The organism is Mesorhizobium sp. M0618, from assembly GCF_040320765.1.
Lineage (GTDB): Bacteria > Pseudomonadota > Alphaproteobacteria > Rhizobiales > Rhizobiaceae > Mesorhizobium.
Genome location: NZ_JAMYQH010000016.1, coordinates 1 through 57671, shown reverse-complemented (window position 1 = coordinate 57671; position 57671 = coordinate 1). Strand labels below are relative to the sequence as shown.

At 63.6% G+C, this 57671-nt stretch carries 50 protein-coding genes, 1 tRNA gene and 1 pseudogene (1 of these 52 running past the window's edge); 30 read left to right on the top strand and 22 right to left on the bottom strand.

What is annotated here, in order from left to right:
- The 3 genes from NKJ04_RS18180 to purH all read left to right on the top strand — a co-directional run.
- Positions 1 to 899, top strand: partial view of an RsmB/NOP family class I SAM-dependent RNA methyltransferase gene (locus NKJ04_RS18180; protein WP_352676988.1) — the 3' portion only. It extends 493 nt beyond the left edge of the window; 899 of the gene's 1392 nt are visible here — the last part of the coding sequence; its start codon lies beyond the left edge, outside the window; its stop codon occupies positions 897 to 899.
- 148 nt (positions 900 to 1047) lie between these two features.
- A complete protein-coding gene (locus NKJ04_RS18175; protein ID WP_023811734.1) occupies positions 1048 to 2772 on the top strand; it encodes a heparinase II/III family protein in 1725 nt (574 codons plus the stop codon).
- Between the two features lie 350 nt (positions 2773 to 3122).
- A complete protein-coding gene (purH, locus tag NKJ04_RS18170; RefSeq protein ID WP_352676986.1) occupies positions 3123 to 4739 on the top strand; it encodes a bifunctional phosphoribosylaminoimidazolecarboxamide formyltransferase/IMP cyclohydrolase in 1617 nt (538 codons plus the stop codon).
- Between the two features lie 255 nt (positions 4740 to 4994).
- On the opposite strand, the gene NKJ04_RS18165 is transcribed toward purH, so the two are convergent.
- Entirely contained in the window at positions 4995 to 6371 is a 1377-nt protein-coding gene (locus tag NKJ04_RS18165) for an MFS transporter (RefSeq protein ID WP_352676984.1), read from the bottom strand.
- A gap of 353 nt (positions 6372 to 6724) precedes the next feature.
- Here NKJ04_RS18165 and NKJ04_RS18160 point away from each other — a divergent pair, with 353 nt between their 5' ends.
- Positions 6725 to 8869 (top strand): TonB-dependent siderophore receptor, encoded by a 2145-nt coding sequence (locus NKJ04_RS18160; protein WP_352676983.1) that lies wholly within the window; start codon positions 6725 to 6727, stop codon positions 8867 to 8869.
- An 84-nt stretch (positions 8870 to 8953) separates the two neighbouring features.
- Here the strand turns inward: NKJ04_RS18160 and NKJ04_RS18155 are convergent, their stop codons facing one another.
- Positions 8954 to 13744 (bottom strand): NAD-glutamate dehydrogenase, encoded by a 4791-nt coding sequence (locus NKJ04_RS18155; RefSeq protein ID WP_352676981.1) that lies wholly within the window; start codon positions 13742 to 13744, stop codon positions 8954 to 8956.
- A 136-nt stretch (positions 13745 to 13880) separates the two neighbouring features.
- Between NKJ04_RS18155 and NKJ04_RS18150 the strand changes: the two genes are divergently transcribed.
- Positions 13881 to 14444, top strand: a complete 564-nt coding sequence (locus NKJ04_RS18150) for a peroxidase-related enzyme (protein WP_023811730.1) — start codon at positions 13881 to 13883, stop codon at positions 14442 to 14444.
- Positions 14445 to 14580: 136 nt separating this feature from the next.
- Positions 14581 to 14904: a YciI family protein gene (locus NKJ04_RS18145; RefSeq protein ID WP_023811729.1), complete on the top strand. Its 324-nt coding sequence runs from the start codon at positions 14581 to 14583 to the stop codon at positions 14902 to 14904.
- Between the two features lie 4 nt (positions 14905 to 14908).
- On the opposite strand, the gene NKJ04_RS18140 is transcribed toward NKJ04_RS18145, so the two are convergent.
- Positions 14909 to 15523, bottom strand: coding sequence for a LysE family translocator (locus NKJ04_RS18140; RefSeq protein ID WP_023811728.1), 615 nt, complete (start codon positions 15521 to 15523; stop codon positions 14909 to 14911).
- Positions 15524 to 15918: 395 nt separating this feature from the next.
- Between NKJ04_RS18140 and NKJ04_RS18135 the strand changes: the two genes are divergently transcribed.
- Positions 15919 to 16545 (top strand): DUF1062 domain-containing protein, encoded by a 627-nt coding sequence (locus tag NKJ04_RS18135; protein WP_128304080.1) that lies wholly within the window; start codon positions 15919 to 15921, stop codon positions 16543 to 16545.
- Positions 16546 to 16607: 62 nt separating this feature from the next.
- On the opposite strand, the gene typA is transcribed toward NKJ04_RS18135, so the two are convergent.
- Positions 16608 to 18437, bottom strand: a complete 1830-nt coding sequence (gene typA, locus NKJ04_RS18130; RefSeq protein WP_128304081.1) for a translational GTPase TypA — start codon at positions 18435 to 18437, stop codon at positions 16608 to 16610.
- 197 nt (positions 18438 to 18634) lie between these two features.
- Between typA and NKJ04_RS18125 the strand changes: the two genes are divergently transcribed.
- Positions 18635 to 18916, top strand: a complete 282-nt coding sequence (locus NKJ04_RS18125; RefSeq protein WP_245486184.1) for a hypothetical protein — start codon at positions 18635 to 18637, stop codon at positions 18914 to 18916.
- Positions 18917 to 19001: 85 nt separating this feature from the next.
- On the opposite strand, the gene NKJ04_RS18120 is transcribed toward NKJ04_RS18125, so the two are convergent.
- On the bottom strand, positions 19002 to 20576 hold the full coding sequence (locus NKJ04_RS18120; protein ID WP_352676978.1) for an alkaline phosphatase D family protein: 1575 nt from the start codon (positions 20574 to 20576) through the stop codon (positions 19002 to 19004).
- Positions 20577 to 20756: 180 nt separating this feature from the next.
- Complete coding sequence (locus NKJ04_RS18115) at positions 20757 to 22040, bottom strand: MFS transporter (RefSeq protein ID WP_352676976.1); 1284 nt, start codon at positions 22038 to 22040, stop codon at positions 20757 to 20759.
- Positions 22041 to 22112: 72 nt separating this feature from the next.
- Here NKJ04_RS18115 and NKJ04_RS18110 point away from each other — a divergent pair, with 72 nt between their 5' ends.
- Positions 22113 to 22730, top strand: a complete 618-nt coding sequence (locus NKJ04_RS18110) for a TetR/AcrR family transcriptional regulator (protein WP_023811722.1) — start codon at positions 22113 to 22115, stop codon at positions 22728 to 22730.
- Positions 22731 to 22775: 45 nt separating this feature from the next.
- Complete coding sequence (locus NKJ04_RS18105) at positions 22776 to 23369, top strand: hypothetical protein (RefSeq protein ID WP_023811721.1); 594 nt, start codon at positions 22776 to 22778, stop codon at positions 23367 to 23369.
- Positions 23370 to 23689: 320 nt separating this feature from the next.
- On the opposite strand, the gene ppa is transcribed toward NKJ04_RS18105, so the two are convergent.
- The 6 genes from ppa to NKJ04_RS18075 all read right to left on the bottom strand — a co-directional run bounded on the left by ppa (position 23690) and on the right by NKJ04_RS18075 (position 28148).
- The gene (gene ppa, locus NKJ04_RS18100; protein ID WP_013528997.1) at positions 23690 to 24223 is read right to left on the bottom strand and encodes an inorganic diphosphatase; all 534 of its coding nucleotides are present in this window, start codon (positions 24221 to 24223) and stop codon (positions 23690 to 23692) included.
- Positions 24224 to 24336: 113 nt separating this feature from the next.
- Positions 24337 to 24843 carry a GNAT family N-acetyltransferase gene (locus NKJ04_RS18095; RefSeq protein ID WP_023811720.1) on the bottom strand — a complete coding sequence of 169 codons (507 nt, stop codon included), beginning with the start codon at positions 24841 to 24843 and terminating at the stop codon, positions 24337 to 24339.
- Between the two features lie 117 nt (positions 24844 to 24960).
- Positions 24961 to 25599 (bottom strand): TPM domain-containing protein, encoded by a 639-nt coding sequence (locus NKJ04_RS18090; RefSeq protein ID WP_023811719.1) that lies wholly within the window; start codon positions 25597 to 25599, stop codon positions 24961 to 24963.
- A gap of 8 nt (positions 25600 to 25607) precedes the next feature.
- The gene (locus NKJ04_RS18085) at positions 25608 to 26489 is read right to left on the bottom strand and encodes a TPM domain-containing protein (protein WP_023811718.1); all 882 of its coding nucleotides are present in this window, start codon (positions 26487 to 26489) and stop codon (positions 25608 to 25610) included.
- Between the two features lie 4 nt (positions 26490 to 26493).
- Complete coding sequence (locus NKJ04_RS18080; RefSeq protein ID WP_031213429.1) at positions 26494 to 27309, bottom strand: TPM domain-containing protein; 816 nt, start codon at positions 27307 to 27309, stop codon at positions 26494 to 26496.
- Between the two features lie 200 nt (positions 27310 to 27509).
- Complete coding sequence (locus NKJ04_RS18075; protein ID WP_023811716.1) at positions 27510 to 28148, bottom strand: LemA family protein; 639 nt, start codon at positions 28146 to 28148, stop codon at positions 27510 to 27512.
- Between the two features lie 162 nt (positions 28149 to 28310).
- Between NKJ04_RS18075 and NKJ04_RS18070 the strand changes: the two genes are divergently transcribed.
- The 6 genes from NKJ04_RS18070 (at position 28311) to NKJ04_RS18045 (ending at position 33603) form a co-directional block, all read left to right on the top strand.
- The gene (locus NKJ04_RS18070; RefSeq protein WP_352676972.1) at positions 28311 to 28562 is read left to right on the top strand and encodes a hypothetical protein; all 252 of its coding nucleotides are present in this window, start codon (positions 28311 to 28313) and stop codon (positions 28560 to 28562) included.
- A gap of 13 nt (positions 28563 to 28575) precedes the next feature.
- On the top strand, positions 28576 to 29460 hold the full coding sequence (gene pdxY, locus NKJ04_RS18065; protein WP_023811714.1) for a pyridoxal kinase PdxY: 885 nt from the start codon (positions 28576 to 28578) through the stop codon (positions 29458 to 29460).
- The gene (locus tag NKJ04_RS18060) at positions 29457 to 30227 is read left to right on the top strand and encodes a DUF429 domain-containing protein (protein WP_023811713.1); all 771 of its coding nucleotides are present in this window, start codon (positions 29457 to 29459) and stop codon (positions 30225 to 30227) included. The genes pdxY and NKJ04_RS18060 overlap by 4 nt, the downstream gene beginning before the upstream one ends.
- Before the next feature lie 148 nt (positions 30228 to 30375).
- Positions 30376 to 31020 (top strand): carbonic anhydrase, encoded by a 645-nt coding sequence (locus tag NKJ04_RS18055; protein ID WP_023811712.1) that lies wholly within the window; start codon positions 30376 to 30378, stop codon positions 31018 to 31020.
- Positions 31017 to 31451 carry a nuclear transport factor 2 family protein gene (locus NKJ04_RS18050; protein ID WP_352676970.1) on the top strand — a complete coding sequence of 145 codons (435 nt, stop codon included), beginning with the start codon at positions 31017 to 31019 and terminating at the stop codon, positions 31449 to 31451. Before NKJ04_RS18055 ends, NKJ04_RS18050 begins: the two co-directional genes overlap by 4 nt.
- A gap of 97 nt (positions 31452 to 31548) precedes the next feature.
- Positions 31549 to 33603 carry a M3 family metallopeptidase gene (locus tag NKJ04_RS18045; RefSeq protein ID WP_352676969.1) on the top strand — a complete coding sequence of 685 codons (2055 nt, stop codon included), beginning with the start codon at positions 31549 to 31551 and terminating at the stop codon, positions 33601 to 33603.
- A gap of 146 nt (positions 33604 to 33749) precedes the next feature.
- On the opposite strand, the gene NKJ04_RS18040 is transcribed toward NKJ04_RS18045, so the two are convergent.
- From NKJ04_RS18040 to NKJ04_RS18025, 4 genes are all read right to left on the bottom strand, one after another.
- Complete coding sequence (locus NKJ04_RS18040) at positions 33750 to 35243, bottom strand: M81 family metallopeptidase (RefSeq protein ID WP_352676967.1); 1494 nt, start codon at positions 35241 to 35243, stop codon at positions 33750 to 33752.
- A gap of 24 nt (positions 35244 to 35267) precedes the next feature.
- Positions 35268 to 36092, bottom strand: coding sequence for a carbohydrate ABC transporter permease (locus NKJ04_RS18035; RefSeq protein ID WP_352442137.1), 825 nt, complete (start codon positions 36090 to 36092; stop codon positions 35268 to 35270).
- Complete coding sequence (locus NKJ04_RS18030; protein WP_352442136.1) at positions 36089 to 36958, bottom strand: carbohydrate ABC transporter permease; 870 nt, start codon at positions 36956 to 36958, stop codon at positions 36089 to 36091. The genes NKJ04_RS18035 and NKJ04_RS18030 overlap by 4 nt, the downstream gene beginning before the upstream one ends.
- 474 nt (positions 36959 to 37432) lie before the next feature.
- Positions 37433 to 38665, bottom strand: a complete 1233-nt coding sequence (locus NKJ04_RS18025) for an ABC transporter substrate-binding protein (RefSeq protein ID WP_352676965.1) — start codon at positions 38663 to 38665, stop codon at positions 37433 to 37435.
- A gap of 270 nt (positions 38666 to 38935) precedes the next feature.
- Here NKJ04_RS18025 and NKJ04_RS18020 point away from each other — a divergent pair, with 270 nt between their 5' ends.
- From NKJ04_RS18020 to NKJ04_RS18010, 3 genes are read left to right on the top strand one after another with little or no spacing between them, the layout of a single operon-like run.
- The gene (locus tag NKJ04_RS18020; RefSeq protein ID WP_352677061.1) at positions 38936 to 39670 is read left to right on the top strand and encodes an SDR family oxidoreductase; all 735 of its coding nucleotides are present in this window, start codon (positions 38936 to 38938) and stop codon (positions 39668 to 39670) included.
- A gap of 2 nt (positions 39671 to 39672) precedes the next feature.
- Positions 39673 to 40740 carry an ABC transporter ATP-binding protein gene (locus NKJ04_RS18015; RefSeq protein WP_352676963.1) on the top strand — a complete coding sequence of 356 codons (1068 nt, stop codon included), beginning with the start codon at positions 39673 to 39675 and terminating at the stop codon, positions 40738 to 40740.
- A gap of 10 nt (positions 40741 to 40750) precedes the next feature.
- On the top strand, positions 40751 to 41632 hold the full coding sequence (locus NKJ04_RS18010; protein WP_013528979.1) for a MurR/RpiR family transcriptional regulator: 882 nt from the start codon (positions 40751 to 40753) through the stop codon (positions 41630 to 41632).
- Between the two features lie 17 nt (positions 41633 to 41649).
- Here the strand turns inward: NKJ04_RS18010 and NKJ04_RS18005 are convergent, their stop codons facing one another.
- A complete protein-coding gene (locus tag NKJ04_RS18005) occupies positions 41650 to 41967 on the bottom strand; it encodes a DUF167 family protein (RefSeq protein WP_023811704.1) in 318 nt (105 codons plus the stop codon).
- 13 nt (positions 41968 to 41980) lie between these two features.
- Entirely contained in the window at positions 41981 to 42271 is a 291-nt protein-coding gene (locus NKJ04_RS18000) for a YggT family protein (RefSeq protein WP_023811703.1), read from the bottom strand.
- 260 nt (positions 42272 to 42531) lie between these two features.
- On the opposite strand from NKJ04_RS18000, the gene NKJ04_RS17995 reads away from it, so the two are divergent.
- The 6 genes from NKJ04_RS17995 to NKJ04_RS17970 all read left to right on the top strand — a co-directional run bounded on the left by NKJ04_RS17995 (position 42532) and on the right by NKJ04_RS17970 (position 46206).
- Positions 42532 to 42607 (top strand) — tRNA-Ala (locus NKJ04_RS17995).
- A 330-nt stretch (positions 42608 to 42937) separates the two neighbouring features.
- Complete coding sequence (locus tag NKJ04_RS17990) at positions 42938 to 43687, top strand: helix-turn-helix domain-containing protein (protein ID WP_352676960.1); 750 nt, start codon at positions 42938 to 42940, stop codon at positions 43685 to 43687.
- 530 nt (positions 43688 to 44217) lie between these two features.
- Positions 44218 to 45180, top strand: coding sequence for a SagB/ThcOx family dehydrogenase (locus NKJ04_RS17985; protein ID WP_352556058.1), 963 nt, complete (start codon positions 44218 to 44220; stop codon positions 45178 to 45180).
- Positions 45181 to 45247: 67 nt separating this feature from the next.
- The gene (locus NKJ04_RS17980; RefSeq protein ID WP_023811699.1) at positions 45248 to 45502 is read left to right on the top strand and encodes a hypothetical protein; all 255 of its coding nucleotides are present in this window, start codon (positions 45248 to 45250) and stop codon (positions 45500 to 45502) included.
- A gap of 4 nt (positions 45503 to 45506) precedes the next feature.
- Positions 45507 to 45764 carry a hypothetical protein gene (locus NKJ04_RS17975; protein WP_352676958.1) on the top strand — a complete coding sequence of 86 codons (258 nt, stop codon included), beginning with the start codon at positions 45507 to 45509 and terminating at the stop codon, positions 45762 to 45764.
- A gap of 121 nt (positions 45765 to 45885) precedes the next feature.
- Positions 45886 to 46206, top strand: coding sequence for a hypothetical protein (locus tag NKJ04_RS17970; RefSeq protein WP_031213427.1), 321 nt, complete (start codon positions 45886 to 45888; stop codon positions 46204 to 46206).
- Positions 46207 to 46356: 150 nt separating this feature from the next.
- Here NKJ04_RS17970 and NKJ04_RS17965 read toward each other — a convergent pair whose 3' ends face one another.
- From NKJ04_RS17965 to NKJ04_RS17950, 4 genes are all read right to left on the bottom strand, one after another.
- Positions 46357 to 47301 carry an energy transducer TonB family protein gene (locus NKJ04_RS17965; protein WP_023811696.1) on the bottom strand — a complete coding sequence of 315 codons (945 nt, stop codon included), beginning with the start codon at positions 47299 to 47301 and terminating at the stop codon, positions 46357 to 46359.
- The gene (gene exbD, locus NKJ04_RS17960; RefSeq protein ID WP_023811695.1) at positions 47298 to 47765 is read right to left on the bottom strand and encodes a TonB system transport protein ExbD; all 468 of its coding nucleotides are present in this window, start codon (positions 47763 to 47765) and stop codon (positions 47298 to 47300) included. Before exbD ends, NKJ04_RS17965 begins: the two co-directional genes overlap by 4 nt.
- Before the next feature lie 4 nt (positions 47766 to 47769).
- Entirely contained in the window at positions 47770 to 48735 is a 966-nt protein-coding gene (gene exbB / locus NKJ04_RS17955; RefSeq protein ID WP_352676956.1) for a tonB-system energizer ExbB, read from the bottom strand.
- A 65-nt stretch (positions 48736 to 48800) separates the two neighbouring features.
- Positions 48801 to 49592: an ATP-binding cassette domain-containing protein gene (locus NKJ04_RS17950; protein ID WP_164762277.1), complete on the bottom strand. Its 792-nt coding sequence runs from the start codon at positions 49590 to 49592 to the stop codon at positions 48801 to 48803.
- 215 nt (positions 49593 to 49807) lie between these two features.
- Here NKJ04_RS17950 and NKJ04_RS17945 point away from each other — a divergent pair, with 215 nt between their 5' ends.
- The 5 genes and pseudogenes from NKJ04_RS17945 to NKJ04_RS17925 all read left to right on the top strand — a co-directional run bounded on the left by NKJ04_RS17945 (position 49808) and on the right by NKJ04_RS17925 (position 57422).
- On the top strand, positions 49808 to 51991 hold the full coding sequence (locus NKJ04_RS17945) for a TonB-dependent siderophore receptor (RefSeq protein ID WP_352676954.1): 2184 nt from the start codon (positions 49808 to 49810) through the stop codon (positions 51989 to 51991).
- Between the two features lie 25 nt (positions 51992 to 52016).
- On the top strand, positions 52017 to 52877 hold the full coding sequence (locus NKJ04_RS17940; RefSeq protein ID WP_352442126.1) for an ABC transporter substrate-binding protein: 861 nt from the start codon (positions 52017 to 52019) through the stop codon (positions 52875 to 52877).
- On the top strand, positions 52874 to 54877 hold the full coding sequence (gene fhuB, locus NKJ04_RS17935) for a Fe(3+)-hydroxamate ABC transporter permease FhuB (protein WP_352442125.1): 2004 nt from the start codon (positions 52874 to 52876) through the stop codon (positions 54875 to 54877). The genes NKJ04_RS17940 and fhuB overlap by 4 nt, the downstream gene beginning before the upstream one ends.
- Positions 54878 to 54986: 109 nt before the next feature.
- Positions 54987 to 56711 carry an ABC transporter ATP-binding protein gene (locus tag NKJ04_RS17930; RefSeq protein WP_352442124.1) on the top strand — a complete coding sequence of 575 codons (1725 nt, stop codon included), beginning with the start codon at positions 54987 to 54989 and terminating at the stop codon, positions 56709 to 56711.
- A 36-nt stretch (positions 56712 to 56747) separates the two neighbouring features.
- Positions 56748 to 57422: pseudogene (locus NKJ04_RS17925) on the top strand (cysteine hydrolase family protein).
- Positions 57423 to 57671: the final 249 nt, after the last annotated feature.

Sequence of the window (57671 nt, the reverse complement as noted above, 5' to 3'; positions counted from 1 at the left end):
CCCTTGCCGCCACCGACGAGGCGCCCAAATGGTTTTCCGACAGGCTGAAGACCACCTACGGCAACGAGAAGGCCAGACAGATCCTCGAAGCACATCGCGTTGAGGCGCCGGTCGACTTCTCGGTCAAGGCCGATCCCGGTCTCTGGGCCGAAAAGCTCGGCGGCATCGTCCTGCAGACAGGCACGGTGCGTGTCGAGAATCTTGTCGGTCCTGTCACTGAATTGCCTGGCTTTGCCGAGGGCGCCTGGTGGGTCCAGGACGCCGCGGCCAGCCTGCCCGCCCGGCTGTTCGGCGATGTCACGGGATTGCGGGTTGCCGATCTCTGCGCCGCGCCCGGCGGCAAGACCGCGCAGCTGATCGTTGCCGGCGCGAAGGTCACCGCCGTCGACACGTCAAAAAACCGGCTCGTGCGGCTGACGCAGAATCTCGACCGTCTCGGCCTGTCGGCCGAAATCGTCCAGGCCGACCTGCTCAAATATGAGCCGGAAGAACTCTTCGACGCGATCCTCCTCGACGCGCCCTGCTCGTCGACCGGCACGGTGCGGCGGCATCCCGACGTGCCATGGACCAAGACTTCGGCCGATGTCGAAAAACTGGCCGACCTGCAACGCAGGCTGCTCGCCCGCGCCGTCACCCTGGTGAAGCCCGGCGGCACGATCGTCTTTTCCAACTGTTCGCTCGACCCGCTCGAGGGCGAGGATCTCTATCGCGCCTTTCTGGCCGGCACGCCTGAAGTCGCCAACGATCCGCTGCGGCAAGGCGAGATCGCCGGCATCGATCCGTTCCTGACGACGCAGCAAGGCACGCTGCGCACCACGCCCGCCGACCTGGAGCTCGGCGCGCCGGAACGCTCCGGCCTCGATGGTTTCTTCGCCGCTCGCATGCGGCGAGCCGGCTAGGAATTGAACTGCTCGGATTTACTGACTTTTTTGGGTAGGATCGGGGGCAAAACCAGGTCAACCGGCGTGGGCTCGTGGAATTCGCCTTCGCACGAATCGTGCAATCATGTAGACTCGGCGCCGGGGTAGAGGACGATCAGGAGGGGTTTTGGCACTTGCTGCCAGCAGCACGACGCGTCTATGGACGCTTGTCGCGAAGGAGTTCTGGCGCAAAACGCGCCGGCGCCTGCGCGCCGGGCCTGTCTATCGCTGGCGCTATTCCGGCCGCACGCCGGAACGTGTGCTGATCGCACCGCCGGACCTGCGCCTCGCCGACCCGCAGATCGCACTCGAGATCTATTACGGCCGCTATCCCCTGTCGGGGCACGTGGTCGAGACCGGCGGCAAGTCGCCTTTCCAGATCCACGTGCCCAATCACGGCTGGCAGAAGACGCTGCACGGCTTTCGCTGGCTGCGCCATATGCGCGCCGCCGGCACCGAGCTTGCCGCCGCCAATGCCCGCGCCCTGGTCTCCGACTGGATCACCATGCATGGCAGCCATATCTCCGGCATCGCCTGGGAGCCGGGCACGACGGCCAAGCGCATCATCGCCTGGTTGCAGCACTCCTCGGTCGTATTGCAGGGCGCCGAGTTCCCTTTCTACCGCGCCTTCCTGAAATCGGTTGCCATCCAGATCCGCTACCTCAGGTCGATGGCGCGCGAAATGCCCGACGGCAAGGACAGGCTGCGGGCCCGCATCGCGCTCGCCTTCGCTGCCTTGTCCCTGCCGGCACCGGCATCGGCCCTGCGGGGCGCGACCCGCAATCTTGCCGAGGAACTCGACCGCCAGATCCTCGCCGATGGCGGGCACATTTCGCGCAATCCGATGGTCGTCCTGGAAATCCTCGCCGACCTTCTGCCGCTGCGCCAGACTTATGCCAACCAGGCGGAAACGCCGCCGCAGGCGCTGATCGGCGCCATCGACCGCATGCTGCCGGCGCTGCGCTTCTTTCGCCATCAGGATGGCAGCCTCGCCCGCTTCAACGGCATGGGCGCCACCATCCACGACCGCATCGCCACCATTCTGCGCCACGACGACACCGCTGGCGCGCCGCTGCTGCATGCGCCGCATTCCGGCTATGAGCGCCTGTCGATGGGCGGCACCACGGTCATCGCCGACACCGGCCCGCCGCCGCCGGTCGATGTGTCCAACGCCGCACACGCCAGCTGCCTCGCCTTCGAACTGTCGTCCGGCCGCCAGCACTACATCGTCAATGCCGGCATTGACACCTATGGCGCGGCTGAATTCCGGCCGCTGGCGCGCGCCACCGCCGCGCACTCGACCGCCACCATCAACGACACCTCGTCGGCGCGCTTCAGCCATTCGTTGCGCGTCAACGACCTGCTCGGTTCGCCGCTGATCGGCGGCCCGCAGCATGTGCAGTGCAAGCGCACCGACCAGAAGGGCGTTCAGGGCTTCATCGCCCGCCATGACGGCTATGTCCCGCGCTTCGGCTTCCTGCATGAGCGCGAGCTGAAACTGTCGTCGAACGGCAATGTGCTGGCTGGCCGCGACCGCTTCCAGCGCCCCGGCAATACGGCGATCCGCAACAATGGGCGCGACTTCGTCACCGTCCGCTTCCACGTTCATCCCGACGTCAACCTTTTGCAGGACGAGCATGACCGCCTGGTGCTGGCCGCCGATCAGGCCGACACCTGGGTGTTCACAGCAGCCGAAGTGGTGCCGGAGGTCGAGGAATCGATCTATTTCGCCGGCCTTGGCGGCCCGCGCCGCAGCCGCCAGATCGTGCTTGCCTTCAAGGCTTCGGAAATCGCCGAAGTCCACTGGCAGCTGACCCGCACCAGCATCGCCGGCCACCCGGAAAACAACTGATCCTCCTGACAGGGCTTCAAACTCAGGTTAACAAAAGGCCTGACGACAACCAGCTCGGGGCATCGGCAGCTTTTGTGCCGGCAGCTTTCCCAAGATAGGAATTTTTTCTTGACTCCGTGCCCTCAGCTATGGTACATTTTTGCCTATGGTGCCGGTTTGCGCCAGTGGCCCGCCGCATAGGCGGGTTTTTTCGTTGGTGCTCCGTCAGCCAACGCGCCTGCGAAGTCTCCGAAGAAACCCGTTAACACGGATTCGTTGCCTTGCTCCACCTGACCGCCGGTTTGATTTCCGGGCGGCATGTGCTACGGGCGCGGGCATCCACCACACCAGTCGTGAAAGGCCGCCAGCCCATGGCCGTCGCCGCCAAGAACATTCCCGCACCAGACCTTGTTCCCGTGCGTCGCGCCCTGCTCTCCGTTTTCGACAAGACGGGCCTCATCGATTTCGCCAAAGCGCTGGCAGCGGCCGGTGTCGAACTGGTCTCGACCGGCGGCACGGCAAAAGCGATCACCGAGGCGGGCCTGGCGGTGCGCGACGTCTCCGAGCTCACCGGTTTCCCCGAGATCATGGACGGCCGCGTCAAGACCTTGCATCCCGGCGTGCATGGCGCGCTGCTTGGCGTGCGCGACGATCCGGAGCATTCCGCGGCAATGCGCAAATACGGCATCGAGCCGATCGATCTCGTCGTCTCCAATCTCTATCCGTTCGAGGAGGTCCGCCGCTCCGGCGCCGATTACGCGTCGATCGTCGAAAACATCGACATTGGCGGCCCGGCGATGATCCGCGCCTCGGCCAAGAACCACGCCTATGTCGCCATCATCACCGATCCCGGCGATTACGCTTCGGTGCTGAATGCGCTGGAGATGAACATCGGCTCGCTGTCGCTGGATTTCCGCAAGAAGCTGGCGGCCAAGGCCTTTGCCCGCACCGCCAGCTATGACGCGGCGATCTCCGGCTGGTTCGCCGAGGCGCTCGAGATCGAACATCCGACATGGCGCGCCTTTGGCGGCAGGCTGGTCGAGGTGATGCGCTATGGCGAGAACCCGCATCAGAGCGCCGGCTTCTACGTCGACGGCGACAAGCGCCCGGGCGTCGCCACGGCGCGCCAGCTGCAGGGCAAGCAGCTATCCTACAACAACATCAACGACACCGACGCCGCTTTCGAATTGGTCGGCGAGTTCGACCCCGACCTTTCCGCCGCCGTCGCCATCATCAAGCACGCCAATCCGTGCGGCGTTGCCGAAGGCGCCTCGCTGAAAGCCGCCTACGCCAAGGCGCTGGCCTGCGACCCGGTCTCGGCCTTCGGCGGCATCATCGCCGTCAACCGCACCCTCGACGCCGAGGCGGCGGAAGAGATCGTAAAAACCTTCACCGAGGTGATTATCGCGCCCGGCGCCACCGATGAGGCAGCGGCCATCGTGGCGGGGAAGAAGAATTTGCGCCTGCTGGTCACCGGTGGGCTGCCGGACCCGCGCACGCCGGGCACGACGGTCAAATCCGTCGCCGGCGGTCTGCTCATCCAGGGCCGGGACAACGCCGTCGTCGACGACCTCGAACTGAAAGTGGTGACCACACGGGCACCGACGCCGGCCGAAATGGCCGACCTGAAATTCGCCTTCCGCATCGCCAAGCACGTCAAGTCCAACGCCATCGTCTACGTCAGGGACGGCGCCACCGTCGGCATTGGCGCCGGCCAGATGAGCCGGGTCGATTCCTCACGCATCGCCGCCCGCAAGGCACTCGACGCCGCCGAGGCCGCCGGCCTCGCCGAACCGCTGACCAAGGGCTCGGTGGTCGCCTCCGACGCCTTCTTCCCCTTCGCCGATGGCTTACTGTCGGCAATCGCCGCCGGCGCCACCGCCGTCATCCAGCCGGGTGGCTCGATGAACGACAGGGACGTCATCGCCGCCGCCGACGAGCACGGCATCGCCATGGTGTTTACGGGCGTCAGGCATTTCCGCCATTAGCTGCTTTTACCCTCCCCCTTTGTGGGGGTGAGAAGCGGTTCGCGCAGCGAACGAAAAGCCAATTGCTTGGCTTTTCGAGCTTCGAACGCCCTAAGCCTGCGAAGGGCTCGGGGCTGAATTCTGAATGACCAGTCGCCGGGCCGGGTCCCCGCTGCTTCGCAGCGTCCCGGCGTTCACCGGCCTTTCATCGTGCCACTGGCACGATGAATTCGCTTCGCGAACCGGCTGCTCACCCCCACAAGGGGGAGGGTAAAGTCAATCCACCGGCCGGTCCGCCGGATAGGGCGTCTTGACCAGGATCGCCATGCCGATGCCCAGGAACAGCACGATCACCGCCATGCCGAGCCGCGCCGAGCCGCTGGCCAGGGTGACCGACGCGACCATGAACGGCGCCAGGAAACTGGTCGCCCGCCCGGCCAGCGCATAAATGCCGAAATAGCGGCCGGATTCTGCCGCCGTGACGCTGCGCGCCATATAGGACCGCGACGACGCCTGCACCGGCCCGAAAGCCACACCGATCAACAGGCCGAAGAAGATGTAGGCCTTTTCCGCTGCCGTGCCGAACAGGCCGCCGCTGTCCGGTCCAGGCATCATCCAGAGGCCGAACAAAGTATAGCCCGGCCCGGTCGAGACGATGCCGATCGTGGCGATGCTGAGCAGGACCAGCGAGATCATGACGATGGTTTTTGAGCCAAGCGCCGTGTCGAGACGGGCTGCGACCAGACAGCCGAAGATGGCGACGACATTGAGAATGATGCCGAAAATACCAATTTCGGTGATCGACCAGTGGAACATCGCAGCGGCGAAAGTGCCGCCCAACGCCAGCAGCGCGTTGACGCCGTCCTGATAGATCATGCGGGCGACCAGAAAGCGGAAGATACCGCTGCGCTTACGCACCTCGCCCAATGTCACTTTCAGCTCCGCCAACCCCTCTCGGACAGCCGGACCGATCGGCAGGCCCTTGATGGCGTCGGGGGTGAAAAAGAACATCGGCAGGATGAACAGGAAGTACCAGCCGGCTGACAAAGGCCCGGTTGCGCGCGCGTCCTCGCCGAGCTTCGGGTCGAGCCCGAACAGCGGGTCGATGCCGATGATCGTCTTGCCGGTCTCCGGCGAACCGGCCAGGCAGGCGACGACGAAGATCAGCGCGATCATGCCGCCGAGATAGCCAAGGCCCCAGGCCATGTTGGAGATCCTGCCGATCTCGCTCTTCGGCACCAGGCGCGGCATCATCGAGTCGTTGAACACCGTCGAAAACTCGGCCGCGACCGACGCCAGGGAGAAGAAGAACACGACCAGGAAAAGGTTCGAACCGGGGGCCGCGAACCAAAGCAGGCAAAGGCAGGTGATCTTGACCGCGGCAAAGAATGCGATCCAAGGCTTGCGCGGTCCGGTCTGGTCGGCGATCGAGCCGAGGATGGGCGACAGCACTGCAATGACAAGGCCGGCCGCGGCAATGCCGTAGCCCCAGGCCGCTTGCCCGGTTTCCGGATCGCTCGCCATCCGCGACACGAAATAAGGCCCGAAGATGAAGGTGGTGACGACGGTGAAGAACGGCTGCGCCGCCCAGTCGAACAGCATCCATCCCCAGATGCCGCGCCCGGACGCACGCTGCACTGTCTCTACCGTCATGATGATCCCCCGGCACCGGTTCCGTGTCGGGCGCCATGTCTGCATGTTTCATGCGCTCATGCAATGAACGAAGCTTGGTGCCGTCCCTTGCCCCTGCCCGGGGTTCATTGTTGGAAAACCCAGCAATTGGCTTTCGTCCGCGGCGCGGGCCAAGCCCTTATTTTTTCTCGTGAGGGAAGTCGGACCGAAGGTCCGGCACCGTCCTCCACCCCCTGCTTCGCAGCGATTGCCGCCGTCGCGAATTTCTTGATTATTAAGTTGACTCCTTTTATCCGGTTTGACTAATTGCGCTCGCGCAGGGCCGGAAAGTCACCGGTCGAACGGCTCGATATTGGTCTGACAGGGAATAAGAGATGACGATTGGTCGACAGGCGTTGTTGCGCACTCAGGCAAGGCGATTGATTGCGAGCAGTGCCTTGATAGCGGCATCTTTTGGAGCGATGGGAGCCGGCCGGGCCCAGGACGTTTCGCCGGACGATGCAACTCAACTGGAAACGATCGTCGTCACCGGCAAGTCGGACCGCGTTGTCGGGCCCGATCAAACGATCGTCGCCGAGGATACGGCGACCGGCACGAAGACCGATACGCCCATCGTCGACGTCCCCGCCTCGGTTTCAGTTGTAACCCAGAAGGAGCTGGAGGCACGCCATGTCGAAAGCCTCCAGCAGGCCGTGGCCTACACATCCAGCGTCCTCACCGACGAGTTCGGCAATGATGACCGATACGACTATATTCGTATCCGCGGTTTCGACCAGACATCGCTCGGTACTTATCGCGATGGTCTCACGGCGCGCATCCCCGCTTGGTTCACGGCCAGCCGTCTCGAGCCTTACGGACTTCAGCGCGTGGAGGTCCTGAAGGGATCGACATCGACGCTTTTTGGTCTCAACGGCCCTGGCGGACTGGTCAATGCCATCACCAAGCGGCCGCTGGACCAGAAGCAGGGGGAGATTTACACGTCCTATGGCGACGGTACCAAGGAGGTTGGCGTTGATTTTGGCGGACCGATCGACCCCGATGGCGTGTGGACCTATCGGCTCACCGGGCTGGCCAAGGATGGCGATCAAGGATGGGATTATTCCAACGACGATCGGCTTTACATCGCGCCCGCGTTGACCATCAAGCCCGAGGAAGGAACGTCGCTCACCATCCTGACTGACTATTACAAGCGAGATGGGACAGGCGCACGCGGCACCCCGGCTGGCGGCAATATCGACGTCGGCACATTCCTGGGCGAGCCGGATTTCAACCGCTTCAACACGGAGCAGGTCGATATCGGCTACCAATTCGAGCACGAGTTTAACGAGAACCTCACCCTCCGCTCCAATGCCCGCTACACGCATTTGAGCCTCGACTACGCCGAGGTCTACGGCGCGTCGCTTGACCCCACGGCGGACCGCACGGCATTTTCCGTCGATGGCGTGTCCAACCGCTATGCCTTCGACAATCAGTTGCAATACGATACGGGCTGGGACGGGATCGACAGCAAGACGCTTGTCGGCATCGACTACGCCAACGACAACACCCGCGAAAACATCCTCTTCGGCACCGCCGGTCCCGTCGACATCAACAATCCGACCTATTGCGGTCTGTCCTGCATCAATCTCGGCCCCTACGTGAACTGGCGGGTCAAGCAACAGGCGGTCGGTGTCTATGCCCAGGAGCAATTGACGTTTGACGACCGCTGGATCGTCACCCTGGGCGGGCGCTGGGACCGCGTGCATACGACGGCGGACTATCTCGACTCGGGAACGCAGGACGATGACACGGCACCCGCCTTCACCAAGCGCGCCGGCCTGACCTACAAATTCACCCCGAACCTCGCGGTCTACGCCAACTATTCGGAAAGCTTCCAGCCGCTCGTGGCGCCAAGTGCCAACGGATATGCGGTCTCGGGTTCGCTGAAGCCTCAAGAGGGCAAGCAGTATGAGGCAGGCATCAAGTACAAGCCCGACGGCTTCGACGGCCTGTTCACGGCCGCGGTCTTCGACCTTACCCAAACCAATGTTCCGACCTATGTCACGCCTGTTGTCCAGCAGCAGATCGGCAAGGTCGGCGTCCGCGGCATCGAACTCGAGGGCAAGGCTGCCATCGCGGAAAACCTGAACCTGACGCTTGCCTATTCCTACTGGGATGCCGAGATCCTGGAAGACGGCATTGGCGGTAATGCCGGCAATCGGCCGCAGCGTGTTCCTCGCCACCTGGCGTCGGCCTGGGTTGATTATACGCTTCCCGAGGAAGGACGGCGTGGCGACCTGACCATCGGCGGTGGCGTGCGCTATATCGGGCAAACCTACGGGGATGACGCGAACACGACTTCGATTGGCGGCTACGCACTGGTGGATGCGGCGATCAGCTACAAGATGACCAAGGACGTGACGTTGGCCCTGAACGCAACGAACCTGTTCGACCGGAAGTATTTGACAACCAGCTATTACGGAACCGAATTTTACGGCGACCGGCTGAAAATCGTCGGCACGCTCAAACATTCCTGGTGAGCTTTTTGAACGCAGGTTTCGAAGCGGATGGCATTCGAAAAGAGCCACACGCATCCGGTGATGCGTGTGGTGATCGTCGGCGGTTCACATCCCCGTCAGATCGCTCATCAGCCCCGACGCCACCGACAGCCGCGACACGGTGATGTCGCCGCCCTCGGTCAGTGCCTGCAGCCGCTCGCGGATGCGCGCCACCCGCTCGCCGCCGGCGTCCAGCCAGGCAACCACCGGATCGGCCGTCTTGGCGTGGCCGGTGAGTGCCGCCACCGCGATGCCGCGCCGTGCCGCGCCGATCGTGTCGGTGGCGCGCGACAGCGCCAGTTGATCATAGTAGTCCGAAGGCGTGATCGAGCGTGCGGCGTCCTCGACACGCGGGATGCGGAAGGCATCGCTGACGGCGAAGAACGCCTTGGCCGCGGCGACGATATCGGCGCCGGCGGTGCGCGCCGTCAGCGCGATGTCGGGGATAAGTTCCGCCACCTCGCTGAGCGCCAGTTGCCCGGCCAGCCCTTCCGGCGCGCCGCTCTTGAACAGCCCGTGCCGCTTCTCCTCGATGCGCTCGCGCGAGAAAGCCGGCAGCAGCGAAACGAGCTTGGGTTCCAGCGCCTTGCGTGCGTCCTGCAGCGCGGCGATGCGCTGGCCAAGCGGTGCCGTGCCGGCATCGTTCTTCAGATACCAGCCGCTGGTCACATAGATCAGCCGGCTGACCATCTGATAGAGATCGAGCTGCACCTGGCCGTCGATCTGGTTGTCGAGCGCATCGATCTCGCGATAGAGCGCCGGCAGTGCAAAACCGTCGCGCACCAAGGCGAAGGTCCGCACCACGTCAGCGGCGGTGCGCCCCGTGGCTTCCTGCAGCCGGTTGACGAAGGATGGGCCGCCGCGATTGACCAGATCGTTGGCGACGACGCGCGTGATGATCTCGCGGCGCAGCCGGTGGCCATGGATCTCAGTGGCGTATTGCTTCGCCATCCGGTCCGGGAAGTAGCCCATCAGGTCGCGATCGAAATGCGCGTCATCAGGCACGTCGCTGGCGACGATGTCGGAAAACAGCACGATCTTGGCATAGGCGAGCAGCACGCCAAGTTCGGCCCTGGTCAGCGGTTCGCCACGTGCTTCGCGCTCGGCGAGCGCTGACGGCGACGGCAGCGTCTCCACAGCGCGGTCGAGCAGGCCACGCGCCTCCAGCGCCGTCATGAACCGGCTCTGATGCGCGATGTCGGCGAGGCCGCGCTTGCGGGCGATCGAAAGCGCCAGCGTCTGCTGGTAGTTGTTGGACAGCACCAGCGAACCGACCTCGTCGGTCATCTCGGCCAGCAGCTTGTTGCGTGCCGGGCGCGTCAACGACCCCTTGCGCATGGCGGACGCCAGCGCGATCTTGATGTTGACCTCGACGTCGGAACAGTTGACGCCGCCCGAATTGTCGATGGCGTCGGAATTGCAGCGGCCGCCATTTAGGCCGAACTCGATGCGCGCCCGCTGCGTGACGCCGAGATTGGCGCCCTCGCCGATCACCTTGGCGCGCACGTCGAGCGCGGTGATGCGAATGGCATCGTTGGCGCGGTCGCCGACCTCGGCATTGGTCTCGGTCGATGCCCGCAAATAGGTGCCGATGCCGCCGAACCACAGAAGATCGACCGGCGCCTTGAGGATGGCGGTCATGATCTCGACCGGCGTGGCGGTGATCTTGGCCAGGCCGATCGCCGCCGCCGCCGCCGACGGCAAGGTGATCGACTTCTGGTTGCGCGAGACGATGATGCCGCCTTCCGACAGTTTCGTCTTGTCATAGTCCTGCCAGCTCGAACGCGGCAGCGCGAACATGCGCTCGCGCTCGGCCATCGAGGCTGCCATATCGGGATCGGGGTCGATGAAGATGTCGCGATGGTCGAAGGCGGCGATCAGCCGGGTTTTCGGCGACAAAAGCATGCCGTTGCCGAACACGTCGCCCGACATGTCGCCGACACCGACGACGGTGAAGGACGAGGTCTGGATATCGCGGTTGATCTCGCGGAAATGCCGCTTGACCGCTTCCCAGGCGCCCTTGGCGGTGATGCCCATCTTCTTGTGGTCGTAGCCGGCCGAGCCGCCGCTGGCGAAGGCGTCGTCGAGCCAGAAGCCGTGCTTCTCCGAGATCGCGTTGGCGGTGTCGGAGAAAGTCGCCGTGCCCTTGTCGGCGGCAACCACGAAATACGGATCGTCCGGGTCGCGTCTGATGACGCCGGCCGGCGGGATGACACCGTCGAGACCGATATTGTCGGTGATCGACAGCAGGCTGGAGACGAAGTTCTTGTAGGCCGAGGTGCCGGCCTCGAAGATGGCGTCACGGCCGGCGCTCATCGGCAGCTTCTTCGGATAGAAGCCGCCCTTGGCGCCGACCGGCACGATGACGGCATTCTTGACCTGCTGCGCCTTGACCAGGCCAAGCACCTCGGTGCGGTAGTCCTGGGCGCGGTCCGACCAGCGCAGACCGCCGCGCGCCACCGGGCCGAAGCGCAGATGCAGGCCCTCGACCTCGGAACCGTAGACGAAGATCTCCCGCCAGGGCCGCGGCGCCGGCAATCCTTCTACCGCATGCGAATCGAGCTTGATCGCCAGCGACTGGCCTTTCGCCTTCGTATCGGCAACGAAATGATTGGTGCGCAGCGAGGCTTCGATCAGATTGAGGTAGCGCCGGATGATGGTGTCGTCGTCGATGTTCGGCACATCCTCCAGCGCATCCTTGATCTTGGCCTTGAGGTGCTTTGCCGCCACCACGCCTTCGGTCTCGGCTGTCGGGCCAAGCCGGGCGATGAACAGCGCATGCAGGCCCCGCGCTATGTCGGGATAGCGATTGAGCGCGGCGGCGATGAAATCCTGGCTTTGCGGAATACCGACCTGCTGCAGATAGCGGCCATAGGCGCGCAGGATGGTGATCTCGCCAGACCACAGGCCGGCGGTCTGGGCGAGGCCGTTGTAACCGTCATTGTCGACGTCGCCGCGCCAGACGGAGAGGAACGCATCCTCGAAAAGTGCGCCGCCATCGGTCAGATCGATCGGCTTGCCGTAGCTGTTCTCAAGCTCCATGTCGTGGATGAAGACCAGGCCGGACTGGTCGTCGCCGACCTCGAAAGTGCGTTCGCTGATGACGCGGAAGCCGATGTTTTCCAACACCGGCACCCGGCGCGACAGCGCCACCGGGCTGCCGTGATGATAGATCTTCAGCGCCGCCTGATGCGGCTTCTGTTCGGCATGGCGATAATAGTCGATGGCGATCGGATTGCCGGCGCTGATCTTGGCGATGCGCCCCGCATCTGCCAGCGCAACCGCCGCGCTGAACGAATCGCGGTAGCTTTCCGGCAGCCGCGCGGCGATGCTCTTCAACGCCTGGTCGGCGCCATTGGCCTCCGCCGCATCGGAAAGCGCATCTTCCCAGGTGCGCACGATGTCGCGGATCGCCGCCTCGATCGTCGCTTGCTCGACCTTCGGCGTCTTGCCGCCGGAGCGGCCGATGATGAAGTGCACACGCGCCAGCCCGCCTTCGGGGAAGGCCGGGTAATAGGCCGACAGCCGGCCTTCGAACATGGTCTTCAGATAGAAGCCGATCTTCTCGCGCACGACGCTGTCGTAGCGGTCGCGCGGCACAAAGACGAGGATCGAAACGAAGCGGTCGAACTGGTCGGCGCGCACCAGCGCCCGCACCCGCGGCCGCTCGACCAGGCCGAGAATGGCAGCGGCATGCTTCCTCAGGACCGGCACGGGCACCTGGAACAGTTCGTCGCGCGGATAGCTCTCCAAAACGTTGATCAGCGCCTTGCCGGAGTGATCGTGCCTGTCGAAGCCGGACTTGGCGATGATGGTTTCGGCTTTTGACCTGAGATACGGGATCTTCATCACCGAGCGCGTGTAGGCGGTCGAGGTGAACAGGCCGACGATGCGCAATTCGCCCGCGAGCGTGCCCTTGGCGGTGTAGGTCTTGACGCCGATATAGTCGAGATAGATGCGGCGGTGCACGGAAGACTTGGCATTGGCCTTGGTGACGATCAGGGGCTCCGGCCCATGCAGGAAGGCGCGGATCTCCGGCGTCGTCGTCACCGCTTCGGTGCCGCGCCTGAGCACCAGCACGTCGGGGTCGGACAGGATGCCGAGGCCGGGCTTTTCGGCGCGCTCAAGCGTGCCGCTTTCCTCGCCGCCGGTGTATTTGAACTCGCGCATGCCAAGGAAGGTGAAATTGTCGTCGCGCAGCCACTCCAGGAAGGCGAGGGCCTCGGCAACGCTCTTCTTGTCGAGCGGCACGGCCGTATAGCGGAATTCCGAGATCGCCTGATCGAGGCGGGCCAGCATTGGCCTCCAGTCGTGAACGGCGGCATGAACCTGGCCAAGGATCTTGCGCAGCCGCTCGCTCAATCCGCTCGCCTGCTCGGATGTCAGCCGTGGGATGTGGACATGGATGACGCTCAGCCTGTCGTGGCTGCCATCGTCCTTGGCGAAATTGCGGTCGCCGAGGATTTCTTCCACGCCGCCCTTGCCGTGGCGCACGACGATAACCGGATGAGTGACCAGGGTCGGTTCGCCCGATGTCTCGGTGATCTCGCCGAGGATGGAATCGAACAGGAACGGCATGTTGTCGTTGACGACTGTGACAACCGTCATCGGGCGGCCGTCTCGCACAACACCCGAATCGGCATCGACGGCGACGACGCACTCGCCTTTCCTGTGAGTGGCGACTGCCTGGCCGGCGAGATCGGCAGCGCGTTCGAGGTCGGCCACCTCATAGGTGGCGATGTCTTCAGCCGGCGCGCGGGCGAGCAGATAGTCGGCAAGCCTGGCTGGCCTTTCCTCCGCTTTTGTCGCTGCCGTGGCTTTTTTCTTCGGCTTGCTCGCGGATTTCACGCTGGCCATGACGCACGTCCCTCCCGTCGAATGCTTTTACGACTATGGTAGCAGATGACCGCTGTTTGGCGACAAAGGTTTGACGGCTTGCCAAGAATTATCGGAATTTGGCGACAAGATGCCGCGCAACGAGGAGAAATGACCCATGACCGGCAAAATCACCGCGCTTGACCTTGGCCAGGCAGAGCTGAGCGACGCGACAAAAGCCTATTTCGCCAAATGCGAGGAGAAGCTCGGCCTCGTCCCCAACGTGCTCAAGGCCTACGCCTTCGACGACAAGAAGCTGCGCGCTTTCACCGACATGTACAACGATTTGATGCTGGGTGATTCCGGCCTCTCGAAGCTGGAGCGCGAGATGATCGCGGTCGTCGTCTCCTCGATCAATCATTGCTACTATTGCCTGACCGCGCATGGCGCGGCGGTGCGCCAGCTGTCCGGCGACCCGGCGCTCGGCGAAATGATGGTGATGAATTTCCGCGCCGCCGATCTTTCGCCCAAGCAGACCGCAATGCTCGAATTCGCCGTCAAGCTGACGGAAGAACCGGCTAAGATCGTCGAGGCCGATCGGGCCACCCTTCGCAAGGCCGGCTTCACCGACCGTGACATCTGGGACATCGCCTCGACATCAGCCTTCTTCAACATGTCGAACCGGGTGGCTGCGGCAATCGATATGCGGCCGAACGACGAATACCACGCCATGGCGCGGTGAGGCGCGGCAGCTGGGCCAGGTCGAGCGTTATATTAGCAGTTTCGCATTCTCGTTGCTTGTTTGCCGGTTTGGTCCGATGATCGGCAGGCGGCATGACCGCATGCCGGTTCGATGCCGCTCACCAAGGGAGGAGAACATGGCGAAGTATCTCTACGTCTATCATGGCTCGGGCAAGATGCCGACCGACGAGGCCGAGCGGAAAGCCGCAATGGACGCCTGGAACGGCTGGTACGGCAAGCTCGGCTCGGCCGTGGTCGACGGCGGCAATCCGGTCGGCATGTCGAAGATGGTGCTGCCCGGCGGCAAGGTCGAGAACAATGGCGGCAGCAATCCGACCGCGGGCTACACGATCGTCGAAGCGAAAGACATCGACGAAGCCGTCGCCAAGGCCAAGGATTGCCCGATCCTGATGGATCCGGGTTTCAGCGTCGAAATCGCGCCGATCATTGAAATGATGTGACGGGTTAGGACCGCGCCGCGATCGCGGCCGCCGCGCCGGCCATCGTCGTCGCGCTGACACGGTTGGCGATCTTCATGGCGCGCTTGCTCTTCAAAAGCTTGCGCGCCTGCGAAGCGGCGAGCACCCAGGCGAGATCGATGGCGACCAGCACCACGGCCATGGTCGCCGTCAGTTCGACCCAGCCGACGATGCTGACCGAAGCGAGGTCGATGATGGTCGGCAGCAGCGCCAGGTAGAACATCATGATCTTGGGATTGCCGAGCGTCACCGCCATGCCGGCAAAGAACAGCTTTGCCGGAGAATCCTCGCGCGGCATCTCGCCCTCTTTCGCGTCGACAGGGGCGGTCCACATCTTCCAGGCGAGATAAGCGAGATAGGCAACGCCGGCCCACTTCACCACGACGAAGGCGAAATGGAAGGTCTGCGCCACGACAGCCAGCCCGAACACCGCCAGCGACAGCCAGATGCCCTCGCCGATCCACATGGCGAGCAGGAACGGGAACACGTCGCGAAAGCCCTTCGAGATGACGCGCGCGACAAGCGCCGCGATCGATGGCCCGGGCGAGCCGGCGGCAACGAACAAAGCGGCGGCGAAGATGAGCAGCGAGGTGAGGTGCATGGCCAGGGTCCCTGGTTGAAAACCTTCGATTTCGGATATTAGCGCAAGTGGCTCGGCTGCGGTAGCACCGACAAAAGACCCTTGTCGGTCCAGCATCTCGCGGCTAGAAAGGCCGCCGCGAAACAATTTCGAGCTTCACTTTGCCTACGTAACCGCCGGTCTCGCCAACTCCCCCGACACAAGCATGACACCGCGTTCGCGGTGTCTGTTTTCGTTTTCCATGTGTTCTTCTGGGCGGCGGTTCGAGACCGGTTTGGCACTGCTGAACCGCGTCGCGCGGCTTTTGCCCGTGACACCCGATTTCCAAAAACCGCAGCTTCTCGCCACGCCGTGCCCGCATGGGCATCTCGACATCGCCGGCCTGATGAACTTCCCGACGGGAAGGGCTTATCGGCATGTCTGGACCACTGCGTATCCATTGGACGATCGCACCCAAAACCCCACCTCGGCCGCTCATCAACTGCAATCGCTGCGGCACTGTGAAGGCCTATTGCAGCAGCGGGAAATTCCGCGTCAACGCCAATGGCAAACGCATCGACGTGTGGCTGATCTATCGCTGCATCGACTGCGACAACTCCTGGAATTTCGGCATTTTCGAGCGCTGCAACCGCCGCGACATCGACCCGGCGCTGCTGGCGGCACTCGAAAGCAACGATCCTGCACTCGCTCATCGTCATGCCTTCGATGTAATCGCGTTGCGCAACCGGATCGGGCGCGTCGAGGAGTTCTCCGATGTCAGCGTTCACAAGCGCAGGCTCGGCGACACCAGGGAAGCCGCGACCGTGTTGGAAATCCAGCTTGGGCTCGAAATGCCGACATCGCTGCGACTCGACCGGCTGCTCGCCGGCGAACTTGGCATCTCGCGATCACGGCTTCAGGCACTGGAGGAGAAGCGGCTGCTCATCGTTGACCCGGATGGAGCAAAGGCCCTGCGCAAGCCGGCCCGCGCGGGAATCGCGATCCGCATCGATCTGGCCGGCGAGACCGATCGGCAGGCCATCATCGCGGCTGCCGGTGAGTGAACGAAGAAGGGGCGGAACACTGGTTGCTCCGCCCCTCTCGATTGTTGGAAAATGTAGAGAGCTTACGCCGCGCCGACCGCCTTGGCCGACTTCTCGAAGCGCTTGCGCTCGTTCGGATCGAGATAGAGCTTGCGCAGACGGATCGTCTTCGGCGTCACCTCGACCAGCTCGTCGTCCTGGATCCAGGCCAGAGCCTTCTCCAGCGTCATGCGGATCGGCGGCGTCAGCTTCACGGCCTCATCCTTGCCGGCGGCGCGGATGTTGGTCAGCTTCTTGCCCTTGAGCACGTTCACTTCGAGATCGTTGTCTCTGGAGTGGATGCCGATGATCATGCCCTGATAGACCTTGACGCCGGGATCGATGACCATCGGACCGCGGTCTTCCAGGTTCCACATGGCGTAGGCCACCGCCTCGCCCTGCTCGTTGGAAATCAGCACGCCATTGGTGCGGCCCGGCAATTCGCCCTTGTAGGGCTCATAGGCATGGAAAAGCCGGTTCATCACGGCGGTGCCGCGCGTGTCGGTCAACAGTTCCGACTGATAGCCGATCAGGCCACGGGTCGGCGCGTGGAAGACGATGCGTTGGCGGTTGCCGCCGGATGGGCGCAGTTCGACCATCTCGGCCTTGCGCTCGGACATCTTCTGCACGACGACGCCGGCATGCTCCTCGTCGACGTCGATGACGACTTCTTCGACCGGCTCGAGCAGGTCGCCATTCTCGGCCTTCTGCATGACGACGCGCGGACGCGACACGGCAATCTCGAAACCCTCGCGGCGCATCGTCTCGATCAGCACGGCCAGTTGCAATTCGCCGCGGCCGGAGACGAAGAACGAATCCTTGTCAGGCGATTCCTCGATCTTCAGCGCGACATTGCCTTCGGCTTCGCGCAGCAGGCGGTCGCGGATGACGCGGCTGGTCACCTTGTCGCCTTCGGTGCCGGCCAGCGGACTGTCGTTGACGAGGAACGACATGGTCACGGTCGGCGGATCTATCGGCTGCGCATGCAGCGGTTCGCTCACGCTCAGGTCGCAGAACGTGTCGGCGACGGTGCCCTTCGACAGGCCGGCAATGGCGACGATGTCGCCCGCCTGCGCTTCTTCGATCGGCTGGCGCTCGAGGCCGCGGAAGGCCAGTATCTTGGAAATACGGCCGGTTTCGATCTGGGTGCCGTCATGGTGCAGCACCTTGACCGGCTGGTTGGCCTTCAGCGTGCCGCTCTCGATGCGGCCGGTGATGATGCGGCCGAGGAACGGATTGGCTTCCAGGATGGTGCCGATCATGCGGAACGGGCCTGGATGAACGGTCGGCTCCGGCACATGCTTGATGACGAGGTCGAACAGCGGCGCCAGTTGCTGGTCCTTCGGTCCTTCCGGATTTTCCGAAACCCAGCCATCGCGGCCTGAACCGTACAGAATCGGGAAGTCGAGTTGCTCGTCGGTGGCGTCGAGCGCGGCGAAAAGATCGAACACCTCGTTGACCACCTCGACATGACGGGCGTCCGGACGGTCGATCTTGTTGATGACGACGATCGGCTTCAGGCCGACCTTGAGCGCCTTGCCGACGACGAACTTGGTTTGCGGCATCGGCCCTTCGGCTGCGTCGACCAGCACGATGGCTGAGTCCACCATCGACAGGATGCGTTCGACCTCACCGCCAAAATCGGCGTGGCCGGGGGTGTCGACGATGTTGATGCGGGTATCCTTCCAGTCGACCGAAGTCGCCTTGGCCAGGATGGTGATGCCGCGTTCCTTTTCGAGGTCGTTGGAATCCATGGCGCGCTCGGCGACGCGCTGATTGTCTCGGAAGGAGCCGGACTGCTTCAAAAGCTGGTCGACCAGGGTGGTCTTTCCATGGTCGACGTGCGCGATGATCGCGATATTACGGATTTTCATGTTCTGGTCTCGGAAGCGTTGCAGGCAGCAGGCCAAAAGGCGCTGCCTCTTTCGGTTGCGCGGCTCATACAGGGTTTTTCGCAGTTGCGAAAGAGGAGGAGCGTCACCAAATACTCATCAAATCTTAAGCATCTGCGTGTGAGATGATTTTGTTAACCAAGGCGGGAACCCTTTGGGGCCCGGGCAGTTCAAACGTCATGACCGATAAACTCAACCGATTCTGGCCGCTCATCGCGTCCGTTGCCTTCGCCGTCCTGCTGGCCGCCAACGCCGCGCAGTCGGCGGCGACGATGAAGGAATCACGGCCTGCCTTGCCGTCGGAGGCACAGTCGGCCGAGCAGATTTTCGCCGACGCACCAGACGGCGTCGACCCGATGGTGACCGGCCCGGTCAGCGCCGCTTTCAAGCAGCGGCAGGACACCGCCAACTGCGACAGCGCCATCTGGCCGAATATCCCCATGGTCTGCTACCCGGACTAGTCGGCGCTTCCCGCCCCGTCTTGCCAGCTTCGCTTTGCGAAGCCGCCGCGCCGACCCTCCCCACAAGGGGGAGGAGAAAGCGCGCTTATGCCGAGCGGACCGGGTCGAGCGTCACCTTGTAGAGTTCGTTGTCGTCGCGATCCATCAGCCGCACCGTCATCTGCTCGCTGGCGCCTGAGATATCGACCAGCCCGAAGAATTGCAGACCGGCCGAGGGCGGCAGGTTCTGTCCCTGTTCGGCGGTCGGCGCCTTGATGAACTTCAGCTCCGGACCGAACGTCATGTCGAAATCGTTGGGACCGAACGTGCCGGCATGGATCGGACCTGAGACGAATTCCCAGAACGGATTGAACTCCTGGAACTGCGCCTTGTCCGGGTTGTAATAATGCGCGGCCGTGTAATGCACGTCGGCGGTGAGCCAGACGGTGTTGCTGATGCCGGCATTCTTTATGAAGCGCAGCAGGTCGGCGATCTCGAGCTCGCGCCCTTTTGGCAAGCCATTGTCGCCATTGCTGACCGCCTCGGCGCCGACCTTCTTGGCGCCGTCGTCCCACACGATGAGGCCGAGCGGCATGTCGGCGGCGATGATTTTCCAGGTCGCCTTCGAATTCGCCAGTTCGCGCTTCAGCCATTTCGTCTGCTGTTCGCCGAGCATGCGCGATTGCGGCGTCATCTCATCCTGCATGTCGGGACCATTGGGGCCGCGATAGGAGCGCATGTCGAGGAAGAACACGTCGAGCAGCGGCCCATAAGCGATCTTGCGATAGACGCGGCCGGGCTCGGAAGGTTCGTAGCGGATCGTCGTCATCTCGTGGAAAGCCCGCGCCGCGCGGGCCGCCAGCACGTGGATGGATTTTTCCGTGTAGCGGCTGTCGGCGCTGAGATCCTTGGAATCCGACCAGTTGTTCAGCACTTCATGGTCGTCCCACTGGTAGAAAGTCGGGCAGATGGCGCTCAGGCCGAGCACGTTCCTGTCCATCATGTTGTATTTCCACTGGTCCCGGTATTCATCCAGCGTCTCGGCGACTTTGCGCTTGCCGTCGATCAGCACGACGTTCTTCCACTTGCCGCCGCCGGGCAGGTCGACCTCGTCCTTCATGGCGCCGTCGGCATAGATGGTGTCGCCCGAATGCAGGAAGAAGTCGGGCGTGTGCTTGCCGATCGTGGCGTAAGTCTTCATGCCGGTCTCGTCGATGCCCCAGCCCTGGCCGGCGGTGTCGCCGGACCAGGCAAAGCGGATGTCGCGCTTCGAGGCTGGCGCCGTCCTGAAACGGCCGGTGATCGGCTCCGAAACGGCGTTGATGTCGGCGAGATCGGCCGATGTCATGCGGTAGAAGATATCCTGATCGGAAGCGAGGTCGGTGAGCAGCCGCTTGACCGTGTAATCGCTGGCCGGCGACGTATCGAGCGGCGCCAGGCGTGTCGCATTGGCGAAATTCTCCGTTGACGACACTTCGAACATGACGCGCGACGGGCGATCGGTGCGCGTCCACACCATGCCGCTGGTTGCGTCGACATCGCCGGACTGAACGCCATGGGTGAAGGAAGGCCGCTGATTGGCACGCGAATAGTAGGGCAGCGCCAGGCTGGAAACGCCGGCCAGGCCAACGGCGCCGGCGGAAGTGACAAAAGCGCGGCGGGTCATCGAAAGCTTGTTCATGGCTGTCTCCTGGATGGCTTGAACGGTGCCACCAAAATCCAGCGTCAATGTTTCAGGCGCATATCGGGATGATGAAGGTTTTCTGACGATTAACAGGCGGGTGGGCGTTTGCGCGGACGGCAAAGCTGCCGATCTCCCCCACGAGGGGGGAGATTGCAGCTTGGCCGGTAGCGCCTCTCCCTAAGCCGCTTGCGGCTCCGGATCGAACGCCGGCTTGCTGGTGTTGATCAGGAGCGAGATACAGGCGGCGGCGATTGCCGTCATGCCGGCGATCAGGAACGCCAGTTCGTAATTGCCCTGCAACTCGCGCATGGTGCCGCCAAAGGCGGCGGCAGCGGCCGCACCGATCTGGTGCCCGGCGACGATCCAGCCGAACACGATCGGCCCGCTGCGGTCGCCGAACGCCTCGTTGGCGAGCCGCAGCGTCGGCGGCACGGTGGCGATCCAGTCGAGACCATAGAGCACAGCGAAGATGATCAAGCTGGTCGCCGAGAAGCCGGAATAGGGCAGATAGATCAGCGACAGGCCACGAATGCCATAATAGACGCCGAGCAGCTTACGCGGATCGAAGCGGTCGGTGAGCCAGCCCGACAACGTCGTGCCGATCAGGTCGAAAATGCCCATCATCGACAGCAGACCGGCGGCCTGCACTTCGCCGATGCCCATGTCGCCGCAGAACGCGATAAGATGCGTGCCGACCAGCCCGTTGGTGGTGAAGCCGCAGACGAAGAAGGTGGCGAACAGATACCAGAACACCCGCGTGCCGGCGGCACGGCGCAGCGTCGAGAACGTATGCGCAAGAAAATTGCCCTGTGACGCAGGCGGAGTGGGCGGCACGTCGTCAGCCTCGGCGCCGTAGCGCACCATGCCGATCGATGCCGGCCGCTCCGGCACCAGCAGCCAGACCAGCGGTATCAGGGCAGCGGTCGCGATCGCGACCGCGATGACAACCGGCTGCCAGCCGCCCGACTGCGCCAGAGCGGCGATCAGCGGCAGGAACACCAGCATGCCCGAGGCGCTGGAAGCCGACATCAATCCCATGACAAGGCCGCGATTGGTCTTGAACCAGCGGTTGACGATGGTCGCGCCGAGCACGCTGGCGACAGCGCCGGAACCAATGCCCGAGAACACGCCCCAAGTGATGAACAAATGCCACGGCTTGGTCATCAGCAAGCTGAGCGCCGTGGAGCCCGACATCACCACCAGCGAGGCCAGCAATGTGCGGCGCAGCCCGATGCGCTCCATCAGGGCCGCGGCAAATGGCCCCGTCAGGCCGTAAAGCAGGATGCCGACACCTGCGGCCAGCGAGATGATGTCGCGCCGCCAGCCGAAACTGGTCTCCAGCGGCAGCATCATGACAGAGGGAGCGGACCGCAGACCGGCCGCGACCAGCAGGCTAAGGAAGATGACGCCGACCACGACGAAAGCGTAGCGCTGGCCAAATGGGCGGGATTGAGCTATCATGTTACTGACCGGTACGTTGCAGGTGGAGTATGTATACGTACCGATCGGTAACATTGTCAATCGAGCCACACGATGCCAACGGACAAAAATATTGATCTGACCATCAGCGACGGTCATGCGTCGGCGCCGCCGAAAGCAGCCAAGAAGATCCTCGATGTGGCCTATGACCTGTTCTACCGGCGCGGCATCAGGGCGATAGGCGTCGACGAGATCGTCAAACGTGCCGGCGTCACCAAGCCCAGCCTCTATCGCAGCTTTCCGTCCAAGGATGAACTGGCCGCCTCCTATCTCAGGCAGTACGATCTTGAATATTGGGAGCGTTTCGACGAGGCGGTCGCCGCTCATCCCGGCGAGCCGCGCGCACAGATCAAGGCTTTTCTGACCCGCATCGGCAAGCGCACGCAAGTGGCGGATTATCGCGGCTGCGGCATGACCAATGCGGCGGTCGAATATCCCGACCACAGCCATCCGGCCCGCGTGGTCAGCGAGGCCAACAAGCAGGAACTGCGCCGCCGGCTGCGCGCCATGGCGGCCGCGATGGGCGCGCAAGACCCTGACACGCTCGGCGACGGCCTGCTGCTGCTGATCGAGGGCGCCTATATCAGCGGCCAGCTGTTCGGGCTCGGCGGCCCGGCCCAGGCGGTTGCCCGCAATGCCGACCTGCTGATTGAAGCGAGCTTGAAGAAATAGCGTTTGACGCTACGCTGCAGCGGCTTGCAACGGAGATTGACCGCCATGCGTGCCATTCTGATCCCGCTTGTTCTGGTCGGTCTCGGTCAGGCGGCGCAAGCCGACGGCATTTCCAGCGCCTACACCGATCTGGATTCGAAAACGGACTGCGTGACCTACGCGCAGGCAGAAGAAGGCGACGGCGACTGGGCCGAACTTGCCTGTTCGGGCTATCGCGGCTATCCCGTACTGATCGCCTATGACGACGCGCGTGAATCGCTGTTCTACGGCTTTCCGCCCGGCGGCGACATGACGACGGTCTGGGAAAGCTTTTCCGGCTTCAATTCGTCCGGAGCCAAGATCGAATGGCGCATCGAAACCAAGGGCGACACGGCAGTGCCCTATGCCGCCATCCATCGCCGCTCGATCAGCAATCCCGAGGACGAGAAAAAGCCGACCGAGGTGCTGCTCGTCGCCAAGGTCGGCCAGATGGACGCCCGCGACGGCTGCACCGTCGGCCTGGTGCTGGCCACGGGCAATCCCACCGCCAACGATCAGGCGCGCAAGCTTGCCGACGGCAAGGCACGGACCTTCGCCTGTGGCAAGGACAGGCGCACTGTCATCGGCAACGTGCCGGCTTTCGGCCGGGTGGATAACTAGATCAGTTGCTTAGCACGGAACTTCTGCCACATGCAGGTCGCACACGTTGGGATTGACCGAACGCCTTTGACTTCGTCATCCACGGGCGCAGCAAGGAGCGTAGCGACGCAGCGCAGACCCGAGGGTCCATGCCGCGACATCAACACCGCCGCAGCGGCGCAGAATTTTGTCCCGCCGCTCACGTCACCGAGCGTCACGGCATGGATACCAGGGTCTCCGCGACGCCGCTTCGCGGCTGCTCCGCCCTGGTATGACGAAGTCGCGGGGCCTCGCGAGGCCTAGGCCCTGCGAGGTTGATGCTCCGCAGAGCCTAAGCCCAGCTACTTGCTCGCCTTGGCCCGCTCGATCGCGTCGACGATCATCTTCTTGGCATATTTGGAATCGTGCCAGCCTTCGATCTTGACCCATTTGCCGGGCTCGAGATCCTTGTAGTGCTCGAAGAAGTGCTGCACCTGCTGGCGCGTGATGTCGGGCAGCTGGGTGTATTCGGTAACGTTCTCGTAGCGCAGCGTCAGTTTCGGCGACGGCACGGCGATGATCTTCTCATCCTGGCCGGCATTGTCTTCCATGATCAGCACGCCGATAGGCCTGACGTTGATGACGCAGCCCGGCACCAGGGCGCGCGTGTTGCAGACCAGCACGTCGATCGGATCGCCGTCGCCCGACAGCGTGTGCGGCACGAAGCCGTAATTGCCGGGGTAGCGCATCGAGGTGTGCAGGAAGCGGTCGACGAACAGCGTGCCGGCTTCCTTGTCCATCTCATACTTGATCGGCTCGCCGCCGATCGGCACCTCGATGATGACGTTGACGTCCTCAGGCGGGTTCTTTCCGCTGGCTATGGCTTCGATGCGCATGGCTTAAATCCCTCTCTCGATGGACGATCGATAGCGGGCGGCGCGCCATGGTGCAATGCGGCGAATGGTGCTGGGTGCGATCGGAAGAGGCGGGCGGCCGAAAAGCCGGGCTGTCATTCCCAGACGAAAGCGACCTTCTTGAGCGCCTTCTGCTCGAATATCTCGACGCCTTCCGCAACGTCGCGGCCGCCGGCGCCGGCATAGAAGGCAAGCGCGTTCTGGTTGTCCTCCAGCGCCCACACCACCATGCCTTTCAACCCGTGATCGGCCAGACGCGCCCTGGCTGCCGCGAACAGGCGGCTGCCGAGCCCGATGCCCTGATATTCCGGGCGCAGGTACAATTCGTAGATTTCGCCTTGCTGGCGCAATTCGCGGGCGCGGTTCTTGCCGATCGTCGCATAGCCGGCGATCTTGCCGCCGATCTCGACCACCAGGACGGTGGCGGCGCGGCGAATCGCATTCGCCCACCAGTCGGTGCCGCGGCGGTTGATCATCGATGTCAGGGTACGGTGCGGAATGATGCCGGAATAGGCGCCGCGCCAGGCCTCCAGATGCACCTCGGCGATGGCACTGGCATCGCGCGGGTCGGCTTTCCGGATGTCGATCGTCAGCGTATTCATGATTTGTTAACCATAAACCCGCATCGCCCGATTGCAAGAGTCCCGGCGGCCCGCCGGCTGCTTTCTCACAGGCGGTCACCACCTAAGACAGGGCCCTCGAAGCTTCACTGGAAGGACTCAGATTTCGACCAAATGGTCGTCGAGTTCGTTGCTGTCGCCCACTGTGACCGGGAAATGCTCGGCCAGTACCGCACCCACCTGCTCGATCGCCTTGACGAAGCCGTCGGCAAGCCGGTCGTCGCCGGCATGCGCGGTCAAGTCGCGCACGACACCGTCCCAGACATGCTGGCCGACCTTGGCGTCGATGCCCGAATCGGCGACCACTTCGGCATAGCGCTCGGCGATCGAGACGAAGACCAGCACGCCGGTGCGCGCCGTGGTGCGGTGGACGTTGCGGGCAAGGAACTGCTTGACCGCGTTGGCGTGCGCCGCCTGGTAGCGCAGCCGCCTCGGCACCAGATGGATGCGCAGGCCGGGCAGCGCCCACAACAAGGCCAGCACGCAGGCAAGCGCCAGGAGCTGGGCGAGGACGAAATGCGGCAGCCGGATCGACAGCCACCAGGCCTCCAGACCGTAGCCGACCGCCAGGCTGACGATCAGCATGCACACGGTCGCCATGAAGGCGGCCGGGAAGAAATAGCCGTCGCTGGCATGGGCCACGACGCAGTAGATCTCGCCGTCGGTTTCCTCCTCGGCGCCGCGGATCGCGGTTGCGATGCGCTCATGATCCTGCGGGCTGATTGGTCGTGTTGCCATGATATGTCTCACCAGCTTCCTGAAGAACCGCCACCACCCGATGAGCCGCCGCCACCGGAAAACCCGCCACCGCCGCTTGATCCCGAAGACCAACCACCACCGGAGCTGCCCGACGACCAGCCGCCCGAAGACGAACCCGTTGTCCAGCCGCTGCTGCCCGAGTACCCGCTCGGCCCACGGCCGTAACGAAACGTCATGCCCAGCCATCTGTACACGCCCGGCGACAGCTTCGTGCCGAACATCGGCGGCAGGAACGCCATCGCCAACCCGCCGAAAAACATCGTTGCCCACAGGATCAGGAACACGGCAACGATCGGATCGATGGGCGTGCCGCCATCGGCGGGATTGCGCTTGCCTCGCGCTTCCAGTTCTTCGGGATTGCCCTCCAGTACCATGACCATGTCATCGACGGCTTTGCTGATGCCGCCGGAGAAGTCCCCGGCGCGGAAGGCCGGCACCATGTCGTTTTCGATGATCAGCTTGGTGTGCAGGTCGGTCAGCGTACCTTCCAGCCCATAACCGACCTCGATGCGCATCTTGCGGTCGTTCGGGGCAACCAGCAGGAGCACGCCATTGTTCTCGCCCGCCTGGCCAAGTTTCCAGAAGCGGAACAGGCGGTTGGCGTAGGGCTCGATCTCCTCGCCATCGAGGCTGGGGATCGTCGCGACGACGATCTGATCGGAACCTTTTGTCTCGAAGTCGGCAAGCTTCCGCGTCAGCGCCGCCTTGGTCGCGGCATCGATGATGCCGGCATTGTCGACGACACGGCCGGTCAGCGCCGGCAGGTCGGCCGCGTGGGCCATGACACAGGAGAACAGCACGACCGCGGCAATCAGGACGGCCGAGGCGAGGCGGTCGCGTTTCGACAGGCCGATGCTGGGTATCGTCATGCCATCACCAGCTTCCCGACGAGCCGCCGCCGCCGGACGAACCGCCGCCGCCGGAAAAGCCTCCACCGCTGCTTGACCCCGAAGACCAGCCGCCGCTGGAACTTCCCGACGACCAGCCACCACGGGAGGATCGCCGGCTTGGCTCGAAGGTCATGCCGAGCCAGCGGTAGCGGCCGGGACCGAGCTTCTGGCCGAAGATCGGCGGCAGCACGGAAACCGCGATGCTGCCGAAGAAGATGATCGCCCAGATGCTGATGAAGACGGCGAAGAACAGGTCGTCGGACTCGAAAGGCGCCTGCTGGTTGCGTTCGCCGCGCGCCTCCAACTCCTCCGGATTGCCTTCCAGCACCATAACCATATCATCGACGGCCTTGCTGATACCGCCGGAGAAATCGCCGGCGCGGAAGGCCGGCACCATGTCGTTTTCGATGATCAGCTTGGTATGCAGGTCGGTCAGCGTACCTTCCAGCCCATAACCGACTTCGATGCGCATCTTGCGGTCGTTCGGGGCCACCAGCAGCAGCACGCCGTTGTTTTCCTTCGCCTGGCCGAGCTTCCAGAAGCGGAACAGCCGGTTGGCGTAAGGCTCGATCTCCTCGCCGTCGAGGCTCGGGATCGTCGCGACGACGATCTGGTCGGAGCCTTTTGTCTCGAAGTCGGCGAGCTTCCGCGTCAGCGCCGCCTTGGTCGCGGCATCGAGGATGCCGGCATTGTCGACGACACGGCCGGTCAGGACGGGGAGATCGGCGGCGATGGCGAGTGGCAGGAAGAGGAAGCTGAGAATGACAGCCAAGAATGTCAGGCTGGCGTTTCTTGGCACCCCCCTCTGTCCTGCCGGACATCTCCCCCGCAAGGGGGGAGATTGGCTGTCTTCACTGACGGCTCTTTTCCTGTGATGTTGAAAATTGGCCAATCCGCCAAAGCAGCCGATCTCCCCCCTTGCGGGGGAGATGTCCGGCAGGACAGAGGGGGGTGTGAAGGAACACAAGGTCGACAATGACCAAGCTCACCATGCGTCCTTCACCCGCCCTGCTTCGTGCCGAAATCGACCTTCGGCGGCTGCATCTTGTCTTCGGCGACGGTGAAATTGGCAAAGGGCTCGTTGCCGCGGAACCAGAAGGTCGCCCACAGCACCGAGGGAAAGGTCCTCAGCGTCAGATTGTAGTCCCTGACCGCCTGGATGTAGTCGCGCCGCGACACCGCGATGCGGTTCTCGGTGCCTTCGAGCTGGGCTTGCAGCGCCAGGAAATTCTGATTGGCCTTGAGGTCGGGATAGGCCTCCGAGACCGCGATCAGCCGCGACAGCGCGCTGGTCAGCCCCGCCTGGGCATCCTGAAACTTCTTGAGGGCTTCGGGATCCTTCAGCGTTTCCGGTGTTACCGTGATCTGCGTTGCCTTGGCGCGTGCCTCGACCACCGCGTCGAGCGTATCCTTTTCGTGCGAGGCATAACCCTTCACCGTCTCGACCAGGTTGGGGATGAGGTCGGCGCGGCGCTGATACTGGTTCAGCACCTCGCTCCATGCCGCCCTGGCGTTTTCTTCCGCTGTGGGGATGGTGTTGTAGCCGCAGCCGGCAAGCAGCGGCAGCACGATCGCCATCATCAGGAAGGCGGGCAGCGTGCGGAACGTGGACGGCGAGGCAAGGCGCTGGGCAAACATGATGGGGTCCCTCGGTAGAAGTTGCACGCGAAGCATTACCACAATCAGCGCGCAAGAAAACCGCCCGGGCCGGCAGCCCTCGCCTGGCATGCCCAATGCCGCTGCAAGGCTCTGTGATTGGCCGTACGAACGCGATAAGGTCCTGCAAAACGGGACATCATCATGGCGGAGCGCCAGGACAGCGAGAAGGAATCGCGCCGTATCCTCGAGCGCATTGCGCACGAGACGGATCCGGCCGGCAACTCGTTTATATCGCGGGCCGCGAAAGGCATGCACGATCACGTCACGGCGGCCGATGCCGATCGTGCCGATCCGATCGAGGTCTGGGGCACCCGCTTTGGCCGCACGCTCGGCCTGCTGCTGGCGCTGGGCCTGATGGTCTGGCTCGTGCTTTACGTCATCCGGGGCAGTTAGGAATCAAACGACAATGAGCGCCGAACAAACCGACGCGCCGCGTGCGGTCATCGTCATTTCCAGCCATGTCGCGCGCGGCTCGGTCGGCAACCGTGCCGCCGTCTTTGCGCTGGAGACCCTGGGTTTCCCTGTCTGGGCGGTGCCGACCGTCATCCTGCCCTGGCATCCCGGCCATGGACGGGCAACGCGCATCGTGCCGCCGCTCGACCAGTTCAAGGCGCTGATGGCCGATCTCGAGCGGGCACCATGGCTGGGTGAGGTCGGCGCCGTGTTGTCCGGCTATCTCGGCGAGGCCGGCCAGGCCGAGGCCGTCGCCTCGCTGGTCGCCGCGGTGAAAGCAAGGACGCCCGGCGCCGTCTATATCTGCGATCCGGTGATGGGTGATTCGGGCGGCCTCTACGTGCCCGAGCCCACCGCCATCGCCATGCGCGACCGGCTGATGCCGATCGCCGACATAGCCACCCCCAACCGCTACGAACTGGAATGGATGGCCGGCGCCGCGTTGCCCGACCTGAAATCGGCGATCGCGGCAGCGCTCCACGCCGGACCATCGACCATGCTGGTCACCTCGGCGCCGTCGATGATGATGGGCGGCACCGGCAATCTGCTGCTCGATAGCAGCCAGGCGCTGCTCGCCGAACATCGCCTGATCGACAAGCCGCCGAATGGCCTGGGCGACCTGACGGCGGCCGTCTATCTGGCACGCATCCTGTCCGGCCAGCCGCCGATCAAGGCGCTGCAATCGACGACGGCGGCGGTCTACGAGATCCTGGCGCGCACCGCCAAGCGCGGCGGCGACGAACTGCAGCTCGAAACCGATGCGCAGAGCCTGTCGCATCCGATGGCGATGGTCCAGCTTCGCCACCTCACGCATCCGGGGCGGGGCCGCCGGGCGTGACGTCGACTGAGGCCGTGCTTGTCGGCGTCGACGGCTGCAAGGCCGGCTGGATCGCCGTCCGGCGCGCTTCTGGCATGGCACCGTCGGTCGGTGTCTTTGCAACCTTCACTGCCCTGCTCGCATCGCTTCCCACAGATACTGTCATCGCTGTCGACATGCCGATCGGCCTGCCCGAGTTGTCGGGCAAGGGCGGTCGCGGCCCCGAAGCGCTGGTGCGGCCGCTGCTCGGGGCACGCCAATCCAGCGTCTTCTCGATCCCCTCCCGCGCCGCGCTCTATGCCGATACCGGCGACTTCACCACCATTGAAGCCTGGTATGCCGCTCACATCCGCGCAAGCGAAGTGGCCATGACCACATCCGACCCGCCGCGTGGCGTCTCGATCCAGGCCTTCGGCATTTTTGCCAAGATTCGCGAGATCGACGCCCTGCTGATCGCGCGACCCGATCTGCGCGGCCGCGTCTACGAATCGCATCCGGAAGTCGCTTTCTGCCGCTTGAACGGCGATCAGGCCATGCAACTGCCGAAGAAGATCAAGGGCAGCATCAATCCGGCCGGCATGGCGGAACGCAAGGCTCTGCTTTGCCGGCATGGCTATGAGACGGGCTTTCTCGACCAGCCGCCACCGCGCGGCGCAGCAGCCGATGATTTCCTCGACGCGGCCGCAATGATGCTGATCGCCGGTCGCATCGCCAGCGGTGAGGCACGGCCGCTGCCCGACCCGCCGGGCCGCGACAGCTTTGGCATTCCTGTCGCCATCTGGGCGTAACGCTGTTGGCCAAGGTTGCGCTCGATGCATGGCATTTCTAGCCAGCCCTCATAATTCTGCATTGCTCGCGACCGGCTTTTGCCGCTAGAGCCTCTCTAGACCGCAACGAGCTGCCGCATCCAACCCGGAAAGGCTCCAGACGCCGCCCATGTCCCATCTCCCTGAACATCTTCTCGCCGGCTACCGCAATTTCATGAATGGCCGCTATCTCACAGAGAGCGGGCGCTATCGCGATCTCGCTCGGGAAGGCCAGGCGCCGGAGACGATGATCGTCGCGTGCTGCGATTCGCGTTCGGCGCCCGAGGCGATCTTCGACGCCGGGCCCGGCGAACTCTTCGTGCTGCGCAATGTCGGCAATCTGGTGCCGCCCTATGCTCCCGACGGCGAGTTCCATTCGACCTCGGCGGCGCTTGAATTCGCCGTGCAGAGCCTCAAGGTCAAGAACATCGTCGTCATGGGCCATGGCCGCTGCGGCGGCATCCGTGCAGCGCTCGACACCAACTCCGCGCCGCTGTCGCCGGGCGACTTCATCGGCAAGTGGATGAGCCTGATCGCGCCGGCGGCCGAAACCGTCTCCTCCAGCACCTTCATGACCGCGTCGGAGCGCCAGACCGCGCTGGAGCGCATCTCGATCCGCTATTCCATCGCCAACCTCAGAACCTTTCCCTGCGTCTCGATTCTCGAGGGCAAGGGGCGACTGTCGCTGCATGGGGCCTGGTTCGACATCTCGACCGGCGAACTCTGGACGATGAACAAGGAGACCGGCGATTTCGAACGGCCGGAGCTGGGATGAACACAGCGGCGCGCAAGGTGGTGAACATCAGGTCGATCGTTTTGACGGCGGCCGCGCTGCTGGTAGCGATTATTGCCGCCCGCGCCGATGATCGTGCCCTCATCAGCCGCTGGTATTCGGCGCTGCTGGTCGCCGACCGCACCGAGCTGTCCGACCTGCTCGCCGACGATGTCCACATCAAGCTGGACGACCTCGGCATCGTGCAAAGCAAGCAGGAATTCATCGCTTCGATAGACGAGTGGAAAGGTGCGGTTGCCGGTGCGGCAATCCGGCACAGGGTCGAGAAAAGCGAAGGCGGCGTCACCACGGTGGTCGCCTGCTACGATTTCCCCAACAACGACATGCTGATGCACGAAACCTTCGCGGTAAGCGACAACCGCATCACCGCCAGTTCGCAAGCCACGATCGCCGAGAACTGCGACGGCTTCTGAGGCCGATATCGGCCAAATCCGCATATTGCGGGCCCGCCAGCCGCGCCCTACATCGGGTACCACCCACCTGCCTGCCCTCACCAGCGAAAGACTGTCCATGCCTTCCACGAAAGCCGTCGACCTCGCCGCCCATCCGCTGACCGCGTGGCAAGGGCCGCTCGGCCTGCCCGATTTCACGCGCATTGGCGACGGCGACTTCTCCCCGGTCTTCGACGCGGCGCTGAAGGCGCACGAGGCCGAGATCGAGGCGATCGCCGGCTGCAAGGATGCGCCGACCATCGAGAACACGCTTGCCGCGCTGGAACTCGGCGGCGAAGCGCTCGACCGCGTCTCGTCGATCTTCTGGTGCCGCGCCGGCGCCTACACCAACGAGACGATCCAGGCGCTGGAGCGCGACATCTCGCCGAAAATGTCCAGACATTTCTCGGCGATTTCGATGAATGAGCGGCTGTTTGCCCGCATCGACGATCTCTACCAGCGCCGCGAGAGCCTGAAGCTCGACGCAGAGACCCTGCGGGTGCTGGAAAAGACCTGGAAGGGCTTCGTCCGTTCCGGCGCTAAGCTCGACGCCGACGGCAAGAAACGGCTGGCACGCATCAGCGAGGAATTGTCCTCGCTCGGCACGGCTTTCGGCCAGAACGTTCTGGCCGACGAGCGCGACTGGGCGCTGTTCCTCGATGACGCCGACCTTGCCGGCCTGCCGGACTTCGTGAAAAGCTCCATGGCCGAGGCCGCCGAAATGCGTGGCCAGAAGGGCCGCTATGCCGTCACCCTGTCGCGCTCGATCTATGAGCCGTTCTCGACCTTCTCCGAACGCCGCGATCTGCGCGAGATCGCCTTCCGCGCCTTCACCATGCGCGGGCAGAATGGCGGCGCCACCGACAACACGAACGTGGTGCGCGACATGCTGCGCCTGCGCGCCGAGAAGGCAAAGCTGCTCGGCTACGCCTCCTTCGCCGCGCTGAAGCTCGATGACACCATGGCCAAGACGCCGAAGGCCGTACACGCGCTGCTCGATCCGGTGTGGGAAAAAGCGCTTGAGAAGGCAGCAAGCGACCAGATCGAATTGCAACGGTTGGCGACGGAGGCCGGCAGCAACGAAAAATTCGCTGCCTGGGACTGGCGCTTCTACCAGGAAAAACTGCGCGCGGAAAAATTCGCCTTCGACGAGGCGGAACTGAAACCCTATCTGCAGCTCGACCGCATCATCGACGCTTGCTTCGACGTGGCGACACGGCTGTTCGGCGTCACCTTCGAGGAGAAGAAGGGGATCGCGGCCTGGCACCCCGACGCCCGCGTCTTCGTGGTGAAAAATGCCGACGGCAGCGAACGCGGTCTGTTCCTCGCCGATTATTTCGCCCGGCCGTCAAAGCGCTCAGGCGCCTGGATGAGCGCGCTGCAATCCGGCTACAGGCTCGGTCGCGGTGCGAGCCCGGTCATCTACAACATCATGAACTTCGCCAAGCCGCCAGCCGGCGAGCCGGCGCTGCTGTCGGTGGACGAGGCGAAAACGCTGTTCCACGAATTCGGCCATGCACTGCACGGCATGCTGACCGACGTCACCTGGCCCTCGGTTTCGGGCACCTCGGTCAGTCGCGATTTCGTCGAACTGCCCTCGCAGCTCTATGAGCACTGGCTGACCGTGCCGGCAGTGCTGGAAAAACACGCTTTGCATGTGAAGACCGGCAAGCCGATGCCCAAGGCGCTGCTCGACAAGATGCTGGCCGCACGCACGTTTGGCGCCGGCTTTGCAACTGTGGAATTCACGGCCTCTGCCTTGATGGACATGGCCTATCATGCGCGGCCTGATGCACCGCAGGAGCCGCTTCGTTTCGAAACCGAAACGCTTGAGAAGCTTGACATGCCGGATACCATCGCGATGCGCCATCGCACCCCGCATTTCGGCCACGTCTTCTCCGGCGAAGGCTATTCGGCCGGCTATTATTCCTACATGTGGTCGGAAGTGCTCGATGCCGACGCTTTCGCCGCCTTCGAGGAGACCGGCGACCCCTTCAACCCGGCGCTCGCCGAACGGCTGCGCAAGAACATCTACGCCGCCGGTGGTTCGAAGGATCCGGAGGAGCTTTACACGGCGTTTCGCGGCAAGATGCCGTCGCCGGAAGCGATGATGGTCAAGCGCGGGCTGGTATAGCACCGAATAATCTCCCCCCTCGAGGGGGAGATGGCCGCGAAGCGGCCAGAGGGGGTCGGTCCGACCGGGCTCGACCTCCCGCGGCAGAAGAAGGTTGGCGCTTCACGAGAGACGACCCCTCTGTCGCCTTCGGCGACATCTCCCCCTCAAGGGGGGAGATTACCAGCATCCTTCCAAGGGTCAGCCACCCTTGGCCACACTGGCCGCGTCAGCTTCTTGTAATCGGTCACCGCCGGATTGCTGGGATATGAACTTGGCGCCGAGACATAGATGATCTCGGCGGCGATCGGCTCGAAGCCGGCGTAGAAATGGTTGGTCGACTTGATCAGCAGCACGTCCTTGGCCAGCGGATCGACGCCGATGTTGGAAAAGATATCCGGCTCGAAGGTCTGCGTGCGATTGGTGTTGAGGATGATGTCTACCTCGGTGCCTTCGAGGCGGACCAGCGCCGTCGGCCCGAGCGTCACCCGGCTTGGCCCGAAACTCTGCCAACCCTCCGGAACCGCCTTCAGCACGCGCACGCGCGCATCGATCGGCTCGCCGGCCTGCGGCCCGGCCTTGCCGCCGAAGCGCAGATCGATGACCGCGCCTTCGCCCGCCGCCAGGCAGAAGGTGACGGCGATCGGATCCCAGATCGTCGCCACGGCGAATTTGTCCAGGCTACGCGCCAGTATCTGGCGCAGCACGAAGGTGCCGTCGCCGGGAACGCCGCCGCCGGGATTGTCCCAGATGTCGGCGATGACCACCGGCTTGCCCGGATTCTTGCCGCGCACGGCCAAGGCTCGGTCGATGCCGTCGGTGGCGCTCAGCATCGTCATCGCCGTCTTTTCCCGCAGCGCATAGAGTTCCCGCCCGAGCCGTTCCGCCAGCGCGTCGCCCTTGGCCTTGTCATTGTCGGTGACGACCAGGATGCGCGTGCCCATCTCGGCCACGTCGGCCGCCATGAAGCCGTGGATGACGGAGACCGACAGCACGCCGTCCTTGCCGTGCAGCGCCTTGATCCGGTCGACGAAAGAGCGCATCGGCTCGCGGCTGGTCGGCAGGACCTGGATCATGCGGCAATCGAAGGTCGAGATGACCGGCTTGATCTCACCCCTCGCCGCCGCAAGCCCAAGCTCGACGACGTGTTCGCCGCGCTCATAGAAATCGGTGTGCGGAAATTCGAGGAAGTAGGCGAGGATGTCGGAGGCCGCCACGCGCTTCGGTGTCAGATGGCTGTGCGGATCGAGTTCCACGGCGATCACCACCTCCGGCCCGACCATTGCGCGAACCCGTTCGAGCAGGTCGCCTTCGCAGTCGTCATAGCCTTGCGCCACCATGGCGCCATGCAGGCCGAGGATGACAGCATCGACCGGCAGCGCGGCCTCGAGCTGGCCAAGGATCTCGTCGCGCAGAGCCTCATAGGTCTGCCGCTGCACCAGGCCGCCCGGCTCCGCCCAGGTGGCGGTGCCCTCGATGACATCAAGGCCTTCGGCCACTGCACGCCGGCGAAGCGCCACCATCGGCGAGGAGCACAGCGTCGGTGTTTCCGGATGCTTGCCGGGGCCGGCATAGAAGGCCATCTCAAACGAAGCCCTGTCGGTCGGCACCGGCGAGAAGGTGTTGGTTTCTGTCGCCAGCGAGGCGGTGAAGATGCGCATGAAAGCTCCGTCCGTGAATAGGCGCTATTTGACCGCCCCGAGCGCCAGCCCGCGAACGAGGTAGCGCTGCAGCCAGATGAACAGGATGGCCACCGGCAAGGTCGCCAGCAACGTCGCGGCCATGACGTGGTGCCATTCGATGGTGTAGCGGCCAGCGACCAGCGAGAACACCTGGATCGGCAGCGTGTAGCTTTCCTGGCTGCGCAGCATGGTGAGCGCCACGACGAATTCGTTCCAGGCATTGATGAAGGTGAAGATCGCCGTCACCGCGATCGCCGGCAGGCAGAGCGGCAGGAACACCTTGCGCAAGGTCAGCCAGCGGCCGGCGCCTTCCATCCAGGCCGCCTCCTCGAGATCGCGCGGAATGGTGTCGAAATAGCTCTGCAGCATCCACACCGTGAAGGCGACGTTGAAGGCCATGTAGATGAAGCCGAGCGCCGTCGTGCTCTCGACCAGGCCCCAGGCCGCCATCAGCCGGAACAGGCCAAGCACCAGCACGATCGGCGAGATCATCTGCGAAATCAGCAGGAACTGGCGCAAGGCGCCGTAGCCGGCAAAGCGGAAGCGCGACATTGCGTAGGCCGCCGGAACCGAGATCAGGATGGCGCCGACGGTGGCGATCACAGACACGTAGAGCGAATTGAGCAACGCCTGGCCAAAGCCGGTCGCCACCCACATGTCGGAGAAATTCGACCAGCGGAATTCGCTCGGCCACCAGGTCGGCGACAGCACTTCCGGCCTCGGCTTGACCGCGGTCAGGAACATCACGGCGAAGGGAAAGAGCGTCACCACGATCAGCGGCGCCAGCAGCAGCCACGCGATGACGGAGCGCTTGAGCTTGCTCGTCATGCGCGTTGCTCCCGCATCGCCAGCCGCACATAGATCATGGTGAAGACCAGCAATATGGCGAACATCACCAGCGACACCGCCGATGCTTCGCCCAACTTGCCGATGCGGAAGGCCAGCTTGTAGAGATGGGTGACCAGGATGTCGGTCGAATTGGCCGGCCCGCCTTGCGTCATCACCCAGATGATCGGGAAGGAATTGAAGACATAGATGGTGTTGAGCACGATGGCGATGTTGATGAACGGTTTAAGGAGCGGAAAGGTGATTTCGCGGAACTGCTGCAGCGGCGTCGCCCCTTCGAGCGCCGCCGCCTCGTAGAGATCGTCCGGAATCGACGACAGCCCGCCGAGAAAGATCGTCGTCGTGAACGGCACCGTCACCAGGATGCCTATCAGCACCTGCATCGGGAAAGCGGTCTCGGCACTCGCCAGCCACTGGATGTTGTGGTCGATGAGACCGAGGCCGATCAGCGCGGAATTCAGCATGCCGCTTTCGCCGCTCAGCGCCCAGCGCCAGACCACCGCGGTCATGGTCAGCGACACCGCCCAGGGCAGCATGATGATGACGCGGGCGATGCCGCGGCCATAGAAATCGGTGTTGAGGATCATCGCCACCGGGATCGACAAGAGAAGCGCACCGCCGACCACCATCACCGTCCATTGGCCGGTGCGCCAGAGCGCGGCCGTGAAATCGGGATCGGCAGCGAGTGCCGCGAAATTGGCGAAGTCGTTGAAGTCGCGAAGCTGGCCGAAGCGGCTGACCTCATGCGTCGAGATCTGGATCAGGTCCCAGACCGGCCAGAAGATGACCACCGCCGCCAGAAACAGGCTGGGCAAGGTCAGGAGATAGGGCAAGAAGCGATTTTGCATCTGCTGGCTTTATACCGTGTTGCGGGTGGAGATTGGATTGCGCTGGCTTAAGAGATTGACTTAACCCGCCTCGTTCTTCTCAAGGCACCGCTTCAGGATTCCTTGTAACCGTCGGCGCGCCCCTCACCTGCCTGCCCGTCCTCCGCAGCAGTTGCGGAAAGGGGTCCTTCCTCTCCCCCGTCGATCGGGGGAGAGGTGTCGAGCGAAGCTCGACGGAGTGGGGGTCGACCTTTAGACGCAAGGCGAGGCGATGCTTGCGCCTAGTGCCCTTCCTATGTCCGTACGCGGCGGTTGCCAGGTGGTTCCCCCACTCCGTCTCGGCTTCGCCGAGCCACCTCTCCCCCCTCCGGAGGGAGAGGAAAGGAACCTGGCTGGGGTGGCGCTGACATCGACGAACTGTCCTTCTGCTCAATGTCTGCAAGATGTGGCGCGCCCGCCTGAGCGGAGCGCGCCACGGGCGCAGGGAGATACGCCCTATTTCTTCAGCACGGTGTTGGCCTTGGCGGCTGCGTCCTTCAAGCCCGCCTCGGGGTCGCCGCCGAGATAGATCTTCTGCATGGCGTCCGACGTGATCTGGGCGACTTCTTCCCAGCCCGGAATGACCGGCGCGAAGCGGGCGTCGGGCAGGAGCGCGGTGAACGCTGCCAGATCGGCATTGTTGACATAGTAGTCCATCTTGGCCTCTTCCTTGTTCACCGGCAGGAAGCCTTCGCCCTGTGTGAACTTGGCGCGCTGCTCCGTGGTGAACAGGAAGTCGAGCAGCTTCCAGGCCTCGTCCTTGTTCTTGGAGTTCTTGAACATGATGATGGAATCGGTGACGCCATAGGTACCGCGCGCGCCGGTCGGACCAGCCGGAATGGCCGCCACGCCGTATTTCAGGTTGGGCGCCTCGTCCTTGATCTGGTTGGACAGGAAGGGTGCGGTGATCATCATGCCGACCTTGCCCTGCTTGAACAGGTTCTGCACATCCTCGCGGTTGTTGGAGGTGACGCCGGGCTCCGTCAGGCCTTCGTCGATCATCGACTTGTAGAGCTTGGCGGCTTCAAGCGCGCCTGGTGTGCTCAGGCCGGAGGTGCCGTCCTTGTTGAGGATCTCGGTGCCCTGCGACCACATCGCATAGTAGTAGTAGACGTCGGTCTCGATCTCCTTGCCCTGCAGGCCGAAACCGAACGTGCCGGACCCCAGCGCCTTGATCTTGCGCGCGTCTTCCTGCAATTCGGTCCAGGTTGCCGGCGGATTGGCGATGCCGGCCTTCTCGAACAGCTCCTTGTTGTAGTACATGGCGCGCGCCGAGGCCGCGATCGGCAGGCCGTAGGTCTTGCCGTCCATGATCGAGGGCGACAGGAAGGTGTCGATGAAGCGGTCCTTGAAGTCAGGCTTGATGTAGCTGTCGAGAGGCTCGGCGACATCCTGCTGGACGAAGTCGATCAGCCAGCGCGTGCCGATGATCGACAGATCGGCATTGGTGCCGGCGGTGATGTCGGTGGTCAGCTTCTGTAGCAGCACGTCCCATGGCACCACCTCGAACTTGACAGTGATGCCGGGGTTCGCCGCCTCGAATTCCTTCTTGACGTCGGCGAAATAGGGAGCAGTCTTGGCGCTGTACTCGGCCACGGTGACCCGCACCTCGCCCGCATCCGCCTGCGCCGCAATTGCCAGCATGCTCATTCCGGCCATCAGGCCGACAGTCCATTTTGCAAGGCTCATTTGATCTCTCCCATTTGATTTTGCGCCTGCGCGCTTCTTCGTGCCGGAGCAGAAGATTTATGTGACTTTCCTACATTATCGATGATTTGAAGGCTTGCAAGAAGATTATCCTGTTGCTTAATTACATTTACAGGCCTAGGCCTTATGCGATCTGTCAGAACTCCCGGAGGATGACGCACGGTGGTTTCGCAATCCGAGTTCGAAGGCAGGGCCGAGTTCGAAGGCAGGGCCAAGTTCGAAGGCAGGGCCGAGTTCGAGGGCAAGACCGTCGTGGTGACGGGTGCCGGCGGCGGCCTCGGCACGGCCATCGTGGCGCTGATGGCGCAAAGAGGCGCCAGGGTCGTCGGTTGCGATCAGTCAAGCGAGGCGCTGAACAGTCCGCACCTTGCCTCCCGCCACGTCTTCGATCTTCTCGACAAGGCATCGATAGCCACGGCGGTCGCCGCGATCCTCGACCGGGATGGCGTGCCCGACATTCTCGTCAACAATGCCGGCTGGACGCGCGCCGAGACGATTTCAGCACTCGATCCCGACAGAATAGAGCAGGAACTCGACCTCAACCTGACCGGCGTGATGAACTTCGCCGACCCGCTGGTCAAGGTGATGGCAGGCCGCGGCTCAGGCAGCATCGTCTTCATCTCGTCGGTCAACGCCATCGCGCATTTCGGCAATCCCGCCTATGCCGCCGCCAAGGCCGGCATCAACGCCTATGCCAAGGCGATCGCCGTCGAGCTCGGCCGCAGCGGCCTGCGCGCCAATGTCGTCTGCCCCGGATCGATCCGGACCGCCGCCTGGGACCATCGCCTTGCCAAGGATCCCGAAATCCTCGGCAAATTGCAGCGGCTCTATCCGCTCGGCCGCATCGTCAACGCCGCGGAAGTGGCGGAAGCCGTCGCCTTCCTTGCGTCCGATCGCGCATCGGGAATAACAGGCGTGGTGATGCCCGTGGACGCGGGGCTGACCGCCGGTTGCCTGCCCTTCATCGACGACATATTGGGAGCGTGAGCATGACCGACGTCGAGTTCCGCGGCCTGTCGAAATCCTTCGGGCAGCACAAGATCCTCGAGAACATCAGCCTCGATATCAAGAGCGGCGAGTTCGTCGTCCTGGTCGGCCCGTCCGGCTGCGGCAAGTCGACCTTGCTGCGCATGCTGGCCGGCCTGGAGACGATCACCTCCGGCGACCTGTTGATCGGCGGCGTGTGCGCCAACGCGCTGCCGCCGCAGCAGCGCAACATCGCCATGGTGTTCCAGTCCTATGCGCTGTTTCCGCATCTGAAGGCATCAGACAATATCGGCTTTGGCCCGAAGATCCGCGGCGAGACGCGCACGGTGATCGATGAGAAGGTCAAGAAGGCGTCCGGCGTCCTTAATCTCTTCTCCTATCTCGACCGCTATCCCCGCCAGCTGTCGGGCGGCCAGCGCCAGCGCGTCGCCATGGGCCGCGCCATCGTGCGCGAACCGTCGGTGTTCCTGTTCGACGAGCCACTGTCCAACCTCGACGCGCAATTGCGCGTGCAGATGCGCGTCGAGATCAAGGCGCTGCACCAGCGCCTGAAATCGACGATCGTCTACGTCACCCACGACCAGATCGAGGCCATGACGATGGCCGACCGCATCGTCGTGATGGACCGCGGCAGGATCCAGCAGGTCGGGGCGCCGCTGGAGCTCTATGACAGGCCGGCCAACAAGTTCGTCGCCTCCTTCCTCGGCTCGCCGTCGATGAGCTTTGTGTCCGGTTCGCTCAAGGCGGCGCTTGAGAAAACCTGGTTCGAATCGGCCGGTGGCGGGCGGCTTGCGCTTGCCGGCAAACAGGTGCCGGCGGACAGCGCGGTGGAGGCTGGCATCCGGCCCGAGCATTTTGTCATCGGCGAGGCTGTCGACGCGATGGCGATCAGGGTGGATGTCGTCGAGCCCACCGGCTCCGAAACCCATGTCTACGGCGCTATCGGTGCTGATACGGTACGTGCCGTGTTCCGTGACAGGGTGCCGGTCAGGCCGGGAGACCTGCTCCCGGTCTCGGTCGATCCCGGCAACATCCATCTGTTCGACAAGGCGACGGGGCTGCCTCTATGAAAATAGCAGCATGAAGACGCCGGCCGACATCATCACGCGCCTGCAGCTGATGTCGCAGGACGGAACGAAGTCGGATCGCAAGCTGGCCGGCTTCGTCTTGGCAGACCTCGATTTCGTCTCCAAGGCAGCGATCTCGGAAATTGCCGCCCGCGTCGGCGTCAGTGAGCCAACGGTGACGCGGTTCTGCCGCAATCTCGGCTGCGAGGGCCTGCGCGACTTCAAGTTCTATCTGGCGCAGGCCATCGCCATCGGCGGCCAGTATCTGTCGCCGGAACCGTTGAGCCGCGATGCCCGCGAACAGCGCATCGCTTCCGCCATCACCGAAGCGGCGATATCGGCCATCCAGCGCGCCAGCGAAAACCTCGACATGACGACGCTGGTCGCCGTCGCCGCACGCATCGCTGTTTCCGGTAATGTGCTGTGCATCGGCTCCGGTGGCATTTCGTCCATGATGGCGACCGAAATGCAGAACCGGCTGTTCAGGCTTGGCGTGTCGGTGCTGGCGCAGATCGACGGACAGTTGCAACGCATGTACGCCGCCGTCGCCACCCCTGACACCACGCTGATCGCCTTCTCTGTCTCCGGCTATGCGCGATCGGTCATCGATGCGGTGCAGGTCGCCCAGCAATATGGCGCCACCACGATCGCCATCACCCCGCCGGACTCCGCACTCGCCAAGGTCGCCGACACGGTCATCCATTTCCAGTCGCTCGAGGACGGCAATATCTACAAGCCGACATCGTCGCGCTATGCGCTGCTGTCGATCGTCGACATGATCGTCACCTCGGTCGCCGAGACGCGCGGACCAAGGGTTCTGGAGAATCTGCGCCGCATCAAGCAGAGCGTGAACACGTTGAAAGTCGACGATCCGCGTTTGCCATTGGGCGATTGAACCCTCCGACAAGGACATCAGGACTGATGGCCGAGCGCCTCGATGCTATTCGCCAACGTCGCCGGATCGCCTTCAATGCGCACGGTCTTCAGCCGCGCGGTGCCGCCAGCGACAACCGAGACAGCGGACCCGGGCACGCCCAGAGCCTTGGCCAGCAGCTTTTCGAGCGCATGATTGGCGTTGCCGTTTTCCGGTACGGCGCGGACGCGCGCTTTCAGATGGCTTCGCCCGTCCGCCGTGGCCTCGAAGCCTTCGAGCCTGTCCAGCGCAGCTTTTGGCGTCAGCCGGACAAACAGCTCGGCGCCGTTTTCGCGCAGGCGAAACGGCGTGCTCATAAGGTCATCCTGCTCACAGGATCAGAGGCGCCACCGTGGTGAGCAGAAACTGCCGCAGGAAGAACAGGATCAGAAGCAGGATGATCGGCGAGATGTCGATGCCGCCAAGGTCCGGCATGAAGCGGCGGATCGGCCGCAACGCCGGCTCGGTCAGCCGGTAGAGCATGTTCCCGATGCTGCCGACGAACTGGTTCTTCGAATTGACGACGTTGAAGGCGTAGAGCCAGGAAAAGATCGCCGAGGCGATGATGATCCACCAGTAGAGGTCAAGCGCCATGACGATTGTTTGAATGAGGGCGAGCATGCCGGTCTCCAATTGTTGCCGACATGTAGCCATTGCACGCGAAACCGGCAAGGGCCGCCTTTCTGGGGGGCGCCAATACCGGCTCGGTCTGACCTGTAGGGCGGCATGTCGCCGACACCCCAACGAAGGCGCGAATACACAAAACCGGCAAGGGCCGCTATCCGCCGGCGCCAACTCGACGCTTGACGGCACTGGATTTCGGCAAACCTCCGCCTTGACAGGAAACCGCGGCGCCCGATAAATGCGCCCATCCGCTGGACGGGGCTGTAGCTCAGCTGGGAGAGCGCGTCGTTCGCAATGACGAGGTCAGGAGTTCGATCCTCCTCAGCTCCACCAGTGGAATAATTCTCCACTCTCCGCGCCAGATGCAGTCCGCGACGCTCGTCCCGGCTTGCCCCCGCGGGTGGCATTTGCTGTGCCAGCGCGCCTTAAAAGGCCGCGGGTGCACCGCCTGTTTTCGCGATATCCGGTAAGACTTTTGTCAATTGGACTTATGGCGGAAGCGCTCACTGATTGTTTCCGTTTTTTTTGGAAACCGCCCCACTAAATTGACGCCACCAAATCAGTTTTTCTGTGCGTTGTGACCAGGGCGTTTCGGCTGGGGCGGCCGGAGACGCTATATGGATTTCGAGTCGAAATGAAAAATCCGCCTGCGGAAGCAAAGACGTGTCAATTCGCGAGAACCTCGCTGCAAACCTTAGACGGCTGTGCAAGGACCATGCCTCCGTAAGTGCGGTATGCCGTGAGCTGCACATCAATCGCACGCAGTTCGAACGCTACCTGCAAGGGCAGACCGTTCCCAACAAGGCCACCGCCAAGCTGATATGCGATTACTTTCGGATCGACGAGGCCGAACTGTACCAGGATCCCGGCGCACCCGAGCCAGCGATGCGTGGCCTGCCGCCGGTTTCCGAGAGCCTGTTCAACCAGATGATCCGCCCTCCCAGTCCTTCGATCGCGGGCGGCACCTATTTCACCTATTTCTCGATCCCAGGCCGCCTCGACCTCCTGATGCGCTCGGTGACCTTCGTGAGGCGCGAAGCCGAACTGGTCACCTTCCGAAGGGTCACCGGATGGTCGGAGCGCCGGGGATCGACCTGGGCACGGGCGCGCGGCAATCACTATGGCGTGGCGATCTCGCGGCTGAACTGGATTTATTTCAGCGGCATCAATCGCCGCCAGACCGGAGAGCCGTCGCTGATCTCCGTGCAATGGGCTCCCATCTCCGAACCGGTGCTGATGGGCAAGGCCATGCTACTGACGGAGGCCGGCCCGGCATTCGTGTCCGTCATCATGCGGCGCGACATCGCCAACATCCACCCAAGGGATGCCATCAGCATGGCGCATGTCATCAATCTCGACGATCCGGGCGTCGATCAACTGGTTGTCAGCCTCACCCGGGATGGGTTGGGCTAACCCCTCGGATCGCCGTGTCTTACGCCGAATAAGAATAAGCGTACGCCGATAAAGCGTATGCCAACGATTGTCTACTCTGTATCTGAATAAAATCGATATTTTACACTTTAATGCCAGGAAAGATAATCCACGGGTCCGTCTTAGGCTCGTGGTTTTACTATAATTTTAACAAACCATTAACTCTTCCGACCTTACCTTTCTTCACGCGGATCCCGTTCTGGGGGTCTTTCAACGGATCCCAAATCGGGGTCAGGAAAGGGATGAAAATGGCCAAGAAAGTGACCAATGCTCCGAAGCTGACGATTGCCGCCGGCACACAGACCGTCTTCTTTTCGCAGGGCATGCACTACAACAAGCGCTGAAGCCGTTCTGCGCCGACGAGCGTCTTGCTTGTCGGCGCCTCGGCTCCGCAGATGGCAACCAGCTTCATGAAAATGCGCTCTTCGAAAACGCTTGTTTTCTACCCCGGACCGAACAAAGTCACGGCATGCAACTTCCTGACCAGAAGCGTGTTTGAATGCAGCCCCGAGATGGTCGGCCTTCTCGCATCGTGGGACAAATGGGCATCGACGGCGGACATTGCCCGCGCCCATGGATGGTCGAAGTCCGAGTTGAAGGCTGTCGTTCCCCAGTTGCTCGATTTCTCCGCGCTGGTCACAGCCGGATCGCCTCTCGCCGAGCAGGAGGAACAGTTTTCAGGACAATGGAGTTGGGGGCTTCCGACGGCGCTGATGCATTTCTGCGTCCAGGACAGCGAATACATGACCATCGAGCAAGCGGAAGAGCGGCAGATAGAACGCGCCGGCCATACGCCGCAGCCGAACCTCATGCTCAAGAATTCCGCGGGCGCCATCCAGCTGCCGAATGCACTGGAAGACAATGAACTTCTTAGCTTGATGGCGCGGCGCCGCACCAACCGCACGGCGGCTCAACCCACCATCACGGCCAAACAGCTTTCCGATTGCCTGTTTGCAGGGCTCGGCATCATCGGCGAGACCGCCAATTGCGTTGGCACCCTGCCACTCGGCATGACCCCTTCAGGCGGCGCGCGAAATCCCTATGAGGCCTATGTGGTCGCGCTCGGCGTCGATGGCCTCGAACCCGGTGTCTATCACTATTCCGCCGCGGATCACGACCTTGGCAGGATTTCCGCAAACCATCTGCCGAAGATCTCCGAACTGGTCGGCGGACAGGAGTGGGCCAACGCCATGCCGTGCCTGGTCCTGCTTTGCGCCAAGCTCGATCGCACGATGTGGAAATATGAGGACGCCAACGCCTATCGTGTCGTGCTGATCGAGGCCGGCCATATCGGCCAGAACATCATGCTGGCGGCGACCAACCATGGCCTGTCGGCATGTCCGACAGCCGCGCTCAGTCATTCCGCGATCAAGCGGTTGCTTGGTCTCGACAGTTTCACCGACGCACCGATCTATGCCTTGACCCTCTCGACCCCGGAAAGAGATCCCTCGACGGCGGGCCAATCCATCAATTAGTCGACCAACTATGTGTATCGCGGCCAGTAACGCGTTCCCTAGGTATAACCAGAGACAGGAGCAGCACGTGCCAAATCAATCCTTACGCCAGTCGGAAATCGATAGTCTTCAATATATTTCGTCGATGACCAATGAGCTCGTGCAAATGGCCGAAGCCAGCCGTTTTCCGATGATCTCCTATCTGCTCGGCATGGCCTATGCAGAGGCCTTCGACGTTCTTCGCGGCGCACGGCCGGCCAGGCATGCGCAGCTCAGCGGCAACCCGCTGCACCCCAAGGCGCAGGCAAAAGACACTCGGGCCGTCCAGCCACGGAGAGCGTAGCGACATGCAAGCGTCAGCCGCATGCGCGGTGGCCGGCTCGACCTCCCCAAACCGGTGGGAGACACTGTGCGCGTTGCAAAGCCTGCTGCCCTTGCTGAAGAAGGCCGCGACGGACCTGCGCCGCGCCGACATGGTCTACTGGTTCGAGCAGGCCGATGCCGAGGTCGCCAACATCATCAGGGGCCATCCCTCCGATGCAACCGCCATCCCGGCCCTGATTGCATCCTGCCCGCAGGACCGGCGGTCGGTCGCTCAAGCTTGATGCATGTCGCCCGCCCAAACGCGACGCGTTCATTGGCGCCGCTGAAAATGCTCTGATCACCAGTTTTTCAATTTCGGACCGGAACCTATTGCGCGTCTGGAATGCCAAGGGGGACCTGCACATGAACATGATAGCCAACATCAGAAGCGTCGATGCCAGGGAAAGCATTTTCAGCCGGCTCGACGTCTTGATCGCCAGGCGGCCGCCGTCGCCTGACGCCGCGCGGGTCGAGGCCCGCCAACTCGTCTCGATGGCGATTGCCGACAGCTGCCAGGCCGACAGTCTCTGGGGTACAGTGGACGCTTTCCACGCCCATTTCGACTTCATGATGCAGACCGTCGAGATCAACGGCGCCGATGACCCGGGCCTCGGGCCCTTGCGCACGAAATGCCGATTCTATCTCGAACAGGTCGAGGCCCTGAGCCTGTCACTGGCCTATTGACAGGCCGGCCCGATCAAGTTCGGCTCTAGAGCAATTCTAGGAAAAGTGTGAAGCGGTTTTCCCGGGAAAAGCGCGTAGCGCTTTCCCTAGAGAATTGCGTCAAAACAAAGAGTTAGAGCAGCTCGCCGTTTCCGTGAAACGGTGAATGCTCTAGTTGCGCAGGCTGAACACGAACGGCGCTGTACGGCTCAGACGCGAACCAAGTTCCGGTGGCGGTGCCGGCACCGTGGCGCCTTGCAGCACGGCGAGCGCCGCACGGTCCAGATCCGCATCCCCCGAGGAACGAGAGAGCCTGGCGGACAGGACCCGGCCGGACGAGTCGACCGTGAAGGCGACATACGGCCTGCCTTCGACGCGTCGGGCCTTGGCAGAGCTGGGATAGCGCGTGTGCCGCTTGATCCAGGCGCCCAGACGGGAGTCCCATTTGCTGGAGTCGCCGGAGCGAGACGTCGATTCCGCCGACTTCGGCGCGGCGGTCCTGGCCGCAGGCCGTGCGTCGGCGCTGGCGGCGGTTGCCGTCTTCGGCGGGGGCGCCTTCTCCTTCTTAGGCCGCGGCTTGGGCTTCTCGACAGGCTTTTTCGCCTTGGCCGCGACCGGTTTCTTGTCTTTGACAGCTTCGACCGGTTTCGGCTGCGGCAAGGGAATGACGACGTCTGGCGTGACAGCCTCGACAACATCCGGGACGACCTCGTCCGGCGGCGGCTGATCGACCTCTTCAGCCGTTTCGGTCTGGGTGGGTTGGGTCTCGTCTGGCGCGACCGCTTCCGGCGGCTCGACAACCGGCTCCGCCTTTTCGACCGGTTCTTCAGGTGTCGGCTCGGTCGTCGGTGTCGGTTCGGTCTGATCTGGCGTCACCGCATCCAGCGCGGCGACCTGTTCTTCCACGGCCGGCATCACCACCATCGGTGCCATCTCGATCATCTGCGCGGGGGGGGGACCGCCATCCGCTTCGGTGACCATTGTGAGGTTCTGCACTGCATAGGCGACCGCGACATGGGCTCCAAGGACCAGCGCGGCAGCACCGGCCCACAAGCCAAGGTCGCGCCAACCGAAGCGCGACAACTGGACCGAGGGCACAGCGACCGCCTGCGTCATGGCGTCGGCGCACCCGTGGCTGCGGGCGCCGGAGAATTGGACGCGGGAGCCGTCTCCAGGCCGACCAGCGCGATCTTCAGATAACCGGCGCCGCGCAATAGGTTCATCGCCTCCATCAGGTCGCCATAGGCGACCGCCTTGTCGGCGCGCAGGAAGATGCGTGTCTGCTTGTCGCCCTTGGTCTTGGCGTCCAGCGTCGTGGCGAAAGCCGGGCGCGGCACGCTGTCATTACCGATCGCCAGCGTCAGATCGTCCTTCAGCGTCAGGAACAGCGGTGTCTCGGGCCTCGGCGCGGGCGTTGCGGTCGAACCAGGCAGGTCGACATTGACATCCACCGTGGCCAGCGGTGCCGCGACCATGAAGATGATCAACAGCACCAGGATGACATCGATGAACGGGGTGACGTTGATCTCGTGGCTTTCCTCGAGATCGTCATCCATGGTCTGTCGGATTCTGCTTCCCATGGCGCTACTCCGCCGCCAGTGGCGTTGCCGGCGCGACGGTACGGAAGTCGAGGTCGCGGCTGACCAGCCGTTCGACCCCGGCCGAGGCATCGGCGAGGACCTGCCGATAGCCGGCTATCGAGCGGGCAAAGACGTTGTAGATGACGACGGCCGGTATTGCCGCGACCAAACCCATCGCGGTGGCCAGCAGCGCCTCGGCGATGCCCGGCGCGACCACTGCGAGATTGGTGGTCTGCGCCTGCGAGATGCCGATGAAGGCGTTCATGATGCCCCAGACCGTACCGAACAGGCCGACGAAGGGCGCTGTCGAGCCGATCGTCGCCAGCACGCCAGTGCCGCGCGACATGCGCCGCGCCGCCGCCGCCTCGATGCGCGACAGGCGCGACGTGACCCGTTCCTTGAGGCCGTCGCCCGAGACATGATCGAGCGCGCCGGCCGAGAGTGCGGTCTCCTCCTCGGCCGCCCGCACCAGCAGCGCGCCGGGGCCGCCGCTGCGGTCGAGGGTACGGCTGGCCTGCTTCAGCGTGGCGGCCCCGCCGATCGCCCGCACGGCGCGACGGATGCGCAGCTTGCCACTGAGAAGCTCCAGCGACTTGGCCAACCATATCGTCCAGGTGACGAGGGAGGCAAAGGCCAGCCCGATCATCACTGCCTTGACGACGATATCGGCCGCCATGAACATGCCCCATGGCGACAGGTCATGCGGCAAGGTGATCTCCATCGCCGTCGAAGGTCCGGTCTCGGCCGGCGCGGCCGTATTCGGCTGCGTGCCTGGCTGCGAAGGCGCCATTGTGGCCGGCGGAGCGCCTGCCGGTGCGGCGGGTGCGGGTGCAATCGGCGCTGGGGCTGCGGGCACGGCGGAGGCTTCGACCGCCGGCGCGGCACCGGCGGGTTGCTCCTGGGCCATCGCGCTGCCGGCCGACAGGATGACGGATGCGACCAACGCCGCCAACAAACCAGTTCTCGACAACAGCTTCTTCCTTGTTCTCACAGCGGCCTGCCGCCTTTTATTTCCCGCCGCCGCATCAGATATTGTCACTGCACATAGCCGACAGGCTGGCCGGTGACGGGGTGCGCGAACACGCCCATCTCCACACCGAAAATGCCTTTCAGCACATCGCTGCGCATGATTTCGCCGGGCGTGCCGCGCGTCAGCAGCTTGCCGTCCTTCAGCGCGATCAGTTCGTCGCAGTAGCGCGCCGCCATGTTGGGATCGTGCAGCACGACGACGACACATAGGTCGCGTTTGCGGCTGAGCTCCTTGACCAGCCCGAGCACCTCGACCTGATGGGCGATGTCGAGTGCCGAGATCGGCTCGTCGAGCAGCATGACGCCGGCGTTCTGCGCCACCAGCATGGCGAGCCAGGCGCGCTGGCGCTCGCCGCCCGACAATTCGTCCACCAGCCGGTCGGCAAAACCCTCCATATCGGTCAGGGCCAGCGCCTCCTCGACATGCTGCCTGTCCTCGGCGCGGAAACGGCCAAGCGCGCCATGCCAGGGATAGCGCCCGAGCGTCGCCAGTTCGCGCACGGTCAGGCCGGTCGCCGCAGGCGTCGTCTGCGGCAGATAGGCAAGCGCGCGGGCAAATTCGCGGGCACCCCATTGCGGCAACGGACGCCTGGCGAAAGTGATGGCGCCTGAACTCGCCGGCTGCTGGCGCGCCATGAGCTTGATAAGCGTCGACTTGCCCGAACCATTGTGGCCGATCAGCCCATAGACGCGCGAGCGCTCCAGTTCGAGCGAAACCGGACCGAGCAGCGTCCGCTCGCCGACGGCAAAGCGTACGGCATCGATATGGAAGGCAGTCTGGGCATCAATTCCAGCCATGCTCATGGCTTTTCTCCAGTGCGGCCGCCCGCATTTCCAGATTCCGGCTTTCGACAGGTCATGCCCGGTTGACTATGAAACATGACCTTACTAGTCAACATTGAAGATGACTGCAATGATCAACAAATCGTCGCGACCGGCGATATCGGCACGGAATTGGGAAATAGGAGGCGCACCGGATGATTTCAGGACATGGACCGATTTGGCAGAACCGGATGGCGCGCAAGCGCCTGCTGATCGCAACGGTGTCGCTGCCGGCCCTGCTTGGCTGCGGCCATGCACTGGCCCAGGAGACGGTCACCACCACCCTGGACCCGATCAACGTCCAGGAACGTGTCGAAAGCGCATTCGGGCCGGTTAAGGGCTACGTTGCCACCAAGGGCTCCACCGGCACCAAGACCGACACGCCGCTGATCGAGACGCCGCAATCGATATCGGTCATCACCAGGGACCAGATGGAAGCGCAAGCCGTCGACAGCCTGAACAGCGCGTTGCGCTACACACCCGGCGCCACCGGCAATCTCTACGGCACCGACAATCGCGGCCTCGGCCTGCAGTTGCGCGGCATTTCGAACGCCAGCGGCGTCTTCTACAGGGACGGGCTGCAGCTCAAGGAGAGCAATTTCACCCTGTTCACCGCACTCGATTCCTATGGCGCGGAACGCTACGAGGTGCTGCGCGGACCGGCGTCGGTGCTTTATGGCCAGGCAAGCCCCGGCGGCATCATCAACTATGTCAGCAAACGGCCAACCGAGGAAAACCTGCGCGAGGTCGAATTCGGTGGTGGCAGCTTCAACCGGTATGAAGGCAGGTTCGACTTCAGCGGTGCCGTGAACTCCGACAAGTCGCTGCTGTTTCGCCTCACCGGTGCCGCTCACATGGGCGACACGCAGACCGATTTCGTCAAGGACGACCGCATCTTCATCGCGCCGGCGATCACCTGGCAGCCAGATGCCGACACCAGCCTGACCATCCTCGCCAACTATCAGCGCGATCGCTCGGGATGGGCGATGCAGTATCTGCCTGCCTACGGCGCGGTCATACCGGGCAAGGACGGCAAGTACCTGCCGAACAGCATGTTCGTCGGCGAACCCGGCTTCGACTCCTACAACAACGACCAGGCCTCGATCGGCTACGAATTCGATCACCGTTTCAACGAAACCTGGCAGGTTCGACAGCATGCCCGCTACGTCCACCTTACCCACTCCGAGGAAGGCGTCTTTGGTGGCGGACTGACGGACTCGAACGGCCTGGAACCTTCAAGCGGCGACTACTACCGTTATGCAGATGCCGGTGGCACCAAGCTCAGCGGCGTCACCATCGATAACCAGGCACAAGCCGATTTCGACACCGGGCCGCTTGCCCACACGCTGCTCGTCGGCCTCGACTACAAACGCTACACTTACCGCGACTATGCCTCGGAAGGGACCGTCGAGGACGGTTTCAACGTCTTCGATCCGATCTACGGCTACAAGATCGGTGATCTGACGCCCTATACCGATACCGACACCACCCAGCAGCAAGTTGGCCTCTATGCGCAGGATCAGATCAAGCTCGGCAACTGGCGGCTGACCCTTGGCGGCCGCCAGGATTGGTCGGACGCCAAGGTCTACGACAATCTGGCCGGTGGCTACATTCCCGAGCAGAAGGACAACGCCTTCACCAGCCGGGCGGGGCTCGTCTACCTCGCCGACAACGGGCTTGCGCCCTATGTCAGCTATTCCGAATCGTTCCAGCCGGTGGCGGGCGCCGACAGCGACGGCAATCTGTTCGTGCCCGAGACCGGCAGACAATACGAGATCGGGCTGAAGTACCAGCCGACCGGCTGGAATTCCTTCATCACGGCCTCAGTTTTCGACTTGACCCGGCAGAATGTCGTGCGTTCCGGCAATGAGGGCTCACCCAACGATCTGTTCCAGACCGGGGAGATCCGTTCGCGCGGCGTGGAACTGGAAGCCGTGGCGAGCCTGGATGCGGGCCTCGATCTGAGAGCGGCCTACACCTACCTCGACACCAAGATCACCAAGGCGACCGCTGTCGAAGACGTCAACGGCGTCTGGGTCAGCAACGAAGGCAACATGCCCTTCGGCGTGCCGGCCCATTCCGCATCGCTTTGGGCCAATTACACCTTCATGAGCGGCAAGCTCGAAGGTCTCGGCCTGGGTGCCGGCGTCCGCTATGTCGGCTCGACCTATGGCGACGACGCCAACAGCTTCAAGGTTCCGTCGGTCGTGCTCGCCGACGCGGCGGTGCATTACGCCTGGCAGAACGCCACGCTCAGCCTCAATGCCAGCAATCTGTTCGACAAACGCTACGTCGCCTCCTGCTTCTCCTCGGGCTTCGGCTGCTTCTACGGCGAGGGCCGCAGGATCAACGGTTCGGTGAAATACACATGGTAGAAGCAAGGTGGCGGGCCGACCCAAAATGGCGGCGCTGACACGGCGCCAGTATCTTGCCGGCCTCGCCGCGACCGGCCTCGCCTTGCCGGGCGGCATGGCACGCGCGGCACCTGCCCGCGTCGTCTGCCTGGAATGGACATCGGCCGAAATCGTGGTCTCGCTCGGCCTGTCGCCGCTCGCCGTCGGCGACATCAGGGGTTATGGCGATTGGGTGCAGGGCCCGGCACTGCCGCAGGCCACCGTCGACCTGGGATCGCGCGGCGAACCCAATCTCGAACTGCTCAGGGAATTGCGACCCGACCTGATCGTCGGCGCCTATGGCTATGGCTTGGACGAGAGCAGCTTCACCAGACTGGCGCCGACCTTCAACGTTCCGTTCTACAGCGGCAAGGCTCCACCTTACGCGCAGGCGCAACAGGTGACGCTGCAGCTTGGCGACATGCTTGGCCGTGGGGCGGAAGCAGAAAACCTTGTCGGGCGCATCAAAGCCTCGATCGCGCACGCCCGCGCCAGGCTGGAGCGGGCGGTGCAAAAACCGGTCTGCGTCGTCAGCATGTTCGATGATCGCCATGTCCGCGTCTACGGCGCCGGCAACCTGCTGCAGGATGTCCTCGACCGGCTCGGCCTCGTCAACGCCTGGACCGGCGCCACCAATGAATGGGGTTTTTCGACGGTCGGCATCGAGGAACTGGTCGCCGTCGGCAAGGCGCAGCTGATCTCGCTCGATCCTATCCCGCCGCACATCAGGATCAGGATTGCCCGCAGCTCGCTCTGGGCCAATCTGCCCTGCGTCCGGAACGGCCAAGTGCGGACCATTCCGCCGGTCTGGCCGTTCGGCGGTCTCACTGCTGCCGCGCGTTTCGCCGAATTCGTGGCAGCGGCATGATCGCCCAGGCAATGTCCCTGCCGCGACAGAGCGACGGCATCGGCGCGCTTATCCTGTTGGTAGCCGTGCCTGCGGGGCTGGCGCTGATGCTGACCGTCTTCGATCTCATCCACCTTCTGCCTACGCACCTGTGGTGGCAGGCGCTCACCGCCCCCGACACATCCGATCCAGCGCAGTTGCTGTATCGCTATGCCTTCCTGCCGCGTGTCGCTGTCAGCATGCTGGCCGGCGCTGCACTTGGTCTCGCCGGTGCCATCATGCAGCATGTGCTGCGCAATCCGCTGGCCGAGCCGACCACGATCGGCACCAATGCCGGAGCGAGCCTCGCTCTGGCGGCCGCCACTCTTTACGCGCCGTGGCTGCTGGAAGGTGGGCGCGAAGGCGTGGCGCTGGCCGGCGGCGCGCTCGCCACATCAGCCGTTTTCGCACTGGCGCGCGGGCGCAGCTTTTCGCCAGTGTCGATCATCATCGCCGGCCTCGTCGTCAGCCTCTCTTTCGGCTCGGCCGGCGCGCTGCTGATGGCGCTCAACCGCGAATACACCGAGGAGCTGTTCATCTGGCAGAGCGGCTCGCTGGTGCAGAATGGCGACGCGGAGGTCGTTGCTCTGGCGCCGTGGCTGCTGGCCGGCATCTGCGCCGCGTTCCTGCTCTGGCGACCCCTCCGGCTGCTCGATCTCAGCGACGACGGCGCGGCATCGCTCGGCACCCGGCCGGCCGTCATCCGCCTTGCCGGCATGGCTGTCGCCGTCTCGCTCAGCGCGCTGGTCGTCGCCGAGGTGGGCGTCATCGGTTTCGTGGCGCTCGCCGCCCCGGCGCTGGCGCGGCTGGCCGGAGCGCGCACGCTTGGCCGCCGCCTGGTCTGGTCGCCGCTGGGCGGCGGCACCCTGCTCTGGCTCACCGACCGTCTGGTGCAGCATCTGCCGTTCGCCGGCGAAATCCCCGCCGGCACCGCGACCGCTTTGCTCGGCGCGCCGCTGCTGCTGTTCCTGTTGCCGCGAATGCGAACCACTCCCGAAAGGCAGACCGACATGGTGTCGTCGGTACGCCTGCCGTCAAACGGCCTGCCGTTGATCGCGGGCCTGCTGGCGCTCATCCTCGCGGTTGTTCTCGCCATCGGCTTTGGCCGTGGCGCAAGCGGTTGGCACTGGATCGCATCCGAGGATTTGACCGAGCTGCTTGCTCTGCGAGCGCCTCGCGTCGTCGTCGCCCTGTCGGCGGGCGTCCTGCTCGCCGTCGCCGGCACGCTGATGCAGCGCATGACCGGCAACCCGATGGCCGCGCCCGAGGTCCTGGGCATTTCCGGCGGCGCCTCTTTCGGCGTGCTGGCGCTGCTGTTGCTCAGCGACGGCTTCAACCGCGCGGCAATGCTCGGCGCCGCCCTCGCCGGCGCCATGCTGGCGCTGACGATCGTTGTTTTGACCGGGCGGCGCAATGCCCTGTCGCCGGAACGGCTGCTGCTTGCCGGCGTCGCCGTTGCGACGGTCGCGTCCGCCTTCGCCGCGCTGCTTCTGGCCAGCGGCGATCCGCGCATGGACTTCCTGCTCACCTGGCTGTCGGGATCGACCTATCGCGCAACACCCAATGATGCCCTCACCGCCGCAACGGTCGCGGTCGCCGTCCTCGCGCTGGCGCCGCTGACCGCGCGCTGGCTCGATATACTGCCGCTCGGCGAAACCGCCGCGCGTGGCCTTGGCCTGCGACTGGGACGTGTTCGCGCCACATTGCTTGCGCTCACCGCATTAGCCACCGCAACCGCGACATTGGTCATCGGCCCGCTGAGCTTCGTCGGCCTGATGGCGCCGCACCTCGCACGCATGCTCGGCTTCCGCCGCGCCGTGCCGCAGCTTCTGGCCTCGGCCATGACAGGCGGGCTGATCCTCGTTGCCGCCGACTGGGCAGGGCGGACGCTGATCTTTCCCTGGCAAGTGCCGGCCGGCCTCATCGCCGCCTTCGTGGGCGGCCCCTATTTCATGGCGCTGATGTGGAAAGGCAGGCAATGAAGTCGGCCCTGGCATATTGCCGGCCCTGCCCTGCCGATTGTAAGCAGCGCCCATCGATGGCGGCCGGCGCCCTCGCCGCGTCCATCAAGACAGCTTGCGGTTCACCTCGATGATCAGACGTTTCCTTTCCTACTACGCGCCCTGGAAGGGGCTGTTCGCGCTCGACTTCTCCTGCGCGGTGCTGGCCGGTCTGCTCGAACTCGGCTTTCCCATGGCGGTCCGCACCTTCGTCGACCAGCTGCTGCCGCAGCAGGACTGGACGCTGATCATCATCGCCTCGACCGGGCTGCTGGTGATCTATCTGCTCAACACGGTGCTGATGGCGGTCGTCACCTATTGGGGCCACATGCTCGGCATCAACATCGAGACCGAGATGCGGCGCAAGAGCTTCGATCATCTGCAGAAACTGTCGTTCCGCTTTTACGACAATCACAAGACCGGCCATCTCGTCGGCCGCGTCACCAAGGATCTCGAGGAGATCGGCGAGATCGCGCATCATGGCCCCGAGGACCTGTTCATCGCCATCATGACCTTCGCCGGCGCCTTCGTGCTGATGTTCACGGTCAACATGCATCTGGCGTTGATCACGGCGGTGATCGTGCCTCTGATCGCCTGGGTGACGATGCGCTACGGCGACCGCATGGAGCGCAACTGGCAGGCGCTCTATCGGCGTGTCGGCGATTTCAACGTCCGCATCGAGGAGAATGTCGGCGGCATGCGCGTCGTCCAGGCCTTCGCCAATGAGGAGCATGAGCGCACGCTTTTCGCGCATGACAACCAGCGCTACCGCCAGACCAAGCTCGACGCCTACCGCATCATGTCGGCCAGCAATTCCCTGAACTATATGGGCATCAGGCTGATCCAGCTCGTGGTCATGATCGCCGGCAGCTACCTCGTCATTACGGGAGGCCTGAGCAATGGCGGCTTCGTCGGCTTCCTGCTTCTGGTCGGCGTCTTCGTGCGGCCGATCGAAAAGATCAATTCGGTGATCGAGACCTATCCAAAAGGCATTGCAGGCTTCCGCCGCTACACCGAGCTGCTCGACACCGAACCCGACATCGCCGACCGGCCTGATGCCGTTACCGCCAGCGGGCTCAAGGGCGACATCGAATATCGCGGTGTGAGCTTCGGTTATGGTGACGGCAAGCCGGTGCTCAGGGATATCGATCTCGCCATTCACGCCGGCGAAACCATCGCCTTCGTCGGCCCGTCGGGCGCCGGCAAGACCACCATATGTTCGCTGCTGCCGCGGTTCTACGAAGTCAGCGCCGGGCGGATCAGCATCGACGGCATCGATATCAGGGACATGACGCTCGCTTCGCTGCGTGGCCAGATCGGCATCGTCCAGCAGGATGTCTTCCTGTTCGGCGGCTCGATCCGCGAAAACATCGCCTATGGCCGTCTCGGCGCCTCCGACGAGGCCATCACCGATGCCGCGCGGCGGGCGCAGCTAGACGGCATGATATCGGGCCTGCCGGCCGGCTTTGACACGATCATCGGCGAGCGCGGCGTAAAATTGTCCGGCGGCCAGAAGCAGCGGCTGGCGATCGCCCGCATGTTCCTGAAGAACCCGCCGATCCTCATCCTCGACGAGGCGACGTCGGCGCTCGACACCGAGACCGAGCGCGAAATCCAGAAGTCGTTGGCCGAACTTGCCGAGGGCCGGACCACGCTGGTCATCGCACACCGGCTGGCCACGATCCGCGGCGCCGACCGCATCGTCGTCGTCTCGGAGTCCGGCGTCGTCGAACAGGGTTCGCACAGCGAACTGCTCCGCGCCGGCGGCATCTATCGGCGCCTGCACGACGCCCAGCATCTGGTGTCGTCGCGCTGATCCACTATGGTGGCGGCCCAAAGCAGGGAGCCCCGGATGATCAAGGCAACGCCCTTCGATTTCCCCTATGACGGCAGGCTGGTGGCCGAAAACACCGCGCTGATCGTCATCGACCTGCAGCAGGATTTCCTTTCGACATCAGGCTACTTCGCCAGGCAGGGCTATGACCCGTCGCCTCTAAGGGCGATCCTGCCGACGGTGAGCCGGCTGATCGCGGCCGCGCGCAAGGCCGGCGTCAGGGTCATCCACACGAGGCAGGGCTAGCGGGCCGATATGGCCGATATGACGCCTTACGAAAAATGGCGCCGCAAGCGCGCCGGTCTCGACGGCACCGATATCCTGCTGCGCTCGGGCACGGGGTTCCAGATCGTTCAGGAGATCGATGTGGCGCCGCAGGACATCATTGTCGACAAGACCTGCAACAGCGCCTTCATTTATACGGATTTCGAGCTTGTCCTGCGCGCGCAAGGCATCACGCATCTCATGTTTTCCGGATGCACGACGGATGTCTGCGTCCACACCACGCTGCGCGAAGCCTGCGACCGGAATTTCCAATGCCTGACGATCTCGGACGCTTGCGCCAGCGGCGACAGACAAGCGCACGAAGCAGCGCTTCACATGGTGACGGTTGAGGATGGCGTCTTTGGCGCGCTCGCTGATTCCAGCGCTGTCATTGAAGGCTTGTCGCGATTGTCGGGCATGGCGAGTTAGGGCGCCAAGATCAATGCCGGCGGGACAGCACCCCCCTCTGGCCTGCCGGCCATCTCCCCCGCAAGGAGGGAGATTGGCTGTCATCTCGGCTTTCACTAATCGCCAACGTGGCAAGACGAGCGCTGCGGGTGAAGCTGTCGATCTCCCCCCTTGCGGGGGAGATGGCCGGCAGGCCAGAGGGGGGTGTGAAGGATCTCGGCGTTACCGGAATAGCTTTGTAGGCCAGAACTCAGCCCGTTGCGCGCGTCT

Coding starts and splice junctions, on each gene's coding strand:
- purH (WP_352676986.1), top strand. CDS start 3,123: ATGGCCGTCGCCGCCAAGAACATTCCCGCACCAGACCTTGTTCCCGTG.
- NKJ04_RS18165 (WP_352676984.1), bottom strand. CDS start 6,371: ATGACGGTAGAGACAGTGCAGCGTGCGTCCGGGCGCGGCATCTGGGGA.
- NKJ04_RS18160 (WP_352676983.1), top strand. CDS start 6,725: ATGACGATTGGTCGACAGGCGTTGTTGCGCACTCAGGCAAGGCGATTG.
- NKJ04_RS18155 (WP_352676981.1), bottom strand. CDS start 13,744: ATGGCCAGCGTGAAATCCGCGAGCAAGCCGAAGAAAAAAGCCACGGCA.
- NKJ04_RS18150 (WP_023811730.1), top strand. CDS start 13,881: ATGACCGGCAAAATCACCGCGCTTGACCTTGGCCAGGCAGAGCTGAGC.
- NKJ04_RS18145 (WP_023811729.1), top strand. CDS start 14,581: ATGGCGAAGTATCTCTACGTCTATCATGGCTCGGGCAAGATGCCGACC.
- NKJ04_RS18140 (WP_023811728.1), bottom strand. CDS start 15,523: ATGCACCTCACCTCGCTGCTCATCTTCGCCGCCGCTTTGTTCGTTGCC.
- NKJ04_RS18135 (WP_128304080.1), top strand. CDS start 15,919: ATGTCTGGACCACTGCGTATCCATTGGACGATCGCACCCAAAACCCCA.
- typA (WP_128304081.1), bottom strand. CDS start 18,437: ATGAAAATCCGTAATATCGCGATCATCGCGCACGTCGACCATGGAAAG.
- NKJ04_RS18125 (WP_245486184.1), top strand. CDS start 18,635: ATGACCGATAAACTCAACCGATTCTGGCCGCTCATCGCGTCCGTTGCC.
- NKJ04_RS18120 (WP_352676978.1), bottom strand. CDS start 20,576: ATGAACAAGCTTTCGATGACCCGCCGCGCTTTTGTCACTTCCGCCGGC.
- NKJ04_RS18115 (WP_352676976.1), bottom strand. CDS start 22,040: ATGATAGCTCAATCCCGCCCATTTGGCCAGCGCTACGCTTTCGTCGTG.
- NKJ04_RS18110 (WP_023811722.1), top strand. CDS start 22,113: ATGCCAACGGACAAAAATATTGATCTGACCATCAGCGACGGTCATGCG.
- NKJ04_RS18105 (WP_023811721.1), top strand. CDS start 22,776: ATGCGTGCCATTCTGATCCCGCTTGTTCTGGTCGGTCTCGGTCAGGCG.
- ppa (WP_013528997.1), bottom strand. CDS start 24,223: ATGCGCATCGAAGCCATAGCCAGCGGAAAGAACCCGCCTGAGGACGTC.
- NKJ04_RS18095 (WP_023811720.1), bottom strand. CDS start 24,843: ATGAATACGCTGACGATCGACATCCGGAAAGCCGACCCGCGCGATGCC.
- NKJ04_RS18090 (WP_023811719.1), bottom strand. CDS start 25,599: ATGGCAACACGACCAATCAGCCCGCAGGATCATGAGCGCATCGCAACC.
- NKJ04_RS18085 (WP_023811718.1), bottom strand. CDS start 26,489: ATGACGATACCCAGCATCGGCCTGTCGAAACGCGACCGCCTCGCCTCG.
- NKJ04_RS18075 (WP_023811716.1), bottom strand. CDS start 28,148: ATGTTTGCCCAGCGCCTTGCCTCGCCGTCCACGTTCCGCACGCTGCCC.
- NKJ04_RS18070 (WP_352676972.1), top strand. CDS start 28,311: ATGGCGGAGCGCCAGGACAGCGAGAAGGAATCGCGCCGTATCCTCGAG.
- pdxY (WP_023811714.1), top strand. CDS start 28,576: ATGAGCGCCGAACAAACCGACGCGCCGCGTGCGGTCATCGTCATTTCC.
- NKJ04_RS18055 (WP_023811712.1), top strand. CDS start 30,376: ATGTCCCATCTCCCTGAACATCTTCTCGCCGGCTACCGCAATTTCATG.
- NKJ04_RS18050 (WP_352676970.1), top strand. CDS start 31,017: ATGAACACAGCGGCGCGCAAGGTGGTGAACATCAGGTCGATCGTTTTG.
- NKJ04_RS18045 (WP_352676969.1), top strand. CDS start 31,549: ATGCCTTCCACGAAAGCCGTCGACCTCGCCGCCCATCCGCTGACCGCG.
- NKJ04_RS18040 (WP_352676967.1), bottom strand. CDS start 35,243: ATGCGCATCTTCACCGCCTCGCTGGCGACAGAAACCAACACCTTCTCG.
- NKJ04_RS18035 (WP_352442137.1), bottom strand. CDS start 36,092: ATGACGAGCAAGCTCAAGCGCTCCGTCATCGCGTGGCTGCTGCTGGCG.
- NKJ04_RS18030 (WP_352442136.1), bottom strand. CDS start 36,958: ATGCAAAATCGCTTCTTGCCCTATCTCCTGACCTTGCCCAGCCTGTTT.
- NKJ04_RS18025 (WP_352676965.1), bottom strand. CDS start 38,665: ATGAGCCTTGCAAAATGGACTGTCGGCCTGATGGCCGGAATGAGCATG.
- NKJ04_RS18015 (WP_352676963.1), top strand. CDS start 39,673: ATGACCGACGTCGAGTTCCGCGGCCTGTCGAAATCCTTCGGGCAGCAC.
- NKJ04_RS18010 (WP_013528979.1), top strand. CDS start 40,751: ATGAAGACGCCGGCCGACATCATCACGCGCCTGCAGCTGATGTCGCAG.
- NKJ04_RS18005 (WP_023811704.1), bottom strand. CDS start 41,967: ATGAGCACGCCGTTTCGCCTGCGCGAAAACGGCGCCGAGCTGTTTGTC.
- NKJ04_RS18000 (WP_023811703.1), bottom strand. CDS start 42,271: ATGCTCGCCCTCATTCAAACAATCGTCATGGCGCTTGACCTCTACTGG.
- NKJ04_RS17985 (WP_352556058.1), top strand. CDS start 44,218: ATGGTCGGCCTTCTCGCATCGTGGGACAAATGGGCATCGACGGCGGAC.
- NKJ04_RS17975 (WP_352676958.1), top strand. CDS start 45,507: ATGCAAGCGTCAGCCGCATGCGCGGTGGCCGGCTCGACCTCCCCAAAC.
- NKJ04_RS17970 (WP_031213427.1), top strand. CDS start 45,886: ATGAACATGATAGCCAACATCAGAAGCGTCGATGCCAGGGAAAGCATT.
- NKJ04_RS17965 (WP_023811696.1), bottom strand. CDS start 47,301: ATGACGCAGGCGGTCGCTGTGCCCTCGGTCCAGTTGTCGCGCTTCGGT.
- exbD (WP_023811695.1), bottom strand. CDS start 47,765: ATGGGAAGCAGAATCCGACAGACCATGGATGACGATCTCGAGGAAAGC.
- NKJ04_RS17950 (WP_164762277.1), bottom strand. CDS start 49,592: ATGGCTGGAATTGATGCCCAGACTGCCTTCCATATCGATGCCGTACGC.
- NKJ04_RS17945 (WP_352676954.1), top strand. CDS start 49,808: ATGGCGCGCAAGCGCCTGCTGATCGCAACGGTGTCGCTGCCGGCCCTG.
- NKJ04_RS17940 (WP_352442126.1), top strand. CDS start 52,017: ATGGCGGCGCTGACACGGCGCCAGTATCTTGCCGGCCTCGCCGCGACC.
- fhuB (WP_352442125.1), top strand. CDS start 52,874: ATGATCGCCCAGGCAATGTCCCTGCCGCGACAGAGCGACGGCATCGGC.
- NKJ04_RS17930 (WP_352442124.1), top strand. CDS start 54,987: ATGATCAGACGTTTCCTTTCCTACTACGCGCCCTGGAAGGGGCTGTTC.